The organism is Bacillus sp. AFS037270 (genome assembly GCF_002585305.1).
In genome coordinates, this window is the sequence record NZ_NUNF01000062.1 from 1 (window position 1) to 57,671 (window position 57,671).

The following is a 57,671-nucleotide window of genomic DNA, read 5'->3' on the forward strand; positions in this document are numbered from 1 at the left end:
GTCGGTGGCGCTGTCGTCGGCGGCGCTGTCGTCGGCGGTACTGTCGTCGGCGGCACTGTCGTCGGCGGCACTGTTGTTGGCGGCACTGTTGTCGGCGGCACTGTTGTCGGCGGTACTGTCGTTGGCGGTACTGTCGTCGGCGGTACTGTCGTCGGTGGCACTGTTGTTGGCGGTACTGTCGTCGGCGGTACTGTTGTTGGCGGCAGCCACCAAGGGAAGTTATATTTTTTTTCGTGTGTTCCCATTTTATTTAAAGTAAATAAATATTTAGTTGTGATTTCAGATTCTTGTAGAAAATGTAACAAAAAACTTGCTTCATTCCTGTTATCTCTAAATATTAAAAATCTATTATCATCTTTATATTTGTTACAATGATTTGTTACTTTAGGATCCAAACGGGACGAGTTTATTTTTATATACAACGCCCTTCCCCCTCTCATAGGAAACTGTTACTTACTATTAATTTAACTATTTAGTTTTAAAAGATTTTAATCTATGGCGTATGCTTCAAGTAATCCCGAATATCAGACATCATCGGTCGTTTATCGGCTCTTGATTCCACTGAGCGATTAAGCTGCGCCAAACAAATGACGGGGCAATTAAAATCCTTCGCCATCGTTTTCAAAGATTTAGATATTTCCGTGACCTGTAGGTGGGAATTTCCTCCGTACATTTGACCTGATTGGATCAATGTTAAGTAATCAATTAAAAGGATCGGTTTCTTGGCTGGAAACTGATTCATCATTTTCCGCGTTTTTGCTCTTATTTCGGCAATGGATTGTCCTGCCCCATCAAAAATTTGCATATGGGTATTATTGAGAGCACTAATCACATCAGACCATTTATCCTTTTGACTTTGACTGAGCATTCTTTTCGGATCCCGCATTTTTGCACGGTTAAAACCCCCTGTTGAAGCCATTAATCGGGTGGTAATAAGCTTTTCAGGCATTTCCAAGGAAAATACGAGTGGCAAGTAACCTGCCCAACCTGTCATTTTGGCAAAATGAAGCATCACATCGGTTTTCCCCATCGAGGGTCTTGCGGCTAGTATCGTTACTTCCCCGTCCTGGAACCCTCCTGTCACTTCGTCGAGCTTTATGATGCCCGTTGTGGCACTTTTCAGCGTTGCTTGATCTTCCCAAGGTGCCTCATAGATATGGGACAAAGCTTGTTGTAAAGACGTGTGATCCACCATCTTCATTTGATTAATCTTGTCCAATTTGGCAATGACTTTTGCAATCTCCCAATCGTTCAGGGCTGCAATCGTCAAGATATTTCTCTTCTCCCGTTCCTTCCATAGGTCAAGAATGAGCTTCTCCGTGCCTTCAAATTTTTCAAGATCCGCAAACGATAACAGCCCGATAGGTAAGACATTCCCCCGAATGAATCGAGATGTGGTAAGGTAGTCAAGGTGATAAATCAATATTCTTACCGGCCCGGTTTAACTCGACCATTTTTCTCATTAATTCTTTATGCCGTGTACTTTCTAGCTGTTCAGGCTGGACCACGGTATCCTTGAGTAAATACCCTGCTTTCATTAAGCACCCTAAGAACACTTTTTCCACCACACTCATCACTCTTCACCCGCCGTTAGATCGAGTTTAAAACCACTTGGAATTTGTCTCCCGGAGGTATCGTAGATTGCTTAAGCTTGGGCATAGGTTTTTGGTTGTTCTCATGATACGAATCTATTTCTTCAACCGTCAGAAGAGATTCATTTTCCCAGTTTTTCAGAATTCCAACCACATAACTCAGCCTTCGCTTGTTATTGGCACAGGCAATATTCATCGCTTTTAAAATGACCTCTTTCGGCTGTAGGAAGCTGGAATCCTCTAACCAAGCTAACAGCTGCTGTTTCGCATTGATGTTTGAAAAACCAAATCCATTGTAGTCCCAAAACTCAACGATTTCTTTCACATCTTTTTGATTACTATGTAATGGATTCTCGATGTCTGGATTTTTCTCTAGATTCAGATTAAAAGATTCTTGTTGTTGTTTTTCTTTTTCTTCTTCTTTTTCTTTTTGTCCACCTGTCGTATAACGATGCGTTAACGTATCGTCACACACTCCATATGGAGGTTCTAGATATGTATCCTTTTCATCTTGGCCGCTAGCATCGTTGCCGAACATCATCTCTTCTTGTTCACAAAAAGATTCATATAGGCTGCGAATTTCCTGTTTTTGAATAGGTTCCAAAACATATTGAATTAGTGAGAGATCCTCTACCTCCTTTAACTCGGAAAAAATACAATCCATCACTGGTTTTCCTCCTTTATGAAGATTATCTTTTCCCCAGTTTTTAATCGCGAGTTCTCTCGTCTCAGGATTGTAGCGGATCAACTTGTGATGCAGGATAAATCGTTCCATTATCGAATGAACACTCTCAATCGAATAGCCGAGATCGAAGGCCATTTGTTTTTTGGTAATCTTATAGATTCCAATTTGAGTTGTATGTGGATTCGTTAGAAGATAGAGGTAAAAATATTTATCCTCCGGGGTCATCTCTTCTGAAACAATTGGATTCTTCCAAAAATCAGTACGTACCATTCTAAACTTTGCCATCTTTCCATCACTGCCTTTCTTCTATTAAAATTCCTTCATGCTTGATATATAAATAAATGAAGAAAATGGTCATATGTTTTTCAATAGAATGTGAATAGTTTATGACACTATTTCTTCACCTTGTCCTTTGAGGCGGCTTTATGTAAAAGCCTCCGTCTTTTAGCACTTCTACCATATCGAGATTTGCAGGCCAAAGCGAATTTCACTTTTTCGAATTTGAGGACACTTTTAGCGTTTTTTGCGATTTAGCGCGATTTTTGTTCCTTTTTTGTGTGGAGGCATTTATTTTTCTTAGGTTATAGGAAAATCCTACAGAATTTACAGCAATTGGCCATTCTCAAACCAAATGGTGTAAAGCTCTCGAACTGAATATTCATCCATTCAGGTATTGGTTAAAGAAAATGGTTTAAATCCATATTATTATCTATTTGAAAATTTACCCAACATTGATCTGACAGATAAAAGTGCCTTGGATGAATTACTGCCTTGATCAACAACACTTCCTATCCTTTGTATAGTTTTTAAAAACTTACCTAATAATAACGCGATCCCCATCTGGATGACAGGTGGGGATTATTTTTGGCTCACGTTTAATAAGAGTACAAATATATAAACGAGGTAGAATTCCCCTCAAAAATATTTTTCGGACAAGGCCGTATATTAGCCTTTACGAGTAAATATTTTTTTCATAATCTATAACAAGTTTAATTGAAAGGAGGACATACAAGTGCAATTAGATTATAATCAAGCATTGAGATTAGAAGGCAAAATGATTAAGTATAAAAATGAAAACAATAAATGGTCGATTGGAAGAGTTGCAAAGGTGACGAAAAAAGGTCTTGAAATTGAGGAATTAAGTTCCTCTAGTTCAAGTAATGGCTACGGTTATGGTTTTTGGGGACCAGGACCATGTTTTAGAGCACCCGTTTTCTTCCCATTTGTGAGTATCAATTTTTTCCCTTTCTTTTTTTGGTAAGAAAAAAGAGATATAATCACTATAAAACTAATTTTGATTAGTTCTTTAATCCCTTCCTTTTGTAGAAATTCTCCTTCATAAAAAATAAGCCAATATGTAAACAAAGTATTGTTTTTATTGGCTTATTTACATACTATAGTTTTGTTATACCGCCTATCCCCACATATCCCTTATTTGCATTAAAAATCATTTGGCCTTCCGTTTATTTCAAAAATTCATACTATTAATATTACTATTACTATTATTTTCACCTAATGTGAACGTTTGTGTCCCAGTCCATTGAAATTTTTGGAAATTCCTTTGCTTCCTAACTCCTCTATTTATGTAGTAAAGAAATGCTCGATTCGAGGAGATCCCTTTTATAAGGGTTTCCACTTGATATTTATAATAAAAAGCATTGCAAAGAATGCAACACTTTTTAGAGAAGTAAATTAATATTGTTCTTTTGATCAATATGAAGAGATCCATCAGTTTGGATTTTCGCATAAAATACATCTGAAAGCGATACACCAGATTGTTTTAATTGATCATCGAGCCATGTTTGGGATAAGTTTAGCTTTTGTAAGCTTTTTTCCATAACTTTTCCATCTATAATACAAAAAGTATGATCCTTTTTCCCCGTTTGAACCTTTTCAGCCTTCATCCGCCGATGCCAGACGATGGTCAAGGTTCCTTCGAGCCATGACGGAATCTGATCTAAACTAGTAAGCGTTACGCCTTTCTCTATTACCATCACTTCGGTCTGAAAAGATGTGCTCTCATTTTTCAATGTAACATCATATCTTCCAGGAGCAGGGAGTGTATAGTGCGAATAGGGAGTTAAAAAGGTTCCAGTGCCTTTGCATTTTGATTCGTAAGAGTGCCCGATGAGATAGGGCAGCTCCTGGACATTCCCATCTAACAGTAGTTGTCTGATACGAGTCGAACTGATTTTTTCTCCTTTGTGCTCCACCTTATCGACCGTAGTTACCTCAATCCGATCTCCGGAATCTTGTTTTAGTGTATCCATATTTCCTGCACCTCGGCTGCCATAAGAAAAGTCATATCCTGCTACAGCATGAAATACACCCAGATTAACTAGGTATTCCTTTACAAATGCCTGAGGTGACAACCCTGAAAACTCTCTATCGAACTCCACAAGGTAAAAAGTATCAACACCTAGTTCACAAAGCCTTTTTTCTTTTTCGGACTGCGGCATTAAATAGTGAAAACACGCCTTCCCCCCGATGACCGTTTTCGGGTGAGGAAAGAAACTCATGACTGAAAGAGAGACTTGTCTTTTCTTAGCTTCCTGCCATGCGGTTTGAATCACTTTTACATGCCCATGATGGAGACCGTCAAAACACCCAAGTGCCATAACATTTGCGCTTGCTATTTCCTGATAAGCAGCCAAATTTTCCTTATTTAAATAGATCGTTTCCATACAGTCTCCTTTCATGTTCCAAAAATGAAATCAGCTTATACTTCTGCCAATGCACGGTATTTTCCGTTGAAGAAAACAAGCGGTTCCTTCTCTTCAAGGTGAATATCGGTTACTTTTCCAATAAACAAAGTATGATCTCCTTCCACATGCACCGTGGATACTTCACAAGCCACCTGTGCGGTCGCGCCTGCTAACACGGGTTTGCCATCTAGACGATCAAAAACAACTTCACGAGGTTCCTTGATTTGTCCCGCAAAAATCATCGATAGCTCCTGTTGATCCGCAGCTAAAATATTCACGGTAAAGATCTTGCTTTCCTTGATTTTATTTAAAATTTTTGCTCTTTCTCCAATTGAAATGACAACGAGCTTTGGATCAAGGGATACAGACATGAAGGCATTTGCTGTCATACCATGTATATCTCCATCAAGTTCTGTGGTAATCACGGTTACTCCTGTTGCGAATTTTCCCATTGCCGTTCGAAATTGACGATCATCCATTTCTATCAACCTCCCAAGATTATTTTTATGTAGCAGGAATATTGAAATTACCCACCTTTACTTTTCGAAATCCTCCATCACACGTAAGGCTCATCCTAATGATTCATTATTTAATAAATCTTAAAATATTCTCCACGAACGGCTCGGTTTTTTCGATTTGTGTCCAATGGCCGCACTCATTAAATACATGTAGTTCTGCATGTGGAAGCAATTCAATAAGACGATAGCTTGTATCTTCAATAGGAATAACCCTGTCATTAAAGCCATGGAATAATAGTGTTTGTACGTTTATGCTTTGAATTTGTTCATCCGTTAACGCCAATTCGTCCAGTTTTTGTTGGCGAGGCTCTGGGAACATGGCCGAAAATGCATCTTTCACCTCAGGTTCCATACTAGCTTCATAGCGAAGACGGACTAGTTCTTCATTTTTCGCTGCTTTTTCATCATAAGAGAATAGCTCGATTAATTCTCGCATGGATTGCAAACTTGGCTCATAACCCCAAACACGTTCTAACCCTTCTGAAATTTGGTGCTTGATGCCAACACTCCCCATTAAAATTAATTTTTTCACCAGGTCCGGTCTATGGTAGGCAACATGGAGTGCTAATGCGCCGCCCATTGAATTGCCGACTAAGTGAACAGGCTCATCAGACACGGATTCAATAAAGCTAATTAAATGCTGTACCCACAATTCAACGGTATATTGATGATCGGGGAGTTTATCCGTCTTACCAAAACCAATAATATCTGGTGCAAATACATGATAGGATTCACTTAAGCGTGGGATAATTAATCGCCAGTTTGCGAAGGCAGATACACCTGGTCCTGACCCATGTATTAAAATAATTTTTTCTGCTCCACTCCCTTCCTCATGATAGTGTGTGTTAATCCCATTCACATCCATATATTTTGTGATAATCGTCATAACCCATTGCTCCTTCCATCTATTAAAAAAGAGATAGAGGAAACTATTGAAAGCTTCCTCTCGCTTTTAGATTCCATACATTGTGAGCTTGTCCGTTAGGGAGAAGTCCATGTTTCCCCTTTCAACAAGCTCACCTTTAACGATTCGCCATCGTTTATTTTATTGGTGCAACTTCCTTTTTCCTCACTGGTGTTCCATATTCAAAGAACTCTTGTGGTAAATTAGAACCGTACCAAATAATGGCATGCTCTAAATCTTTCCCTTTCCATTCAACCGTTTTCCAATCTGGGTCAAAAATTTGATAACCCGTGTCACCGAATAATTCAACACGATTGCCCCCAGGTTCGATCACATATAGGAAGTAAGCCTGAGAGACACCGTGCTTGCCAGGACCTGCTTCAATTTTAAAGCCGTGCTCTACCAATAATTCACTTACATCCATTAAATGTTGGGGATACCCGTACCAGTAGCAAATATGATGCAATCTTCCCTTTTCAGCTAACGCATCTCCCATGATGGCCACTTCATGCACTAATGAGTTTGAACTTAACCATGCTGCTACATCTGTATTATCATCATTTAGAATACGTTCGCGCACTTTAAATCCAAGTGCATTTTCTAAAAACTCAACGTTTTTATTTGTCTCGTTCGCCAGTACATTCACATGGTCTAAGCGACGTACAGGTACTCCGCGACGTGGACGTTTTTGCGGTCGATTCAGAAGTGGTGTTGCCTGCTCTTCATTCGGTTTGAAATATTCAACCTCCCAAAGAATTTCCATTTTATGACCATCTGGCGTTGTGAACTGATACGCTGGTCCATGACCGACATCGCCTTCAATCCAGCCCGTTCCATAACCTGTCGCTTCAATCTCTCGTACACGACGCTCTAGAGCTTGTGGAGAAGTAGCACGCCATGCCACATGCCCAAGACCTGCTTCCTCATTTTTGGTAATGATCAGTGTATGATGATAAAAATCCTCGTAAGCACGCATATAAACAGAATCACCTTGTCGGTGCGATTCTTCCATCCCTAAAATCTCTTTAAAAAACCAAACGGACTCTTCTACTTTAGGACTATAAATTTCAATATGTGCCAAATGTGCCACGTCAAAAATAGGTTCTTTCATCATTTCACATTCCCTCCAAAGTTTTATTTACCAAATTGGGTTTCCTTTAAAGCCAAAGATTGACTTGCCATATGAGCCAAGCGCATCTTCGTAATGGTGTGTCGGATGAGAAGCCGCTGTCATAATGTCACGCACAAACAATTCGGTAGGCTGCCCTTTAAATACGGAGTTTCCACCTAAAGTTAGTAAAATACGGAGCGCCATCTCAGAAGTCGTTTTTGATATATGCGCACGAATCCCGAACAATCTTTCACGCTCTTCTTCATCCAATGTACGAATGCGATTTTGTTGATAATACGTTAACCTTTCAACATAATCATTTGCTAAGCCTTTTAAGGAACTTAATTGTAGCTTTAATTCCGCCAATACACGTTGACTACTAGCTGCTTCTTTTTCATTTGAATTATTGTTAAAAATACGAATCCGATTTTCTGTTTTTTCTTGGAAAATATCAATCAATCGTTCTATACCGCCAATCTGAATAAATTGGAAGCCCATTAAGAACCATGGGATATATGGTACATTGAAAATTTGATAGTCAGGCTCAAAATTGCCATCTACCGGGCCTGCACCGTTAATAACACGGGCTGCATGGAAAATTCGATTCGGCGGTATGTAAACGTTATTAACTTTCACCGCGTTACTCCCTGAGCCACGTAAGCCCATTGCGTCCCAGTTATGGACGATTTCCGCTTCCTCTTTATTCAAAATAAATAAACAATATTCTGGCTCTGTCCCATCCTTTAGCTGGGTGATTGCGCCTAGTCCAATCCAATCACTCCAAAGCACTCCACTACAGAAGTTCCATTGCCCTGAAAGGCGATAGCCTTCGCCATCCTCTGTTACTTTCCCAACAGGGGCAAATACATCAGCCATTAAGCCACCATGTCCATACAATTCATCACGGCTTTCTTTTGGTAAAAAGGCAACCCAGGTTTCATGAATAACAAAGAAATAACTTAACCATGCAGCGGCGATACTATGATTCGCGATTGTGCGGATCATTTCGCCAAAAGTAAAGTAATCTAAATCTTGGCCGCCATATTCTTTTGGTCGTAAAAGTTTATGAAACCCAGCTTCTTTTATTTTTTCAATTACTTCATCTGGAAGCTTTGAATCTTGATCTGCCTTTAAAGCGTATTTCTCAGCTAATAATCCGACTTCCTTTGCCATCATAAGAAGTTCTTCTTTGTTGGGAGTCTTTTTCACTTCTAAAAGATTAACTGCCATATACCTTCCTCCTTTAAAGTAAACGTTTTCAAATTCCATAAAGCTTCTACCACTGATTTGAATTATAATATTTAGAATATTTTAAATATACCTACGATACATATTGAATTTTGATTGTTTTTAAAACGTTTCCTACTAAATACTATCTTTATATATTTAATTGGATTGCGTAAACTAGAACAAAAGCGCAAGCGCCTTGGTTAGCCCCGACAAGCATAAGACGAGCCGGCNNTGACCTCGAGGGGCTAGGCGCTGGAGCTGGACGTATCTAAACCTGTAAAAAGTTATCCACAAGTAGTAAATCTATAATTTCCTAGAACACGAAAAAGCCTTGTCCATCAACAAGTGATTGGGCAAGGCCTTATATGTTAAATCTCAATTTTTCCTTTTGCTTTTAAAATATTGATGGCTAAATAAAGCGTGAAGGCATATTGTGTGTCATTCAGATCATGGTTTAAAATCTCACTAATTTTGGCCAATCGATAGCGTAATCCGCTAATCGACATGGATAATTCCTTCGCGGTATTGTTAATACTGCTACCATTATCTATATAGGCATATAACGTTTTTATTAACTCAAATTCATTGTCATCTACTTCTAACAACCTACCAATATGTTGATTCACAAAGCGCTCAATCAACACATCATCTTGTATCTGGAATAAAACGCTTTCAATTCCAAGCTCTTCGAAGTAATATACATTTTTTCGATTGTTTGTTGTACGTAATGCCGCCAATGTCTCCTTATATAGCGTGACCGTTTGTGAAAACTCCTGGATGACAGAACTTACACCAACAGAGATCCTATATTTTGGGAAGCGCCGTGAACAATGCTTTAACAATTGATCAATAAACGTAGACTGTGATAGATGCAAACTTTCAAAAGTAGGGTACTCCATTAGTATAATAATTTTGTTGAGTTTTTGTGAAACGATTGAATTGATCTTGCACTCTTTCAAAAATAGATGAATATGACGAATCAATTCTTCATTAAACGCGATTTCATGTTCGATTTTTGATTCCTTTACAAATCGTTCTAACGTTATCATCCAATATGTTGAGGAAGGATTGAAATCTAAATAATAGGCGATTTTATACATTTCTTCCTTTGCTAATCGACCTTCCAAGATATCATTTAAAAAGCTCCGTTTAATCGTTTGCTCCGTATTAACTTTTATACTTTCATTCATTAATATAAGCGAAGACGTTATGGCGGCCTTTTCAATAATCATATAATCAAGCTCATTAGGCTGATTCTCTCCCGTATAAACAAAAGAACAATAGCCTTTCATTTGCTCTCCATTAATAATCGGGGTGCGTAACAAGGAAAGCTTTTCTGAATAACGTACAAATGCCGTGTTCGAATCTCTAAATGTATGTAAAGTAAGTGGATTTGGAAGGTTTCCCGATTTTACTATAATTTGGTTATATTCATCCTCAATAAAGACTGTTAAACCAGTCGTTTCAAATAAAATATCAACCACTTTTTGTAACCCTTGGTTCGACAGTAGTTCCTCAATTAATTGCCGGTGTATATCGCTCGCTTTACTTAAATGGTCCCGCTCGATTTTTAATTTCGCTGTTATTTCATCGAGTTCCTTGATCATGCTATTTGCTTGATAATAACTCAGGTCACTCGTAATTTCTTCTCCCCATTTTTCAATTGGCATACAAATACATTTGCATTGCTCGCTGCCCATCGCACGACATTCAACTTCCTTAACAAGGATCGGCTGTTGCAACACTTTTGATAAGTAACCGCTCGCATATCCACACAAGGTATAACAAACAGGCTCTTTACTAAGGCCTTTGGCTTTTAAATATTGAGACGCTTCAAACGTATTAATCCAAAGGACTTCAATAAAATTGCACTTCTTATTCTCATCAAAGCTCATTTCCAAAATTTCCACTTTATTTAAGTAACCATGCAACCTGTGAAATTTAGGACCTGCATGGACCAAATCCATCTCATCGTCCCATTGCAATGACATGGCTTTTTCTGCATCACTCACACCACAATGCCAGCCGTAGCGAATAAATACGCCCCTTGTTCGTTCCTCGCCTATGACCGTAATGAGCTCATTTTTCAAATTGGTTCTTGCTTCAATAGGGATTGAAATTATTCGTTCATAAAATTCATTCAAAACTGTTTCTTTAGGTGATTCAAAAGCATTCTTTATGTGCATTGGCTTAAAACTCATTTTTTTCTCAACCCCTTAGTTTGTGCTCAATCGAACAAATGAATAGTTATCATATACCACGATGGAAATTCTATTCTTTCACGTTCACATTTTTTTGTTTTGCACTCTATGCTACCATAATTTAGAGGGTACAATTTTCATTCTAACATATTTTTCTGAAAACTTAGATATTATTAAGTGAAATTTAAGCTAATCCTCAACAACTATATCACTGTCGTACAATCCGATGGAAAAGATTATGCCCTTGAGATGATACATGATGTCTAACTACGTTCGAGCGCTGAACCGCGAAAACCGACGGCGCATCGGCGTCGTCGGTTTTCGTGTTGAAGCTCTTCTCCGCCCGGCAGCGGCACGATGCCGGTACCCAGTGGAGCTTTTTACATGCCATACTAAATAAAACTTTGATTTTGTTCTAAGCCAGCATTTCCCCAATCTGAAGAGGATTTGCTGCAAACGGCTTACCTGCCGTCCCCTTCTCTTCCATTCTACTTATCTACTTAATTGTCATATGATCGATTTTAATAGGTGGTATGCCATTAAACTGATGTGTATTACGCATCGGCAATGCTTTAATCGTCCCAAATTCATTTCGAATCTCAACTTGCTTCATCGAATGATAAAAGACTACAGTATGTCCATTTGGCTCAGCAACCTTTAAGCATGAACTAAGACCTGGATAGATACCTTCAGCCACATACTCATTTCGAATACCCATTTGTGATTGTGCCATTCTTTTAACTCCAGTAAAAACTCTTTACTCGAATCTCGTCAACCACTCTCTAAATCCTTTTTCAAAACAAAAGCAATTTCCCCATCAACTTTAGGTTGGAACAATGTTTTCAGTGAAACATCTCTCCAACCTTCACTTCCATAGAATGAAATAAATGACCATAATCAGGTTGATCCACTCCAAGTAGGTTTTGCATCGCTATAGAAGTAAGCCCCATTTTCTTACCACTAATCATTTCGCCAGCTTTCAGTGTCGAAGCCTTTAAAGCAGCCATTACCTCTGGCTTATAATATTTTCCTAAAAAATGTGGAACCTCATCGACTAAACCTTCAATAAGTCGCTGTCAAATAGCAGTAGAGCTTATTTTTTCTCCTAGATAATCCACACACTCAACCTCGGAAAATTCTACCTATTGAATCAGATGGACAGATATTCATTATAAATATGATTTCTTAAAATGTAAGTTGATGTTTTAAATAAAACAGAATTAGAGCAATTCTGCTCTAATTCTTTTATTACTTCAATAGATTAATAAGTAACGCCTATTAACCCCAACCAATACCTTGATAGCCATATAAATTGCGACCATAAGTGTAAACAGCATCCTCATACAAAGAAGTAACATGTGTGGCAACTGCAATAATGTCACGTACAAATACTTCAATCGTGTCATTCTTTGTTAGAGATGCCCCGCCAAGTGATACCATTACTGTCGTAGCAATATCCTGACAAATTTTGATGATTTCCGCACGAACTGCAGAAAACTCACCTTTTTCATAAGGACCTTCTGTTTCATACGTCGCTAATAAATCGTAATAGTGATCCATTAATCCATTCGCTTTTTTATATTGAAGCATAAGCTGAGCTAGAATTCGTTGACTACGTGGAGAATCTTTTTCATTCTCCCCATGGAGACGGACTCGGGCTGCTGTTCTCTGCTTATACTCATCGATTAAACGTTTGGCTCCACCTAATGCCATATTCGGGAATCCAAGATAGAATGCTGAAAAGTATGGCACATGATAATATGGATAGTCTGGATCATAATTAGAACCCACTGGCGGACGACGTGTATCATTCGCAACCTCAAGTCTTAAAACGCGCCTTCTTGGAATAAATACATCCGATGCAACTACCTGGTTACTACCTGAACCACGTAAACCAAATGTATCCCAGTTTTCATTTACTTGGACTTCTTCTTTACGCATGAATCCCATGATAAATTCAGGACGATCCCCTTCAGGTAATTGAGCAAATGCCCCTAAACCAATCCATTCTGCAAACGCAACACCACTTGTATAGTTATAAGTACCAGTTAACCGAATTCCGCCATCTACAACAGTTACTTGTCCAACAGGTGCGAAAACATCAACGATTAAACCGCCTGATTTTATCATTTCATCTCTACCTTGTTGTGGAAGGTGTGATGGTAAAGAGTTGTGTAATGGGAAGAAATAGCTTACCCACGCAGCAGAGATATTATGGTACGCAATTGTGCGTACAATTTCTCCTAGGCCACGTAATGATATTTGTGGTCCTCCGTATTCTTTTGGAAGCATTGCACGTGTAATACCTGCTTCAATCAACTTATTAACAAAGTTTTGAGAAACAGATGCAATTAGTTCTGAAGTTACTAATTCTGATTCAGCTAGTTTGCCAGCTTCACGAGCTTTTTCAATCAATTCTAACTCTGTTTCAGTAAACCGCTTATTCAATACTTGCCCTTGAACTGTCATATATGAGCCCCCATTCTGTTTTGTTTTTATTATTAAAAGAATTCTCTCACTGCTGATAAAAACTCGTTCTTTTTCTCTACCTGAATCCAATGTCCACATTGAGTAAATAATCGTAATTGAGCATTTGGCAGGTAGTTCATCATAGCAAGGCTGCTCTCCTTCGCAACAAAACGGTCATTATAGCCATGCAACAGTATAAATGGTTGTTGCATTTGTTTTAAGGCATTTGGTGGAATAATGGCCTCACCTGGTCCAGGGAACATATTATGATTATATGATTCTCTAATTTCTGGTCTTTGCACCATTTCATAACGGATTTTTAAAATATCATCTAAGGAATCCTGTATCAATGACGAATCATGCACGAACCATGTAGTAAGGTTACGTAAGTTTTCGAAAGTCGGATTTTTATAAAAACCAACCATACGTAAAATTTCAGCCGTTGGTGGAGCGTCTCCACCTGCACTTCCCATTAACATTACTTTTTTAACTCTTTCTGGTGCATGTAGTACAACATTTAAAGTTACATAACCACCCATAGAGTTCCCAATTAGATTAAATTCATGGATATTCTTTTTATCTAATAGCTCAAGAACTTGGTCCACTCGACATTGAGTCCATTCCCAAAAGGTTTTAGGATGGATGTCTGGATGCTCGGTATGACCAAAACCATACATATCTGGTGCAATGACATGATATTCTTCTGAAAGTTCATTAAGGATATACTGCCAATTGCTAATAGAATTGGCTCCTGGTCCTGATCCATGTAAAAATACAAGAACCTCTTTATTTTCTGTTCCGGTCTCACAATAAAAAGTTCGATAATTTCCTGTATCAAGAATTTCTGTTTGATATACCACGTTGACACCTCCTAGGCTTCAGTTGATTCTTCATTGCCAATAACTGCATCTTGTCCCCAATAAGTTAAACCAACTTTTAAATCCTCTGGAGTCCATTGAACAGGCTCCCAGTCTGGTTCAAAAATTAAATAACTTCCTGAAAACAGTTCGATACGGTGATTACTTCCTGGATCTTTAACATATAAGTAAATCGCTTGAGAAATACCATGTTTCCCTGGACCAACAAACTCGATGCCATACTCACTTAAAATATCAGCTGCTCGTAAAATGTCTTGTGCATTATCGAACCAATAAGCAAGGTGGTGCAAACGGTTTGGTGTTTCCGCTTCTGGTTCTGCCATTACCGCGATATCATGTACTAGAGGAGTTACACTTAACCAACCAGCTTGAATAACACCATTTCCTAAATCTACATATTCACGTAATTTAAAGCCTAAATTATCTATTAACCATTTATGAATGACAGCTGGATCTTGAGAAGTAGCTAAATTGACATGGTCGAATCGTCTAGGTGAAGCACCTTTACGCCACGATTTATATACTTGGTTTTTAAGTACAGACTTACGTTCTTGGTCAGGTTTTGTTTTTTCCATCTCATAGTAAATTTCAAATGGATGTTCACTTGGTAATTGGAAACGGATTGCTCTACCTTGTCCAGCTTCAACACCCTTTTCAACCCAAGTTACTTTAGCTCCAGCAGCCTCTAACATTTCAGCAAATTTCCCCACATCCTCAGGACGTTTCGTACGCCATGCAATGTGATCTACTTTTGATTTTCCCCCTTGTGTTAACGACAGTGAATGATGTTCAAAATCTCCCCATGCTCTAAAATAATGTGTACCATTCACTTCCTCTGTTTCTTCAAGACCTAATACTTCAGTGAAGAACCATAGTGATTTCTTTAAATTCGGAGTAATTAATGCTATATGCCCTAACTTTGCAATTTCTGGTAACATAAATACATCCCCCTTGAACAGTTATTGTTTTACAACTTCACTATACAAGAGTTAAAATATTCTGATAACGAACTATCCGTCTGGAAATGAAAACGTTATCAGTATGATTCGTTTGGTTTTTTTATACGAAATTTTTGCTATATAATAATAAATACTATTTACTTGCATTCTATTAGATGAGAATTAGTATTGATAAATTGTTTAATGCGGATTTGTCATAAGGGGGATCATTAATGAGTTCACAAATCGTAACTATCAATAAAACTACCTTTCAATCCGAATATGATATGGATAACATTGTCATGACAAGGGCGATTGTCCATTTACGAAATGAACTATTAAACACCGTCGATGATGAAAAAGCTAGAGAATTAATGTTCGAATATGGCTATGAATTGGGGAAAACAGAAGCCATGTTAATGAAAGAAAAATATTTCAACATAAAGGAACTGATTAACCAAGGTCCTATTTGTCATTGTAAAAAAGGTCATTTTACTGGTTCTATTTTCGAAGGATATATAGAGCTTTACGGGGATGATACGATTAAAACGATTCAAGGAACTGGAACATGGCAGCAATCATTTGAGGCGTTGGAGCATTTAAAACAATTTGGCCAAAGCGACAAACCAGTTTGCGACATACTTATTGGATTTGCCTCAGGTTATATGAGTACGGTTTGTCAATTTAAAGTGAATGTTGTGGAAAAAACTTGTGTTGGAAAAGGTGATGAAAATTGCACTTGGGATATATATACAGTGCAACCGTTAGTAGAAAAATCTTCTAATGATCATACACAGGGGAAGAACTTCGATTTAATCGAATTAAGTAATATTCAAATCAAATTAATTCAATCTATAACAGATGGTGCTTCTATTGAGGAGGTTCTCCAACGAGCATTCCTTGCTTTTGATCGCAAATTTGTTATCGAAGATATCTTTTTTAATGTTGCACATTTTATTGGTCTTGATAAAAATGAGAAAAATCTAATCCAACAAGATATGTATAATTATGATCAGCAGCAGCGTCAACAATTAGGTGCCAATTTCTTTGAGCAACGACAGCAGCTCGCTTTTAACAAAAAAGTAATAACACTTGACCACCACACGCGACTATGTAATACAATCGTTATCCAAAATAAGGTTGTCGCCTATTTATCAATTATAAGCGTTAAAAAAAATTTATTTACATCAAATGATTATTTAATTCTTTCCAAATTCACAAATGTAGTTTCAATCCTCTTATTAGCGAATCAGATTAAGACCAACTCAAGTGAAATGGACGAAAATCGCTTTACACATAATTTAATCAATAAAAAGCACACAAGTTATAATGAGATTCTTTCCAAATCGCGTTTTTTTAACATAGATGTCAATGAAAAGTACACGATTGCAATCTTAAGATGGAACAAGAACATTTCCCCTATTCAACAAGAAATCGAACACTACCTTCAAAAGCAACTCTCGAAATACCGTATATTAATTACCAATAAAGAGTTGGAAACGATCACAATTATTTTCCATCGCCTAAATAATGATGAAGAAGTCGGCTTAATCTTAAAACATCTCTATCAAGTAGTTAGCAAACAATTTCCAAATCATCCTCTACAAATTGGTTATAGCAATATTGGTCATTCTATAAACGAAGCAAATTCACATTATCATGAGGCATCACTTGCACTTTTTTCCGATTCAAAGAATTCAATCGCTGCTTTTCAGAACATTAGTATCCTTTCAATTTTTTTAAATGAATCAAATAGTGATCACATAATACAATTATCAAAGCATAAATTCGCTCCCATCCTTACTTTAAAGGAGCAAAAGAGCAAAGAATTATTACAAACACTTTATGTTTATTTAAATAATAATTTAAAAATCGAAACAACAATGCGTATTTTGAACATTTCTAAAAGCGGCCTCCTATATCGTTTAGATAACATTAAAAACTATTTGGAAACTGACTTAAAAGATCCAAATGAAAACTTCCAATATTTGTTATTGTTAAAAACTATAGAAATCTCCTCCCACAAGATTAATTTAACTGAGGGCGACATCGACTTGAATATTTTATTATAAAATTTCGCGTTTACTAAATTTAAAAATCTAACTATATATACATCATGCAAAACTGACTAACATCAGAAGTACAAACCAAGGCCATGGTTTGTACTTCTCTTGTCGAACGGATAACAGGGTTTTTCTGATAAAAAAACGTTCCTTACAAAATGTAAGAAACGTTGAAAATATTCTACTTATCTATTTAATTGTTTCACTTTCATAGACTTGTTTTCCTTGCTTACTTTGATGATTTCCCCGATAATACTGATGGCAATTTCTTGTGTTGTTTCCGAGCCAATGTCCATTCCGATTGGAGAATGAACCTGCTCCAACTGTTCCTGAGTGACTCCTTCATTTTTTAATTTTTCAAATATGGTTATGACCTTGCGCTTGCTGGCTACCATCCCAACATAAGCAATTGGAAATTGCAGTGCTGTTTTTAAGACCATATCATCACGGTCTTTTGTCACAATCACCACATATGACTTTTCATTTAGGTTGGCTGCAAGCATTGCCTTGCCAATATCCTCGTTCACAAAAAGATTTGTCGCATTAGGAAAGCGTTCCTCCGTACAATACCCGGCGCGATCATCGACGATGCAATAGGGATATTCAAGGGAATCCGCAAGCCTGGCCAATGCATAACCGAGATGACCGGCTCCGGCTATTACTAGTTCAGGCCTGCTGGTATAGACTTCAATAAAGACCCGTAACGTGCCGCCACAACTCATCTGAATTCCGTCTTTTGCATGTCTATTCAATTTATATTCAACGATTTTTGATTGGCCATTTTGTATCGCCTTTACACTGTCTTCGATGATATAATGTTCAGCCAAGCCCCCTCCGACAGTACCTTCAATCGTACCATCACGGTATACAATCATTTTTCCAACATGCCTGGGAGTCGAGCCCTTGGATTCTATTATCATGGCTAAAGCAAAGGTTTCGTTATGACGGTTTAGCATGGCCACTTTTTCCATAAGCAGCATGACAAGCTCCCTCCTTTTTGAAAAAATTAATTCGTTTGAGTTTGCTTCAAGCTAAGAAAATAGCGTAACAGATTTAATGCAACAGTTTTTCTATAGACGGCCGTGGAGCGCTGATCGTCGATTGGACGAATGATCTTATCGAAGTCTGCCACAATCGGAGCAATATCTGAATTTGCTAATGGGATGGATTTTCCAATCAGCTTCTTCTCAATATCAAGGGACCGAACCATCGTAGGCCCGACCGCCCCAAAGGCAAAGCGGACATCCTCGATTCGGGGACCATTTAACCGGATATATCCGGCAAACCCTACCTTGGCAATGGCATCGGCGTTGCGGTTGCCGACTTTCTCAAAAACAACATGAGCACCTTCTTCGAAAACGGACGGCAAGATAATTTCAGCCAAAATTTCATTAGGATGCCGCCCGACCCTTCGTGGACCTTGAATAAAATCGCTAATCGCAACGATGCGATTACCATTTATGGAGCGCAGCAGAAGCCTTGCATTGTATACATATAATAATGGAAGCGTGTCACCGGCTGGAGAGGCGTTACAAATATTGCCGCCTAATGTTCCTCGGTTTCGGATGGCAGGGGCCGCAATGGTTTTAATGGCGTTCTTTAAGGCAAAAGGTATTAAGGGATGTTCAAGTAATTCACTATACGTACAGCAGGCCCCGATGTGGAGATCCTTGTTATCTTGATAAATCTGCTTTAGCTCGGAAAGATGATCAATAAAAACAATCGGTCTAGGGATCTTCGGTGGTACTCCCCTTCTGCTTTTGTGAAGAACCATGACATCGGTGCCGCCGGCTATGATGGCGCAATCTTCACTGTTCAATTGGCTCAACGTTTGGTCTAATCGATCGAAGCGGTACGCGGTTATTTTCTCTGCCATATGCCGTCCCCTTTTTTAGCTGCCAGATTAATCGCATCCACAATCATATTGTAGCCCGTACATCGGCACAGATTTCCGGAGATCCCTTCACGAATTTCCTCCTCTGAAGGATGAGGGTTATGGGATAATAAAGCGGCACTAGCCATGACCATTCCAGGAATGCAGTAACCGCATTGCACTCCTCCAGCAATGGAATAGCACTCATCTAAAATCCTAAATTGTTCCGTTTCCATGATCCCTTCGATTGTTTGAATATCGGCCCCCTCAATCGAGCCAATCGGGATCAGGCAGCTGTTTTGCAGGAGGTTATTCACAAAAACACTGCAGGCTCCGCATTCTCCTTCACCGCAGCCTTCCTTTGTACCGATTAACTCAAACTCATCTCTTATTAAATCTAGTAATCTTGTTGTGGCCGGAGCATCCGTTTCTATCGTTCTTCCATTTAGTGTAAATGTAATCAACCTTCTTCACCTTCTTTCATCCAAAGACTTTCCATAATGACTTCCGGTGTAATCGGAATCTGCTGAAAAGAAGTCTGCAGTGCATCCTCGATCGCCGCCTGAACGGCTGGGGCGCCGCCGATTAATGTCAATTCACCTGCGCCCTTCGCTCCGTAGGGACCATCCGCATAGGGATTATCAAAGACCTTGCTTTCGATTGGAACAACGTCCAATGAAGTCGGCGGTCCATAATCCGATATGCTTTTTTGTTGAATTCTTCCTTGATGTGTCGTCATCTTTTCTAGATATCCGTACGCTAATCCTTGAGCTAAACCACCGTCAATTTGGCCTTTCATAATCCGATCATCGATGACCTTTCCAACCTCATAATTGGCGTATACTTTTCCCAGCTTTACATTTCCTGTTAACGTATCCACTTCTACTTCTACGATATTCACGCCCCATGAATAAGCCGGGTAGGCATCTCCAGTGAAGGTTTTTTCGTCCCAAGGTATCATTTCACGGTGAACATACTTCTCTACTACTTCCTGTTCCACCCCTGGTTGCCACTGAGCCTTCAGTTTTTGGGCGGCTCGTACAAGCAATTTTCCGACAATCATGGTCGTCCTAGAGGCTACGGTCGGGCCGGAGTCGGGAACCTCTTTGGTATCGGGATTAGGGAATATAACTCTATCAAACGGGAGGTCGAGTTCTTTGGCCACAATCTTACTAAGAGTCGTATAAATGCCTTGTCCCATATCAGAATTGGAGATTTTTAGCATAACTTTGCCATCCTTTGATTTAACCAGCTTCACTGTTGCTTTAATATGATCTCTCTCGCCACTGCCTGTAAATCCACAGCCGTGGAGGAACAGCGAAGTTCCGATGCCTTTTTTATAGCGATGATTTTGTTGATTATAACGGTGAAATTCCTCCTTTTTCTTTTGGTATTTTGACGTGTTGAGTAAATCCTCAATCATATCTTCTACTAATATTGGGTCACGGAATTTTCCTTTGGTGATGGTGGGGTCTCCTTGTTTGACGAGGTATTTTCGTTTATATTCAAGTGGTTCGGTGTTTGCTAGTTTACTAAGATGTCCGATATGACTTTCGATTCCGGCAAAGCTTTGTGGAGCACCAAAGCCTCTGAAGGCACCGTTTGGAACGGTATTCGTTTTTAAAACATAGCCTTTTGCATGAAAATGTGGAATTTTATAGACACCGGCACTGTTTATTAAGGCACGCTGCAGCACGACAGAGCTTAATCCCGCATTCGCTCCGCCATCCAGAAAAATGTCCACACACATGCTCAAGATATTTCCTTCCTTATCAAGGGCCGTTCGATAGTGGAGTTTGGCCGGATGCCTTTTGGTGGTCACCACCATATCCTCAGAACGGTCGAACACGAGCATGACCGATTTTTTGACTGCTTTTGCCGCAACGGCTACGTGACACGCCATCATCGAGGGAAAATCTTCTTTACCGCCAAAACCACCGCCGGTAGGGCTTTGAACCACTCTGACTTCATCGTCACCACAGGCTAAAGCGCTTAGCAATGCATTTTTTATATAATAAAGACATTGCATGGAACCCTGGACGACGATTTCATCATCCTCATATATGGCGAGCATACCTTGTGGCTCTAAGTAGACATGCTCCTGATAACCTGTATCATATTCTTCTTCAATGATTTGATGGGCTCCCTGCTCGAGCGCTGAAATATTCTCTAAGTTCTCCCCGAATTCATAGTTTGCCATCACCACCCCGGATGATGATTTTTGTTGAATGGCATCGTCCAAGGTATAAATGGCCTGATGCTCTTCAAAATCAACCTTCACTTCATTTAGCAAACTATATAGGGTATCTAGTTCTTCTCCAACGAGCATAAGAATCGGCTCCCCAATATAATTGACCCACTCATTGGCAAAAATAGGCTGATCTTCTTGGATAATTTTCACATAATTAGGTCCAGGAATATGCTCTGCTCCAACGGCTTCATATCCTTCCGGCAGGTTCGGTAAATGAATGGATAGGATTTTTCCATAAGCAATCGGCGACCGAACCAAAACGCCATACACCATATTTTCCACTTTCACGTCACTAATATAAGCCAACTGGCCCGATACTTTCCCTTTATGGTCCTTTTTGGGCACTGAGGTGCTTATGTCTTTTAGCTTCATTCCGGCAACACCCTTCAACTCATTTTTTTATAGCGGACACGTAATAAATAGAAACCTCTTCCTACGATTTTATAAAATAAAGTAGTCTTTTATGATTAATTTTTATTCTAGAATTTCGGTGTTTTTCTTTATATTTTTTAAAATCATTTCGAAACCCTGCAGCTTCCCTGATCTTTTTGTAAATACAAGAAGATAAGCTCAGGAAAGGATTAGATATTTCTAATTCTATTTATCAATATGTGGCGTAAAACTATTTTCTTGAAAAATAGGAATATATCTTATTCTAGTTATAGCGCCCTTCCATCCATAATTTCATAACATATATTGTAATAATGAGTTTAAAATTGGGGCTAGCAATGCCTCATATTGGGGTAATCGTATTTTACCTGATTGGAGGGATTATTTATTAAAAATATTATTATGAACGAAGCGATACAATCAAAAGAAGTAAGACTCGTTTCAGAAAACGGTCAACAAGTTATACCTACCATTCAAGCACTTAAAATGGCAAATGAAATGGGATTAGACCTTATTCAAATCAGTGAATCTAATCCGCCAGTATGTAAGATATTGGATGGTGGAAAATACAAATTTGATTTACAGAAAAAAGAAAAGCTGAGCAAACAGAATCAGCAAACAATAGAAACAAAAGAAATACGTATGTCAATCACAATTGGCGAAAATGACTTTCAAACAAAAGTAAAAAGCGCAATCTCCTTTTTAACCAAAGGTTATCATGTAAAGGTAAGCGTTCGTTTCCGAGGAAGGGAAATCACGCATACAAACATTGGCGAAGAACTCCTCGCAAATTTTTGCCAGGAAGTTAGCCACTTGGTAAAGTCTCAAACAAAAGCGACATTGCAAGGCAGTATATTATCGATAATGTTAAAACCATAAAAATCAAGATCTAAATAAAATATTTAACCTTTGAAAATATGGATTTTTATTGCAATTAATAAAAATAATGGACATTCATAAAATTATACTATTTAGAAAATGGAAAGGGCGAACAGTTTAAAATACTGTGCGCCCTCTCTTATTAGATTAATGTAGTTGCAGGTTCATTGTGTTGCTCTAGAAAGCTTCTTTCAAATTCTTCATCCGTTATCGGAGGACTGAACAGATATCCCTGTACAATAATACAGCCATTTGCTTTTAAGAATTTTAACTCCTCTTCAGTCTCTACTCCTTCCGCAATCACATCAAGATTTAAATTATTGGCCATTGAAATAATGGTTTTTACAATTGCCCGATTTTCAGAATTGCTTGTAATATCTCTTACAAAGGAACGGTCAATTTTTAGATTATTAATTGGAAACTTTTTCAGATAACTTAATGAGGAATATCCTGTTCCAAAATCATCTATTGAAATCGATATCCCCATTGCCCTTAACTCATTCAGCGTGGAAATCACAGAATCGATGTTCGCCATCGAAATACTCTCCGTTATTTCTAAATCTAGATATTGAGCGTCAAGTTTTGTTTCTTCTAAGATATTTATAACAGATTCTACAAAGTTCCCGTCATAAAATTGCCGCATTGAGATATTTACGGATACTGATATAGGAGTGTACCCCATATCTTGCCAAATCTTATTTTGAATACATGCTGATTTCAGAACCCATTCACCTAGTGGTAATATGATTCCAGTTTCTTCTGCTAAAGGTATAAATTCAGCAGGTGAAATCATTCCTAATTCAGAACTCTCCCATCTTAATAATGCTTCCATACCAATGATGCTGTTCGTTTCAATATCCATTTTTGGTTGATAAACTATTTTAAGTTCATTAGAATGTAATGCTTTTCGCAGAGCTTTTTCTAATACCATTTTCTTCTGATAATCATCATTCATCTCCTGCGTAAAGAAGGAATAAGAATTTCTTCCTGATTCTTTGGAGGAATACATTGCAATATCTGCATTTTTAATTAAAACATCTGGATGATCACCATCCGTTGGATACATACTGATCCCCAAACTGGAAGTGACAAATAGTTCATGATCTTTTAGAGTAAATGATTTCTTAAATATATTTAACAATCTTTTTACAAAGAGGGTTGTTTCATCCTTCGTTACACTAAATAAAATAAAGGTAAACTCGTCACCGCCGAGTCTATAAACTGAAAAATCGGTCACCCTTTTATCATCCGCTTTACTTAACCGTTCTGCTACTTTCTTTAATAGAAGATCTCCATTTTCATGATTGAGGGTGTCATTAATAATTTTAAAACGATCTAAATCTAAAAAAATGACCGCTATACTTTCTTGATTGAGTTTTGCTAATTTAATTCGTTCGATTAAATCCTGATGAAATGCCCGCCGATTAGGTAATCCGGTGAGAGGATCATGAAGAGCTTCCCACTCTCTCTTTTTTTCATTGATTTTCCGTTGTGTAATATCAGTTGCTACACTAAGAACTTGCTTATCTCCAGTTGAAATGATGGGCAGCTTTACGGTTTGTATCCACCTTTTATTTCCTTGTGAATCAATGATTTCATTTTCCGGTATATGCTTTTCTACTAAGGTGGATAATACCTGATGATCTAAACTAATATTCTGTTTTGCCATATCCAAATCAGGATTATAATCCATCTCAAAATTTCCGATAAGTTCTTCGGAATTCACCCCAAATAGTAAACCATAAGCTTGATTGGTTAATGTATATTTTCCATCCTGACTTTTGGCATAGATATAGCTGGGATTCATATCGATGATTTTATGAAGAAATTCTTTTTGATCTAAAAGTGCATTATTCATCTTAGCAATGATCTTTTGGTGCATTCTAATAACAGGGATGAGGATCCCAATGGATAAAAATAAAACAGCGATACTGCTTGGTAATAATAGATAGCTTTTAATCATATTTAAGATTCCAATACAATATCCTACTGTTGCAATGATAATAAAGTAATGGACAAACGTTTTGGTTTCAGAATCCTTCAGGTTTTTACTTAATGCAAGGGATAATACGGTGATAATAATGAATATTAATAAATTAAAGTTAAAGATCCATGACAAATCTCCATAGACTGGGTATAAGAAACTTACCTTTATTAATCCCTGCGGTTTTACTAACTCAAAGCTTTGAATTCCTTTGTGACTCCATCCAATCAAGTAGACAAAGGTTGACCATATATATAGAATGACTACAGTAAATTTATTCACTGCATATTTTACCATTCTAGATTCAACCATTTGTGTTTGGTTTATCGCCGTATATATAACGGAAAATAAAGTTGGAGCCAACATTATTGAGCCAAAACGAAATAACTTAAATAAAAACTCTATAACGCTATTTGAAAAAAATTCACGAGCATATAAAAAAGAAACATCTATTTGCCAAAACGAGGTAAAAATAAAAAAGAGAAATAAAAGCTTTGATAATTTCGTTTTCCCCAAAATATAGATTGTTGTAATTCCAGCTGCTAAAGGAAATAATGCAAAAGAAATCATTAATAAATAAATCATTGCCTCTTCCTCAATTTCCTTTTGTAATTAATAAACAAGTATTATTTCCGCTAACCCCATGGTTAGTTATTGCAACACTTTCGACATTTTGATACTTCGTCTCAAAGACAATTGGCAAGTCATTAAAACCGTCTCCACTCGTTTTAATTGTTGGTGGAATAAATCCATATTCCATACTTAATAACGAAGAGACGACTTGGATAGCTCCCATTGAGCCAAAGGTATGGCCTGTCATTCCTTTTATGGAAGTAATAGGGACAGAGGACCCAAATAGATTAGTATGAGTAAGGTACTCAATCATATCATTCTGTTTTAATCCAAGCGCTTGACTGTTTACATAGGTGGGAACGCAATCGCCTATTGCACTTTTTAAGGCAGCTGTCATCAAGGTTCCTGTTGTATCGGACATTAACATTGAAAGAGCTTCATTGTTAGAAGCCCCCCCGTTGACTTGCCCCCATATCTTAGCACCTCTTGAATCTGCGTCTTTCTTCCGTTCCATGATAACAACGGCAGAACCCTCTGATTTAACAAAACCCTTATGAGATGTGGAAAAGGGTACCCCAGTTTCTTCAATCTCCACATTTTCGGCAATCGCATCTGTCTTTAAAAATCCATAGGTAATCCAATCCCCTAAAAGAGCATCTGAGCCGCCAACGATACATATATCTGCGTATCCAGCTTCTAAGAATAATTTGCCCATAAGGATCGCGTCTAAGCTTGCCGTACAGCCAGTAGAGATGGTATAAGCCTGTCCATTTATTCCAAGATGCTTAGTGATCCCAGAGGATAATGTATGCGGATCACCGATAGGAACATATTGAATAGGTACTTTTTTAAGGTTATTACCATGGTTAGAGAACTTTTCAACTTCTAGAATACCTCCACCGGATGTACCCATTATGACGGCAACACGTGCAAAATCATCATTTGGTAAGTTGGCCATCTTATAAGCCTCCTCAGCTGCTGCAATTCCCAACCGAGCTGCACGGGGGTACCTTTTATATTTTTGACCAGAGATAATATCCAAATCTTCATGAACTACTCCACATACTATATTAGAGCCGTTATTGCCGCGGCCGTGGAGTATTTCCTGTGTACAGATACCCTGTTCTAAAACGTCTTTAAATTGATCTATATTACGGATACCTGGGGCTTTAACTCCATAACCTGTAATGACAATTTTATCCATAGTTGACCTCGATTATGATAAATTTTATATTAATCTATAAAATTATATTATAAGAGGTAAATCGACAACCAACAACAAATTTCGACATATAGTTCCTTGCTATTTTTCCCAGTTGTAACCATAAAGTTATTACCTATTAAGTAAAGCCCATTAAGTATAAAAAAGAGAATAATGAATACATCGATTTTTTTGATTTACACTTTTTAACGGGTTGCATGGACCGCCCTGCCCTCTTGTAAAGCAATCTTTAATAAAAACATCCGGGAATAAAAAAATGACCACCGTAGTGATCAATAGTGTAGTCCGTTCATTCTTTTACTATCCAGCACCATTCGTTTTACAAGCCCCCTTCTCTTTTACTGACATTTTCTTCTTATTGGACTCTCTATTTCACCATATCGATCAATTTCTCGTTAACTTTTGTTATCATCCGAATTTAACCGTACTTTTGAACATATATAAATAAGAGGTGATTGAAATGGATAAACATCTACAACAGACATTTGATATCCGTTTTTTAAAAATTGGTGGAATGGTCAATGGTGGAGTCTTACAAATTGGTTGTGGAGCTGGTAAAGTCCCACGAGTCCCTCCTATTGCCTATACAACAATAGGAAGTTCATTAGTTGGATTACCAGGAGCCCCTCTAGAATTTGCTGTCCCATTACAAGCAGCAGTAAGGCAGAAATCATAAACTACTTGCTTTCTATATTTTTATTTTTTTAAGCAAAACTTTTGATAATAGCCTATTGATGGTTATTTTCCTGTTCTACGAAACAAATTTGTACGAAAAAACGGCTAGGGTTACCTCTAGCCGTTTTTCCGCTGCCTCACAATATATTCATGTAAATATCGTTAAGCCTTATTGGAACAAGGCATCCGTTTGTGTGGTACCTAGCACAATGAATCAACCGTATCTTAATCTTCTTTGTTGTAATTTAAAGTATAAGAATTTTGCAGTACGATTCTCCACCCATCCGGATCCTCGATGGTCACTCCTGCATTTTTCCAGTATGGATTTTCAGGTGCAACTTCTTTATATCCCATTAGATTCAATCTTTGCACAATCCTATCTCTAGCATCTTTATCCGGAAAATAGAACACGAGCAAATTATCTTTTGTAGGTGCCAAGCACGGGCTTCCCTCTACATGCTGCGTAAACTCCAAATGGTAACTAGCATCCGGTAATCCTAGCATGATACCGTCATACCCATCGTGTCCTTCAAATGCTCCAATTACCTTTAAGCCAACTCCATCACGATAAAACTCTACTACTTTCTGTAATTGATGAGTAGGTCTTGCAACTCGAAATTGAACAACAGGTAAGTCCTCTGACCAAACCTTTTTCATCACTGCACCTCTTTAAATAAAAATTGTTGTAATACTCCCTGACAGTTACTACCCTTGTACAATTTTTCACCCAAATCTATTAATGTTTGTGGCTGCTTTCTTTGATCTAATAGGAGTTTTGATTTTCACCCCAAATATCCATCTTGTGAACGTAGTCTGCTTGATGATGAATTCATATATTATTACTGAAATCATAAAGGTTATAGCCATAATCAATAAATATTCCTGCCAAAACCGATTTTTAATTTTAGTATAAAATACCCTCCTACAACAAGGATACTTTGGTGAATAATATAAATTGGAAAAGATGCCTCATTCATATACGGGACGAGCTTATGTGAGAAATTCAAAAACTTATTTCCATACCCAAGGATCACAATTAAAGTTAACCAAGTATTTAGTGATCTTAAGAATGCCTTGAAGATATCTATCGGAGAAAAACTTGTTGAATCCAGCGAATGATATAAAATGATTTCCCAAACAGGTACTAGGATTAGAATGACAATTAATGCAGGGAAACGGTATTTGTTAAACATTTTTTGGTAATTGGGATGGCTAGCTGTGACAAATCCCATGATTAAAAAAGCTATGAAATAAAAAGGATTTTGTCCTCCTGGTGCAGGCAAAGGCTGTGTCGCTGCTAAAATGATAAAAAACAAGATATACACATAGGGTTTGCTGAAAATCGAATGGACTTTTTCAAACCCGGATGTGCCATTTTTATTTTTCATATAAATAAATAATGGCAGCGCTAATAAACGATAAAACAAATAAATAAAGAATGAACCACAAATGGGCAGGGGTAAATGAACCAAAGTATCCTGACAAATCACTAAAATCCAAAAAGTAGTTTTTCAAGAAAGTAGAATAATTGCCAGATGATTCACCACTGTGCTGTTATAATGAAAAATATCCCTGTGGTGGAACAATAAATAACAAACCAAAAATAAATGGTATTAGCAATCTAGATATCCGGTCCTTCAGATACTGCTGATATGATCTATGCTGCAAGGCATACCAGGTTGATGAACCTGCAAGCCAAAATAATAATGGCATAAACCAGTAGCTAGTAGAAGCTATAAACCAGCTTAACCCCCAGCTTAAAACATTACTCTTCACATAGAATGGATCCCAATGGTCGAATAACCTTGCTGAATGGAATGGGAACAATAATAAGATCCCCAAATTCCTCAACCAATCAATATCATATCTTCGATTTGGCTTCATCAAATTTCCCCTTTTAAAATGACTCTTAAAAATTACTTTTCCCTTCATATTATGTAACATAATTTAGTAGGTATTTAGTCACTTTTATGAATATATTACCATTTAAAGGGTTTTATTACCATGTGATTTTTTAATAGTTGGCTAGCTTAATATAACATCGATTATTCAATTCCGATTTATTTTTGCGCTGGCAGATTCGATTTCAACACCCTTCTCAACTGGTGGAAGAGTATTTCCATCGTATCCATGCACCTGTAAAGGAACTGATTTGGTTTGAGAATTCCGGACATTGTCCTCTGTCTGAAGAACATGAAAAATTTAATGAGGTGTTGTGTCATATAAAAAAAGCTGTCGGCTAAGACAGCTTTTTTGCACGCTACTATTTCCTCAAGTCGTCAGAACTAGGTTAATTCGTCATGAAGTTACTTCTGCACTATTTGAATAAGGTTGCCGCATGTATCGTCTAAGACAGCTATTGTGACTTCTCCCATTTTTGTCGGTTCCATAGTAAACCTCACGCCTTTTTCCATTAATCGCTCGTACTCTTTGTGAACATCTGCAACGCCAAACATTGTTGCTGGGATGCCTTCAGCAAATATCTTGTTTTGATACTCCTTTGCGGCAGGATGGGCATTCGGTTCGAGTAAAAGCTCGGTACCATCTTGATTATCGGGAGACACAAGCGTTATCCATCTAAATTCTCCGACGGGAACGTCCTCCTTTTTTACAAACCCCAGCTTTTCTGAATAAAACTCCAGTGCCTTGTCTTGATCTTGTACGAATATACTGGTAACAATGATGTTCAAAATACTTTTGCCTCCTTTGATATTTTTGAAGCATAACTGTAAGGTATTAAGCAATTACAAAATTTCAATATATCCTTCTGTTCCATGCACGCGAATTCGTTGCCCATCTTTTATCAGTTTGGTCGCATTTTCCACCCCGACAACTGCGGGTAAGCCATATTCACGTGCGATCACTGCTCCATGAGTCATCAGCCCACCCACTTCGGTGACTAGACCTTTTATCGATACAAACAGCGGTGTCCAGCTAGGGTCAGTAAAGGAGGTGACTAATATGTCTCCCTCTTCTAGATTAGCATCTTCCATGTTTAAGATGACACGCGCTCGTCCCTCTATAACTCCTGCAGAAACAGGCAGCCCTACAATCGCTTCGGCTGGGAGATTTTCTCGTTTGTACTCACCTGCAATGATTTCACCATCAGATGTGATCACACGTGGGAGAGTTAGTTTTTCATATAATTTGTACTCGTCTTTTCGTTTGCTGATAATCTGGTAATCCAGTTGATTGGTGCGTACGACTTCGTGAAGTTCTTCAAAAGTGAGGTAGTATATATCTTCTTTTTCATGAACTACGCCCGCTTTTACGAGTCGTTCGGCTTCTTTCAGTATAGCCTGCTTATAAACGAAGTAGCGATTAACCATGCCGTATTTTGGATATTCACGATAACCGATGAAGTTCCGAATACGATCGATCATTCGTTTTGTCTCTTTGGCCTTTTGTTCACCATCCGGCAATTGCTTCAATCGAACTAATAACTCTTGTTCTTTTTTCAAAGCCTCCTGTTTCCCTTGCTCAAATTTCCGCTTGCCGGCATCAGGCTCAAAGTTTTTGATGTTACTGAGAATCATGGGGACAAGTGTAATTGGTATTTCGCTCCAACGAGTTTTCGTAATATCGATTTCTCCGCTGCACCGCATTCCATATTTGTTGAGATAATCATAGATAGCGTCCCGTGCTTCCTGTCCGCCATTAAACTTAACCAGTTCTTCTAAAAAGTTATCATCTTTTACATGTTGTAAATAATCAATTACTTCTGGATATGGACGAATCACATCTGCGACATCCAATAATGCTAGACCCATTTCCGAAGTAATATTGTTTGGTACAGATTGAGAAAGTATGTCTGCTACGTTTTTTTCACCTAACCACTCCATCATTTTTTCATTGATCCAATGTGAAGCATTTATAGCAGTCATAAAAACAGCTGTACTTTGTGGGTCAAATAAAATCTTCTTTAACTCTTTGATATCTTCCAAAATAAAATCAAATAGATCCGATCCTGATTTCGTTTTAATGTATTGTTTTAACTCTTCTATCGACGTTTGACTGCGCTTAATCAACTCATGAACAATGGTCGCATTGTTTTCGATTTCTTCCGGCATATCTGTATTGTTTCTGTTGGGACTCGGTGCTTTTGGATCATTTGGTAACGATTTTATAAAATCTCCTCGCTCTACAACAGTCGTAAGTGCGTCTTTCATGAGCGGATCGTGTTGTCCCATGGTATTTAATAACATGTTTCTTCTGTCAGGTGAAGCCAGCATAGGTGTGACATCCACAAACAACCTTCCACCAGCTTTACGCATAGGTGCAGGAGTTATTAACAGGTGAAAAGACAATCCCAATGGTTTCATAGGGTCGGTCATCATTTGTTGATGACCAACAGATACATAGACGTGATTTTCTTGATCATTCGCTTCAGGTATGGGGAAAAGCCTCGTGATTGGACGACTCTGGACAATATAAAATGTATCATCAACCAAACACACTTCGATATCTTGCGGACAGCCAAAATAAGTTTCGATCTGTCTTCCGATGCGCGCCAGTTGTAAAATTTGTTGGTCATTAAGTGTTTGAGTCTCTTGCTGATCAGGAGCGATCTCGTGTGTCTCTGTTCCGCCTTCTTTTCGTCCATAGATAGCTAATTTTTTGGTTGCTATCCTCTTATCAACGATTTTCTGTTCCTTTACTTTGTAACAATCGGCAGATACCAAACCAGAGACCAGTGCTTCTCCAAGCCCAAAACTGGCATCGATTGATAGTAACTTTCGGTTGGAAGTAATCGGATCAGCGGTAAATAATATCCCTGAAGCCTGCGGGAAAACCATCCTTTGAACGATAACGGATAAATAAACCTGACTGTGGTCAAATCCATTTTGCATACGGTAGATTACCGCGCGATCCGTAAATAGGGAAGCCCAGCATTTGCTGATATGCTGCAAGATTGATTTTTTGCCGATAATATTTAAATAGGTGTCGTGTTGACCAGCAAAAGAGGCATGTGGTAAATCTTCAGCAGTCGCACTAGAACGCACTGCATATGCATGTTCCTCGCCAAACTGGGAGAGATAGTGAGCAACTGTTTTCACAACATCGGAAGGAATTTCTACTTCTATAATGAGTCTTCGAATCTTCCTGCTGATTTCACCAATTTGATCTCGATCCTCTACTTTTAGCTTTGTTAGTTGATCCAACAATGCTTGAAGCGTTTCGTTTTGTTCGATGGCTTTTTGATATCCCACTGTTGTAACACAAAATCCTTCTGGTACTTGTATTCCTTGAATTTTTGATAATTCCCCTAAATTTAACCCTTTACCGCCAACGAGCAAAAGCTGTGTTTTTTCCATTTCCTGAAAACCGAGCACCAAAGAACTCATCTATATCTCCCCTAACCATTACATTTCTTTTGGTTTCTTTGATATATTTATCCCTCTCAGCAAATCTAGTTTAAGTTCTATTGTATTTTAGCAGTAGCAAATAAGAATAAATAGTCTATATTATCCATTTTTTGTATGTTATAATTAAATTAGGAAGAGTTAGAGTTCAATTCTAAAAAAACAGCTAGATCTTAACCATACAGAAACCTGATAACCCGGTTCATCCCCTCGAAAGTAACTCATATACCTTTTATCCCACAATTAATATGGTTTAATTCAACTTTTTTCCATCTAATTTGTTTATTCCCCCAAAATACCCTGTATTAATATGAGATATCGAGCTCTCATTAAACAAGCCTGCACGAGGGTTTAAGTACAGCTTTTCACAAGCTGCGTGTGAAGAACTGTTTAACTATAATAAAACTAATCGGAGTTCGGATTACCGCGCAGTCCATGTAGTAAATACTAGTTAATTTTCATAATCTGGGTCTAGATAAATGAAAAGTCTATTTATCTTGTAATCCCGTATTTCAAACACGTTACAAAAGCGTCCTGCATGGGTGACTCCGGAACGCCATTCTTTTCCATTGGAAGTAACACCAGAACTTGTACCCTCTACGACAACTGTGTCGCCTTGAAATATATAGTTAAAATAAGCATAGTCGTGGGTGATGGATTTAATTTTTGGACCACTACCACTCTCAAAAAGAAGTTTTTTGAGTTCTTCAATTCCATTTGCAATTCCCATTTTTGGGAAATAAAACTGTGCATCCTCGGCAAATAATTCAAGAAAGGCAGGGTTGCCCTGATCCATTAGTTTAAAGTATTCAAGTGCAACTGACTTACGTTGCTCATTTGTCATCGATTGTTGTGTAATTGCCATAATTAATTCTCCTTTACATTAAATAACTGTATTTTTTCTTAAAATCTGATCTAGGTAGTAGCTACTTAGAAGAAAAGCGTAGGTTACATAACATACGACTCACTCTTATATGGCAGTAAGCCCACCGTCCACTGCGAGCTTAGCCCCGTGGATGTCCCTGAAAACATTCCAGGATCTGAAATCCTTATATTTGAAGATGGAGGACACCTCATGTTTTATGGCCGAAGAGTTCAACGCTGCTGTTGAGTCATTTATTGCTACCTCACAGCAAAAATATGACGAACACTCCAAAACATGAAAGGTACGGTGGGATGCGGTCCATCCATGAACTAAGACCAATGGGTTACCTGAACCGACATCTTCATAGAACCGTTCCACGCCATAATTTGTCTGAAAACTTGCCTTCATATTCACTCCTTCTACTAAAGATAACTCCTCACAATTTGTATATTATGCCTGAATTTTTTTGGAGAAGGGCGATGTTTTAGCTTTTTTAGCTAGGGCTGCATAGGCGATGATAGACAACAAGCTCGTTGTGAAAATAATAACTCCAAATGGTACTGCCGAATATTCACCTGCAATACCCACAAGTGGGGCAGTAACGGCACCTAATAAAGTTGGCATAACACCCAAGAGTGCGGCGGCGCTCCCAGCAATATGCCCTTGCGATTCCATCCCTAATGTAAAAGAAGTCGGACCTGTAATACCGATTGCAGCGTTTAAAAAGAAAAGCGGAATGACTAACATCATTAACGGACCATGCAATAAGACTTCGATTAAGACCATCGTCCCGGCTATAAAAGCTATTGTAAGCCCGATAAGAAGAATACTATCTTCTTTTATCCGCCCTGCTAATAATTTCACAATTTGAGCCCCTAGAATTAAACTTATGCCATTCAGAGCAAAAAGCATTGAAAACACTTGCGGTGTCACGTCATAAATTTTTTGATAAATAAAGGAAGCTCCGGAAATGTAGGCAAAAACCCCGGCAAACAATATACCTTGAACAAGAGCGTATCCCATGAATCTCTTAGACTTAAGCAAATCTTTAAAATTGTTTAATAATCCCATGAAATCACTAGAAACACGCCGTTCTGCAGGTAGGCTTTCTATGATTTTCAATGCTGTTAAAGTTGATAATAAGACTCCAAAAAAACCTAAAAAGATAAATACACCTACCCAAGGAGTAAAAGAAATGATAGCACTTCCTGCAAGCGGTGCAATCAACGGAGCTAGATTACCGATGATTGTTAAGAGTGAAAAAAACTTTGTCAGTTCTATACCACTGTATAAATCACGAACAATTGCACGAGAAATAACAATCCCAGCCGAACCTGCAAATCCCTGTACGAAACGAAAAATAATAAATACAGTAATGTTCGGTGCGAAAGCACAAGCGAAAGAAGAAAGAGAATACACGATCATAGAAATCAATAAAGGTTTACGTCTGCCATGAACATCACTTAATGCACCCATGATGATTTGACCGAAAGCGATCCCTAAAATACAAGAGGTCAAGCTTGCTTGGACCATAGAAGCCTTTGTCCCAAAATAGCCCATAATTTTAGGAAATGACGCTAAATACATATCGATGGTAAACGGACCAATTCCAGAAAATACTGCTAAAAGTATAGCGAAAGCAAGCGAATATTTATTCGACTTTAAAACCAATTCAATACAACTCCTAACTATATTTTCAAATCATAGCAATACTCAAAGGCAGATACATTTTCAATTTACAATGACGATTTTTCCGTTAGCCGCATTACTTTCCATTAAAAGATGTGCTTTATGGATTTCATCAAGTGTGAAGACCTGTGCAATAGGCACCTTAATTTTATGTTGTTCAATATGGTCGAATAGTTCAATCAGCAAATTTTTATTAAAATTTATTCCGCTATCAAACTGAGTAAAATACGTACCAGAAGGAATATCCATCATAGGCTCAAAATTTCCCAACACCCACTCACCGCCTAATATTCCTGTCATACATAAGATACCGTGATGGGAAAGTAACTTCAGTGAATGTTTCAACGTGACCGTTCCCACTAGATCTAAAACTTTGTTCACGCCGTTTGGAAAAAGTGAGAAAAATTGTTCTGATAAACTTCCATCATCAAGTAACACAAAATCCGCACCATATTGCTTTAAAAAATCCACCTTGTTTGTGTTTCGGGTAGTCGAAATAACAGTAGCTCCGACACTTTTAGCAAGTTGCAATGCTGCTAGTCCAACAGAGCTGCTGCCTCCACGGATCAGCAGAGTTTCTCCCTTTTTAAGCCGAAGCGTATCAAAAAGGGAGGCATATGCTGTGTAATACATTTCAGGGATGGCTGCTAATTCCACCCAGTCCATATCATTGTCAAGCGGATAAACCTGTGAGGATGGAATTAGCGCATATTCCGCATAACTCCCATCAAACTCACGCCCAAGCCCCCCCATCAGGGATACAACCCGTTGACCTTTTTGAAAAGAACTATCTGATGGATCTTCTATTTCTCCTGCGCATTCGATTCCAATAATTCGAGGGAGTTTTACAGATGGAGAATCACCTTTTCTCGTAAAAATCTCCGACCGATTGATACCAAACGCCTTAATTTTTACCAGCACCCATCCCGGCTTCACTTTAGGGGTGGGTACTTCTTGTACAACTAATTCATCTGCTCTACAGGGTTTTTCCAATACAACTGCCTTCATTTTAAGTCCTCCTTATACATTACTTGTTCAGGAGACCTTCCTTTGTTAAGAAGTCTCTCGCCACATCTTCGGCTTTCTTTCCTTTCACACCAACTTCATAGTTCATTTTTTGCATTTGACTATCGGTAATCTTCCCGGCAAGTTTGTTCAATGCTGGTACAATCTCTGGGTATTGATCTATCGTTTCTTGCCGTAATAAAGGTGATCCTTGATATGGCGGGAAGAAATGTTTATCATCTTCAAGAACAACGAGATGGTATTTTTTCAGTTCACCATCCGTTGAATAGGCATTCATCAGATTTACCTTGCCTGTTTGAATTGCATGATACCTTACAGACGGGTCCATGGTAACAATTTTAAAATTCAAACCATATTTCTGAGCCAAACCTGGATATCCATCTTTTATATCGGCAAACTCAGGATCAAAACCGGCTGTAACATACTGCTCTACTTTTACGAGGTCAGAAATCTTTTTCAGATTATACTTTTTTGCAAAATCTTCAGGGACCGCTATCGCATAGGTGTCATTAAATTTCATTGGCGATAACAATGCCATGTTATATTTTTTGGCCATGCCTTCTTTTGCTTGTGTGTAGACTTCTATACTGTTTGTACTTACAGGGTTCTCTTTTAATAAGTTAGCAATTGCTGTCCCCGTAAATTCAGGATAAATATCAACATCTTTCGATTTTAATGCATTAAAAACAAAGGTCGTATCGCCTAATCCGGTTCTTAGCCTCACTTTCAAATCTGTATTTTCTTCGATCAATAATTTATACATATTGTCTAGAATTTCCGGCTCTGGACCGAATTTGCCAGAGATCACAATTGGCTTTTGCTCATTTTGAAGCAGGGTCGGACCAACCATAGAACCAATGATTAGAATGGTAACCAGCGCAAGAGCACCAGAGGCGACCATGATCTTTTTAAAGGAAACTCTTTCCAGCTTTCGGAGCAGAAGGTCAAAAATAATCGCTAAAAGTGCGGATGGTACAGCTCCGAGGACAATAAGTGAATAATCATTTCGAGATATTCCAAGTAGAATAATATCCCCTAATCCACCTGCTCCGATTAAGGAAGCAATCGTGGCCGTTCCTATAATAAAAATGGTAGCCGTTCGGATACCCGCCATGATGACAGGCATGGCTAAAGGAAGCTCGACTTTTAATAGTCTCTTCCTCCTGTTCATCCCCATGGCACTGGCGGCCTCCAATAATGAAGGTTCTACCTCTTTAATTCCCGTATAGGTATTCCGTAATAGAGGAAGGAGAGCATAAGCGATTAGCGCTATCACAGCAGGGACAGTCCCTATTCCAAAAAGTGGAATCAAAAGACCTAACAAAGCTAAAGAAGGAATGGTTTGCAGCACTCCAGTAATGCCAATGATATATTCTGCTATTCTTTGTTTTCGTGTTAAATAGATTCCTAGTGGTATCGCAATTATTAATGAGAAAAAAAGAGCAATTAACGAAATTTCTAGATGTTGCAAAAGAGCGTTCAAGAGCTGAGATTTCCGGTCTGACAAGACACTTATCAAATTACTCATGAATTTGCCCTCCTTCTCTCAAATATTGAGACATTACTTTAAGTGCATGTTGCCTGAGGATCATCCCGATTACTTTTCCATTGTCCTCAACAGAAATTTGTTCAAACGATGCAAGGTGTTCTAATACCTCATCTACTGGAGTTGATAAGGAAATGGTTTTAGTATTAGATAAAAATTCTGCTGGAACAGGTGAAATAAGTTCATTTAAACTCATGGAAAATTTACGGATTCCCACAAATTCACGTACAAAATCATTCACGGGAATAGTTAAAAATTCGTTTGGAGTGCCAATCTGGACGATTTCACCATCTTTCATCAGACAAATACGATCCCCTAGCTTTAAAGCTTCTTGCATATCATGAGTAACAAACACAATGGTCTTTTTCAGTTTTCGCTGAATTTCAAGCAGTTCATCCTGCAATTTTTCCCGGCTAAATGGATCAAGCGCACTAAACGGTTCGTCCATCAAGATGATTTCAGGATCCGCAGCTAAAGCTCTTATTACGCCTACTCGTTGCTGTTGTCCGCCCGAAAGTTCACTAGGTTTACGATTTCGATATTCTTTTGGATCAAGACCTACCATTTTTAGCAATTCATCAACACGAGCAGCGATCTTTTCTTTGTCCCAATTTACTAATTCCGGAACAATTGCAATATTTTCAGCAATTGACATATGTGGAAAAAGAGCAATTTGTTGCAGAACATACCCTATATTCCAACGAAGTTCATTGATATCATAGTCGCTTATTTTCATCCCATTAATCCAAACCCAACCTTTTGATAATTCGATGAGGCGATTAATCATTTTTAATGTGGTTGTCTTACCAGAACCACTGGGACCAATCAATATAAAAAATTCCCCTTTCTTTATTTCGAAATCTAAAGATTTTACGGCAAAGGTCCCGTTAGGAAATTGTTTGGATACTTGTTCAAACCGGATCATTTTACCTCTCCTTTTTTTTAATAATAGATTACCTTAGTTTTAACTTTTAAAATTTACCATTACATAGACATCTATGTAATGTGCAAAAAAAAATTAAAACCTTTTTAGGATTATTTCTAATAAATGTTCTACCTGTTCTTTTTCGATGTCCGTTAACCCACCGTAAATAACAGAATTTAATTTTTCTGAGATCTCATGAAAAATTGGTTCCAACTGGACTCCCTTTTCCGTTAGTTTGATTAACGTTACTCTGCTATCCTCCCAACTCTTTATTCTCTCGACATAACCTAATTTTTGTAACTTATCAATTAAAACTGTTACAGTCGGCTGAGTGCGATGGATTTTTTCAGCAAGTTCCTTCACGGATAAGCGATTTTTTTCGTAAAGGCACACTAAAATATCCCCATGTGAAGGGGCAATACCATTCACACCTTGTTTGTTAAGTTCCGTCAAAATCAAATTGTTTACTGCGTCTCTAATCTTTCCAACCATTGAAGCTGTATTATATTTAATCATGTTTTCCATTATACATAGATGTCTATGTTTTTTCAAGTGAATCACTATTTGTATAACTTTGTGGAAAGTTTTACTTAAATTAAGGCACCCGTTAGCCATCCATGAATCGCTAAAAAGATCGCTAAAAACCAGCTCTTCACCACAGAGAATGAAAATATTGTTAAACCGTCAATACTGACTGTCGCTCCCTAACGGGAAGCACACATGGTAGATTAATCCTATTCTGGCTGTTGCACCAGCCTCCAATAATATCCAGTCCCGTGGAAAGGATGTTTTCAATGGAAGTAGTCATTGAAAGTGCATGTGGTATAGATGTTTATTAAGACAACATTACTGCATGTATTATTACTTCACAAGGAAAGGAGATTCAAACGTTTTTTGCCAAAACAGTTTTTCTTTTAAAACTGCTCGATCAGCTTCTAATAGATTAACAATTGGCTTCCAATATACAGTCGTACTTTCCATGGCAGTTACGTATCTCTTATTATCTCTGCACACGGAAAGAAATGTATGTAGACTTAGGCGAAGACTACTTTGATAAAAAAAGTCAGCAATCCATTGTTCGGCATTCACTACGAAGACTTGAAAGTTTAGGATACACAGTTACTTTAAAAGAACCAGAAGCATCTTAATCTATTCAACTCTATTACAAAGATCATGAATTAGGCGCTCTCCCCTTTTTTAAAAATGAATGAGCTGCTTCTTCTTCAGTATTGCCTTTTTTCCTGAATTACAGAAGTTTATTTTCATGGTAGTTGAAGTGCGTTTATTCACAAACTTTTGCTAAAACAAGTTTATTGAATTAAGTTTTAAAGCAGAAGCTAGTATGATTACCATACTTACTACTCCAATCCATAAAAGAGTTGTATAGGTGAACTCCAAGTTAATCCTTTTCCGAAGAAGAGCAACTCACGCAAACCTTGTATCATAAATCGCATGGGCAACCAAGAATAAACCCAATCTCGATAAAATGGAGACATCATTTCTGGAGCCATTGAAAGCAGTGGTTCACCAAAGAATAACATTAATCCAAATAAGGGTAAACTTTTCATCCCCAACAACGAAAGTACCGCTAAAATCATTAGGAAAAAGCTAAAAGAAGTAATCGATAGGAATAAATCTGTATCCGTAAACTGTGGAATATGAAGTCCTACCATTTCACCTGCCAGCCAAGTTAAACCATATCCACTGACAAGGGAAATAATCGCACCTATTAAAATTTGTCCTATCTTTACGATAAGGTTCTCTTTCCGATTTGAAATTGATAATTTTCTAACAGCCATAAAGATAATTGCAGCACTTGCCAAGCTTCCTATCCATAATGGCTGAAATAAGGAAACAGGAGAATTTCCGTTTGCACTATTAGTACCAATTTCATTAACATTTGTGACTTTTTTTGATATAGGAGTCGCTAAGCTTGCAGCTTGTTTTACTGTTAATGTTGCTCCTTGTTTTTCAAATCCTTGAAGGAGTTGGGTACGAATATTGTTGTTCATACTGTCAACCACTCCATTCAAGACCCGTCCCGCCATCGTTGAGGCAGCTGTATTCATTCCCTGATTGATATATATTTGAACTTCAGGTGAAGAAGGTGCTGGTGTCCTTAATGATGCCTGATTAGCACTGAAATCTTTCGGAATGACCAATGCTGCATAATATTTTTGCTCATCCATTCCTTTTTGTGCTTCCTCTGCTGTTTTTACTTCAACCCATTTTACAGCAGGGTCTTCATCTGTTGTTGTATTTTTTTCCATTGTTTCAACGATGGTTTTACCCATATTCATTTCTGGTTGATTAGGACTTTGCACTCCCTCATCCTCATTTACGATTGCAATAGGCAGATTTTTGGGTTGTGGCTGGACTGATGGAAATAATGTTAGTGAAAAAATAAAAATTACTGCCAATACAATAATTGGTGACAGCAATACTAGTTTGTTTTTAATAACAACTAAAGCGAAAATTAATAGGGGTACATTTATACACACTATCAAGACAAATTTGATTTAATGACCAAATGCGAAGAAGAGATTATGCTTGAAATGTCCAGAATTGCAAAGCAGAACTTCCCAGGTGTTATTGCCGCACTTGAAACCAACTCACCGACTGCAACACCATTATCCCTTTCAGTTTTAATATTTGAGTATCTTAATGAAAATAGTGGTTTTATGAAAGCTGTGTTAGGTCCAAAAGGCGATTTATCTTTTCAAACAAGACTGAAAGATTTTATGTGGAAAACGCTGTTTGGAAATGAACCAAACGCAATTATTAAGGAGGAAAATTTACTTGTTCCAGGACAATATTTAGCTTCTTACGTTGCGTCTGCACATATAGGAGTAATTCAACAATGGTTAGATAGTGGCAGGAAAGAATCTCCTCAAGAGATAGCTCGAATCCTATCAACAATAACAGTAAATGGACCCTTCTTTGCATTCGGATTAAAAAAATAAATTAATCAAGTAAAAGGGACAGTCCCATAGAAAAAACGGTACTGTCCCTTTATTAATTATATGCTTCTTCAGCTAAACCGCCACGTTAGCTGAACAAGAAAAAGCGACTGCTCCTATTGAACAATCGCACCCTTTAGTCTAAGTACAATATTTCACAATCTTCATACTATAACTATCATGCTTTATTAGACCAACATGCACATTCTTTGCCGTTATCTATGTTATCGGGTACCGCCTGTAAGATGCGCGTCAAACATATCAATGATTTCTAGGAACCTATCAGCTTCCCGGAAAACATGGTCTGCTAAAAGAGGATGAATAATGCTCTTTATTTTACATTGCTCAATTAAATCACGGGCTGTTTTCTTAAAGTCCCTAAGAGATGAGACCGACACCCGATTTTGATCAAGGAATTGATCTAACAGAGGAACTGTTTGAGATTGTGGCTTCATAGATTCTAAGTCCCTTGCTTGATACAGCAATTGATCAAAATCATTGCTGAAATTCCGTGCTACATCAACTAGCTTCCTTTCGGACGGATCTAATAGATGACCAATAAATTTGGCATGGTCTGCCATAATCCTTAAGAAGAAGACATTTTCTTTAATAATGGCATCTGGGAGCGATTGCAATTTTCCTTCATTTAATTCAATTAATCGTTTTCTAAAATAATTAGCTTCCCTACTTGTATGGTCAACTAATAGTGGAAAATTATTTGCCCCCGGCAATTTGCATGTGAGAATTAGTCCTAATACTTTCCGTTTAAATACGAAAATATTAGTTGCAGCTTGTTGTACCTCTGAATTAAATCTTCTTATTTGTTCCGGATCAGTTTGATTATTAAAGGAATGTGCAGTTTGTTCGATGTGTTCAAATAATCGATAAAATTGATTAGCCTCTTGAATTAGTTGAGTATCCTCTGCTCTAAAACCTAATCGAAGAAATAAAGAATGCTCTTTCATGATCCTAGCCCAAAAACGTATTTCATTTAAAGAGCGTTCAACAAACAATCCAGATGTAACACCGGTATCAGCATGGAAAGATGTATCATCCCCGTTCATTCTATAACCTCCCCGAAATACTTCTTTTGTTCTATTCATATTTACATTGTCATTTGAATATGCCTTAAAGCAAAAGTTCCGTTTTATTTGAAAGTTATGAAATAAAGAGGACTTTATCTTTGTTCTGCCTATGACTATCGTTAAAAATCTTAGTTTCCCCACATTAATCTTATGAAACTAAACTGCACCTTTAGTTGAACAACAAAAAAAGAGCTGCCACCGTAACTCCATCAACTCAAGCACCCGATAGCTTAATAACACCTTAGTTAATTTAATTAATGTTTCACAATAAATTTCACCAATTCGTTAAATGCTTTTTGTGCAGATTTTACATTATATTTTGGAGAGTAGGGGTCACTGAATCCGTGCGTTCCGTTAAATTTATGTAATTCGATATTCTTTTTATCTAAAGTTAAAATTAACTCGTCCACATTAAATGATTGTTCTTCTTGCGGAAAGAATAGCATTGTAGGACATTGTGGTGTTAATTCTACATAATCCCGAATACGTGAACCATAGTATCCAACTATTCCAGCGACACATTCTTCCTCACTACATAACCAAGCAACAGTTGCCCCTACACTAAACCCAATGATAAATATTTTTTGGTATTCATCTTTAACATCTGATAATATATGTTTTATTTTATGTATAGCGTGAGTGAATCCTACTTTCTCCATAAAATTACGATAAGCATCTTCCTCTTGAGAATAATCAAAAGGTGTCTCTGATTCTAAAAAATTTGGACAAATGACATCAAAACTCTGTTTTGATAGAAATTCACAAAAACTCTTCATATGTTGGTTAATTCCATAAATTTCGTGTATAACAATGATAACAGTACCAGACTTTTTATTTATTTGAATCATTTTGTAGCCCCCTTGAACTGATACTCAAATTATACATATTAATACCCATTATATCATTCCTGCTTCCACTAACCTGACCGTTAGTAAAAAAGAAAACTGCCTTAATGACAGCTCCGATCTTGAACTCTTGCACCCTTTAGTTGAACAATAGGGTATATAGCTACGGCTTCAAATAATTCACAGTATTTTCATCACATTCTATTCAAACTTCCAATTGGATGTCAAACACTTCCCTTTTTTGGGAATCAAAATATTCAGAAATATATACATGTTCACCTAACCGTTTAGACTCACTTAATGTTACACGCAAAATATCTCTAATCTCATAAATTAGGAGTTTGTTTTCTTTCTATTCCTATAGGTGTGTTTAGCTGCACATTCACCACCGCATGTAGCAGTTTTAAATATCTCTTTTATTGGAAATGATTTTCTAAGCCGGTACACTGTTTATTAATTTCCCAAACTCGATAATAAAAGGGTTTGGCAAAAGTAATTTTTTCCCCTGTGTCTTCATCTTCTTTCTCTTTCCACAGCCAATAGACAATGATATGGGAATTTTTTAGTTCTTCTTTTTTAATTCGTCCACCCGCTTCTAAAATCTGTTTTTTGGAAGCATATTCCCCTGGCTCCACCAGAAAAACATTGATTCCTCGTATGGTTTTTGTGTTTTCCAATTGACCGCATTTGTATTGGTCCACGGCTGGCGCCACGGTGCAACGCACTTCTCTAATTTTCCAATGATTTTTTCTGTAATGATTTCATAAACACTTTTTGTCATTTTGTTTTTCCTCCTTTGATTTTTTGAAGTTTTGTTTAAGATTTTCTTTTTCCTTTTGACTTGCGAAGCGAGTGAGTTCCCCAAAGGGGGATGATTTTTCCCCTTTTGCAAGTAGAACGAAAAACACGCATAGGCAATGGGTCAAGGGTGCTCTTCGCACAAAAAGTTTTTTGCTGTTGCGAAAGCGTCCTTAAGCAAAAGACTTTTTTGCCCCTTGACCGATTGACTATCCTTTTTAGCTTCTAGCCGGTAAGGTTCGGGTGTCCTGCCGGCTGGAAGGTTAGAAGGCTTGCGCTGTTTTACGATTCGGAAGGCAAAAGGGAAAAATAAATAACAAAAGCAGCCGTTTCGGCTGCTCTCCTTTTGTTTTTTATTCTCTTGATCTTTCAATTTTTTGATCTTCCGGTTTTCGGCTCGTTCGGTATGGCGGCGTAAGCCGTAAAGGGAACAGAAACCTACAGAGTGTAGGCATGAGCCGTACAGACCGTGGTTTTTTATTAAAAGTCAATATATTTTATTAATGAGTTGATAAAAGGGAAGAATTATATAATGTTGCACATTATATAAGGCAAAAAGGAAGGATAGATAAAATTTGCTTTATCTATCCTTCTTTGTACTACATTTAACCTCATTTACTACAACAACATTAAGATTTACTAAGATAAAATAAGAAATAGTTGTTCCATTAAAGCGCCCGTTTGCTGAAGATCAGGATAATTGTTATGATAGCTGCCTTTAGCTTGTTTAACGGTACAGTTAGTTCAACAAGCACTAATTAATCAACCATTACTCCCCATCCATCCGAGTATACATTATAAGGTTTACTTAATTCATTTAGTCGTTTTTGAATATCAACAATATCTTCGTGAATTAAAAGCATTTTTACAAAACAATAACAGGTCCAGTCCTCGGTCTCTTCATCTTGTTCTAATTCGTAATTAAACCCATCATCGCTTAATAATTTTAATACAGCTTCGCCACTCTTTTTATCTGGAACTGCAACAAAGAAATCAACATTTTGTGGCTTTTTAAAATCAACACCATCTTTATAAAGCATTTTTAACACTTGTCCATCTTCATCATTAGGGAATTTTTTAGGGAATAAAATCAATTTTATCGTCTACTAGTTTAGTCAGCTAAATTATCTAATACTTTGATTTTATCAAATACTATCGTCTATTAATATAGTTATTCTTTAACTAACTTTATTACTTCAATAAGAAAAGGCGATTACATTTGTTAAGCGCTAAACATAAAGAAAAAGCACAATTCTTGCTGCAGAATTGCGCCCGATAGTTGAATAACTTTCATATTTCAATTAACCCATATCCCCAACATATGCTTGAGCCATTTCGTTACGAATACCGTAATTTATTAAATGAGGTATCATAGCTTTTCGATAAAAATCATATTTAATAATTCTTCTAATGGTATCCATCCAAGTGCCACTTGTTCAGAATCAGTTTCAATTCCTTTACCAAAACCACTTTCATCTATTATGGTATAGGCGAAAAGATGAACAACAACATGAACATGAGTATCCCAGCATCTCGGGCGGCGGGAGCACGGCATCGAAATCTACCTCAGCGATCTCTTGAATTCGCCTCATCAGTAAAGCAAAGGGACACTCCTCGTAAGATTTGGGTATCTATTCAATCCGAATTAATTCCTGTAAATGAATATTTCACTAAATTTTCAACATAAACATCATCCAAATTTTCACCTATCACAAGCAATCTATAGAAAATTGGCCCATAAATGAGGTCAATGCTTAAATCGAGATCGAGATTTCCCCTCAATTCCCCGCGCTGAACCCCCCGTTCCATAAGATGCCTAGCCTCAAGCCGGCGAGGATGGAAGTATCTGGTCCGGTATGCCTTCGCCAGCCCTGAATCAAATTGCCCTTCACCAATCAGCTCCTTAATGATTTTACCCTCCCGACTGGTCAAAAACCGAGCTAAACTAGTGGCATGGATGAGTATGTCATTAAATACTGAACCCGTGTCGGGCACCGGCAGTCTTGCCGCAGCAGCAGATAGAAAGCCGTCCATAACAACGGCTGCTTTGTTGGGCCACCATTTATAAATTGTGGCTTTACTAACCCTGGCACGCTCAGCAATTTTCTCTACAGTGACCGTTCCAAAGCCATTTTCCAACAACAAATCATATGAAGCAGAAAGGATAGACTTTTGCGTTTCAACATTACGTGGACGTCCTCTTTTGGCATTCACACGAATCCTCCCCTTTACAATAAAAACTATACGTTCATTATACTAAATATTCAACAAAAAGAAAAAATAGCTATTTACAAAACCGAACGTTCAGTATATTATTTAAATATCAATTACTAAACTATACGTACATTATTTAATTTGTCATGGCAGTACTGAATATTGTTAGCACTGCCGCACACACAATTAATGAAAATTGGGAGGATTACAATGCAAACGAATCAAGTTATCGAGGGTAAACGCATTTCAAGCTGGATTATGTTTCTGTTAGCGTCCGCATGTGGTCTTATTGTCGCCAATCTTTATTATGCGCAAACCCTGGTAGGACCTATCAGTGTCTCTACGGGTCTTTCTTCCGCAGCAGCAGGATTAATTGTCACCTTAACACAAATCGGTTATGTTGCAGGGCTGCTGTTTATCGTACCGCTTAGTGACATTATTGAAAATCGGCGCCTCGTGGCAGTATCACTAATTGTTGTGGTATGTGCATTGCTTGCGGCAACATTCGCCTCCAATGCGCTATTTTTCCTGACTGCGTCCCTGTTTATTGGACTGGGATCTGTGGTAGCCCAAATACTGGTTCCCTATGCCGCCCATTTAGCGTCTGAAGAGCAGCGCGGCCGCGTGGTCGGAAACGTGATGAGTGGACTCTTACTCGGAATTATGTTTGCCAGGCCGGTGGCAAGCTTTATAACCAGCATTTGGGGATGGCAAACAGTATTTGCTTTATCGGCGATTGTTATCGCTCTATTGACGGTTCTGTTGTCACGTATTCTCCCTGAGCGTAGACCTTCACCTACGCTAAACTACGGTAAATTAATTGTCTCTTTAGGCACCCTCTTAAAACAAACGCCTATATTGCGCCGCCGCGGCATTTATCAAGCTTGTTTATTTGGCGCCTTTAGCCTGTTTTGGACTGTGGTTCCTTTGCGATTGGTGGATGATTTCGGAATGTCCCAGCAAGGCATCGCATTGTTTGCATTGGCAGGTGTGGGAGGCGCGATAGCAGCGCCGATAGCTGGAAGACTGGCGGATAAAGGCTGGACCGAATTTTTGACCGGACTCGCAATGATTATTGCTTCCTTGTCTTTTTTGCTGGCATTTCTTTTTCAAGGTAATTCAGCAACGGCTCTCACATTGCTCATTCTTACTGCTATTATGCTGGATGCGGCCGTATCGGGAAATCTTGTGCTTGGACAGCGAGCGATTTATTCATTGGGGAGTGAAGCAAGAGGACGACTGAACGGACTTTTCATGTCTATATTCTTTATTGGCGGAGCAATTGGCTCTTCTTTGGGTGGTTGGTCTTATGCTCATGGCGGCTGGAGTTTCACATCTCTAATTGGAGTTGTTATGCCGCTTTTAGCCTTACTTTACTTTCTTACTGAAAAAAGAACCATCCGTAAAGGACGTTGAAACCCTTGCAGATGGTTCAGGGCAGTGAAACTCCCCCAAAAGCGGGAGAGCACATTGCAGGCAGCGATGAGGTTAGGGGGTTCGATTCCCCTTGACGCTATAAACAAAACACCGACTATAGCAGGTCGGTGTTTTTCGTTTTCTTAAATACACTTTTGTTAAATACAGTAAATATTAAGTCGTATTTCTTGTTCATCTAAACTCCCTTTAGTTTCAGTACATTTCTTCACAACCTCACCTCAATTCTAACATAAATATCCAGTTTTGTTTGAGAGCCTTACTCCATTAAATGGCCCGTTTGTTGAATAAGAGTGATCTAGAATATATATCTATTTAAACACATTCAAAATGATTCGCCACCCACTTTGAATTATTATCTGCAACGTATTGTTCCGCAAGGATCAGGCGTTGTACAAGTTCTTTTTTTGATAATTTCATATATTTTCTTTGTATATTATCAAGATTTCGGTTTGGTTTTATTTTATGAAGTTCAATATTCTCGATAGTTACAGAACTCTTGGATGGATTCTTGTCGTGCTTCCTTCCGAAAAGTGCGTGCTCTTCACCTCTACGTCTTTCCCCAGACGGCTAAAACGTTTCTCTGTATCTTTTGTCCATTCAATCAACTCGTATAATTCATGCCTCTGTTCAGGCTGCGGGATCTTCGCTTTAGTTCAAATAAATGCATCAAGCAAATTTGACCTCTCGTTTAATATTATAAACGAGTGTTTCTACACCTTCACTAAGCAAGGTACCGAATGAATATCAATTGTATTGTGAATTTTTTTGTATTTACTCATGGATTACAAAAAACCTACTTCCAGCATCTAAGAAAACTTAACTTTAGGTTAAAACTTAATCCTTCATTTAGAAAAAAAACCACAGTATCTAGGACTGTGGTAAATAAAAATTTTCTTTCTTATCTTTTTAATAGACTTATATAGATCTCTTACTAAATGCAATTCCCATTGGTCTCTTTGCTTTACCATTAGATTCTTTGTAATCTCCACCAATAAAAGGATCATTCCAAACTTCATAATTATAGATTTTGTTATATTCTTTAGCATATATACGGTACGTTTTTCCTTTAGGAACTGTAACTGCATATTCATCACTTACAGTTTTTGTTTTTTGATACTGAAAACCTAATTCATATGCAATAGTTTTTACATCCATTCCGGCAGTCCCTGAAAAAGTATACGCAACAGAGTCACTGACAGCCATTTTTGCTTCCGCTGGTCCTTGGTAACTACTCACACGAATCGTATCGCCAGTATCGTAATAACTAGTCTTTTTCTTTAGATATAACCCTGATCCCCATTGGGCTTCCATTGTTGAAGTTTCTGTACTAGTTGATGTTTCTGAAGCAGTAGTATTGATATCTTCCTCTGCACCAATAAATGCATCAATCTGTTCTTCAGGAATAACTAGACTATACTCAAGAAGAGTTCCTTCTTCTGGTTCTGAAGCAACAGGATCAGAAGTTCCTTCCTCTGTAAGAATTGGTTCCTGTGACTCACTATTTTGTTGTGCATCAATTTCTTGCAATGTTTCAGGATCTGTAATATGTATTTGTAAATCTCCTGTTCTTGTTACCCCTACAGTTACACCATCTTCATCTTTATTTACATCAATTCCATCTGCAACTTCATATGTTTCCGTCTCTGCAAGCTTATCGTTTACTTCCTCAATAGTTTCCTTATCAGTGTACAAAGTTGTCCCATCGGTAGCAGTTGCATCTTCCGTTGTTTGAACAGTAGACGTTACTTCAGGATTTTGGGTAGATTCACCACTTTCTTCAGCCCTAACATTCATAAACAATAATGAACTCACAGCTAAAAATGTAGAAAGAAAAGTAAACACAATTTTCTTCATAGTTCCTTAGTCCCTTTTTCTATTTATTTCTAGTAAAATATATATTATTAATTGGAAATTGTATAGTGTTTTTTTTAAAATATGGAAAATGTTTTATTATTCTATTAAATTTTTAAAGATTTTTTTATATAATAAATGTAATTATTTATCATGTTGAAGGAGATATTTTGAAAATAAATACTAAATTTCTATTAATTACTTTATGTTCCTTAATTATTATTTCAACCTTAGGCTTTATTAATAATTTTGAAACTCAAAAACGTGAAAATTACAAGAACAGTCCCTTTTTTTTAGTACAAAACATTAATAACAATAAAATGATATTGGATTTAACTAGTCAAATATATCCTTCGGGAATTCCATTAGTTAAAAGTTCCTTTATTAGGAAAAAATACGGGGGATCAGGGATCAAAGTTGGAATTTTAGATACGGGGGTAGACTACAATCATAAAGATTTAAATATTAAGGGCGGTATATCACTGATAGATAAATCTAATAATTATATGGATTATAGCGGACATGGAACTCATGTAGCAGGAATTGTTGGATCATTGGATAATGGTATCGGTACTATTGGAATTGCTCCAAATGTTCAATTATTTGCTATAAAAGCTTTAGACTACAATGAAAAAGGGAAAATATCTAATATTATTGCAGGAGTACAATGGGCAATTGATAATGAAATAGATATATTAAATATGAGTGTCGGAGCCCCTATTTATTCTAAGGACTTGAAGAATGTCTTGGAAAAGGCTTATCTTGCAGGGATGTTTATAGTGGCACCAGTTGGTAATAACGGATTTTCATATCAGTCTAACATACTTTATCCAGCTAAGTTTCCTACTGTCTTTGCGGTCGGGTCTGTTGATAAAAATTTACAAAGATCTCGTTTTTCTAACGTCGGGAACGAGTTAGATATAATGGCACCGGGAGAAAAAATAATTAGCACTTTTATTAATAATAAATACGCTTATGGTCAAGGCACCTCAATGGCTTCTCCTCTTGTTGCCGGTGCAGCTGCTGTTTTACTAAGTGCAGACCCAACTCTTACTAATATACAAATTTCAGCTATTCTTAAAATATCTGCAAAAAGGAGAGGTGACACTTACGAATATAGTAATGGGGTTTTAGATGTTTCTAAAGCTTTAGATATAGTCTTGTTAAAGAAGAAGGATACTTTTTTATATAATTTTATTGTGGGTAAATTCACCCAAAATGCAAATCTTACTGTGGTTAGGTTTTAATTATCCTAATAAGTAAATATACAAGGTTTCTCTTTTTAATTGCTTAATTCAAGTATATCATAAATATTATATAAACAGATTAAGTCGTCTTTGCATGCCCCAGCCTTTATGTCAAGTTTTGGCCCCGTAAAAGGGGCCATTTACTATTTAAGATAATTGTTTAAACGGATAGCAAAGTAATTCCACATAATACTAATTGTCGCACTGCCAATCTTAATTTTTTTTAGACATTTCCATACCCCTTTTATCATCCTTTAAATAGATATTGATTTTTATTTCAGGTTCAACGTTCACCCCCCCCCCGACACAACATCCATTTATTTACAAATTAAAACCAAAATACAAATGGTAAAAGAACTCAATTATAATTCGTGTAAATTTGAAACTACTAATAAAAAAACAGGAGTGCTATTATAGCAACTCCTGTTTTAAATAATAGTGAGGATATTGGCGAAATAGTTATTGAGATAAATGATGGAGTTATTACCTATCAAGCACAGACTCTTCCTCAATGAACACTTCCTGTTGCAGAACAATTCAAAGAAGATTAACTAAAAAGAATCTATATCTGTGTTAAACCTTATTGGTGTAGGCACGTTAAATACTAATCTACAAAAAACAAGCATCTTTACTAAAAAGTGATTTTTTATTTAGATTACTTCAAGTTGGTTCTTCTTCAGACCTTTCTTATATACTTAATTAATTCAAAAGACCATTTGCCCTGCAAATTGGTTACCTTTCTTCCCCGAATCATCTATCAAAAGGTTGCCCAAGCAACCGTCAAGCAGGCTCGATGCCTGTGTTATTTAATCAAGAAAAAACGGATGTTTTTTTTCCATTCGTGAATCAACATCGGCGTAGGTCCTGCAGATGTTTTTCGGTTTCAGTTTTATACGGATAAAATCATCGTATGTTTTGTCGGTTTATATTTATCGTTCATAACCTCAATAAATAGCTGGATATAGATTTTTTTAGGCTTACAACCATATTCCATTAAATGGTATTCGATTTCATCTTTAAGACCGGTATTTTCAATTGCTTTTGCTTCCACTTTATAAAAATCAGATAGGATAATCATCATAATAACCTTCTCCCTTCAAGCAAAGGGGGAAATCTCCCCCTTTGCTATATTGCTATTATTATAGATAGCCTTTCTCCTTAAGGCTGACATGCTTTCCGGTATGGGTGACAATCACATGGTCAAGGACTTCAATACCTAAAATTCTCCCTGCCTCTGCGAGTCGCTTGGTAATGTCGATATCCTCCCGGCTCGGTGTAGGGTCTCCACTAGGATGCTGATGGCTGACAATAATGGAGGCCGCATTATTAATAATAGCGCATTTCATCACCTCCCTTGGATGAACAATACTCGCGTTCAAACTTCCTACATGAGCTCTATGTAACCCAACTACCTGATTTTTCGTATTGAGCATCATCACAAGAAGCACTTCCCGGTCTTCATCCGCAATGTAAGAGGCGGCTAATTTTTGGGCATCTTCTGGTGAACGAACAGCATACTGTGCAAACGGCTCAGCGGATTCCTTAATTTCTTGTTTGATTCTAACGACTTCAAAGATTGACATTAATTCCATTTTTCAAAACTCCCTTTCATTATTTGTTTTTTCTTTTCCATTTTTTCTTTTTGGATTCCGAAGCGAATCCATTCCCCAAAAGGGGATGATTTTTCCCCTTTTGCAAGTAGAACGAAAAACACGCATAGGCAATGGGTCAAGGGCGATTTTCGCACAAAAAGTTTTTTGCTGTTGCGAAAGCGTCATTAAGTAAAAAACTTTTTTGCCCCTTGACCGATTGACTAACTTTCTTAGCTTCTAGTCGGAAAGGTTCGGGTGTCCTACCGGCTGGAAGGTTAGAAAGCTTGCGTTGTTTTACGATTCGGAAGGCAAAAGGGAAAAATCAACAATAAAAGCAGCCGTTTCGGCTGCTCTCCCTTTGTCTTTTATTCTTTTAGTCTTTCAATCTTTTGATTTTCCGGTTTTCGGCTCGTTCGGTATGGCGGCGTTAGCCGTAAATGGAACAGGAACCTACGGAATGTAGGCGTAGGCCGTACAGTCCGTGGGTATCGGTCCATTTAATGCCGAAGCGACACGTACGGAATGACAGAAAGGGTGCTTTTCCTTTCTGATCAGTCCGTAGTGCTGCCGCCCAAAATATGTTCTCATCCTTATAACACTCTCTGAACATTGACGTAATCTTCCGAATACCTTTTGAACTTAATAAAAAAGCCCCTCAACTTTTAGTAAGGGGGAAATTAATAAAAATAATAGATTTTTCACTTTTCGCTTCCGATTTCTCATTTTTCATATTTTTAAAGATTCACATTATAAGGATATGATGATGAAAAATCAACTTGTATAATGTATATTATATGCTAAGTTAAATTCAAGCATCGAGCATAGAGCAAACCTTTAAAGGCTTGCTCTTTTTGTGTTCAAATCAACATCAATTTAAGAATTTCCGAATGCTGGGATATTGTCTCTGAATTTCACGAAAAATTCCGAATACCCTGATTTTTTGTGTTACTATAAGCTTCCAACAAATTCACATCTCCATACATCATCTTTATTCGTTTCTGTTTTTAAATAATTTCGAGTGGTAACAAGCTCCAAAACTATTAAATGAAAAACCTTGTCAGATATTCTGACGAAAATATTCACTGAAGATTCATAAAGTTATATATTCAATTCAAGGAAAAAAGAGAGGATGTAAAAAATGAAAAAAATAGAAAATATGGGATTAATTTCATTCTTAGTTTTAGTTATTAGAACAACATTTACTTATTAAAAGGAGTTGCTCAATATAACATTCGTAAAAAGCACTTTTAACTATACTATTTTACCATTTATTTTAATAGGCTTAATAATCACGCTACTACCAATTTTACTATTATCAGAAAATGTAAGTGTTTTTCAATGGTTAATGTGTCGCATGTTTGAAAATAAATAAAGGTGGAAAAATAATAAATGTTAATTTAATATAGAAGAGAAAAAAGCTTTTTGTATTTTAGTTTTTTTAATGTTTATAAGTGATTTTATTTTCTTTTTTTGATTTATACGAAATTGAAAACTCTTCTTTTAATATAGTGTACATCTAAATATTGGTCCGTTACTTTTACAAATATTCATTTTTATTTATGCCTACAAATAACCAAAAAGAACTCGGATAAAAATCTAAGTATCCTATGTTGGTTATATATTTTTCCGTTTTGTTGTCCAATAAGAAATTAATTTTTTTCCTAGTTATCTCACCCACTTTAGATATTTCCTATTTTTAACGAATAAGGAATTTCCTTTTTTAACCTGCTTCGCTTAATAGATTTTAATCAATCTTTTTTATAGACTTTATTACAAATTATCAAACTTTATTCAGAATCCATACTTTTTACGTATTTCAATGTAACAAAAATGTATTATGTAACATAATACAAGTCACCCTGGGGTGACTTCATGGTTTAGATGCATTTGAATAGTACGAGCACGTAACGATCTACCTTGCACTATCATGAATAGCTGATTACCTATTTATGATCTTTCGACTATAAATAAACAGTTTACCACCCATGATAATGGTTCGTTCGACCGTACAAAATACCTGTACACCCATATATAACCTCTCGGCCATATATGAACGTTAACTTCATTGAGTCATGTACTCATCTAATTCTGCGGCACTCGGCACGATCTTCGCTCGACCCATATGATAAATTGGGACCTTATAGTAATAATACCTTCTAGTGGTACGACTACAATAAAACCTTTCTCTACCATATAGAATCTTCCCTCCGACCATACACAAACCATTATTAGATGATCTGTATACAATCTTTGGCTAACCTATATATACTCCATAAGAGCATATATAAAATCTTGGCTCAACCGTTACGTACTAATATCAAGAGCAAATTCATTCGAACTATACGCAATGAGAATATAACATATTTGGAAAAAGGTCACTCATTACAATCAACATATTATTTTTTCTTCTACACATAATAATTTTTAGGTTTTACCCTAATTTATACTTCCTGAGGAGTGATCACTCAATACACAACCCGTTCCTACTTTCACTAGTAAATCCAAAACATCAAATTGCTTTTTTCTTTCTTCCAAGTTGAGCTCCAGTCCCTTCTATGTACCTTTATAACCTTATCCTATTTCTCTAGTTCCTTTAAATTGTTTCTTTAGTTTTTGAAACTTTATTATATTTCAGGGGTTTTAAAATTTAAATACTATTCCTGTAATCATTTTCAATGATTTCAAATAATTAAGTCTTGAAATGTATTTCAGCAAGTAAACCATGACATTAAAGGGAGAAAAACCATGAAAGTATTAGGAGTATTTGTATTTATTCTTTTATTAGCCATTTCTTTAAGTATATTAATGGATATTCTCTTAGGCTTTAAGCTTTCTCACGCATTATTGCATATACTTAACTCATTTTGGGTAATAGAAACTGGAGAATATGTAATGATTGCATTTCTTTTATTAATTACAATTGGTCAGCAAATCATGATTATCATAAAAAAGAATAAACAAAATGGTACCTAGTTAGCTTTTTTTATGAAACGATTACGTATCATAGCAACAACCATCATGCATAACGGAATGATGATATGCAAAGGAATGTGAATATAATATGAAGTAATCGTTTGACCTTCCTCAATATGTTCAGCAAAATTGGAGGCAATCATCATTGATAAAAATGTGATTATAATCCCAGCTGGGAAAATAATTTGTTGATGATTTTTTAACTTGAACAAATCAACCATTCCGATTACCGCGGCATAAAAAAAGATGGCGATTTTAAAAAACATCGTAATTAGAAAGGTAAAAACAACAATAGCATCAAGCCGTTGTAAAAACTCCATAAGATTAACTTTTCCGATGGTTGATAGCAAAGGGAAAGTCGATCTTCCCACTTCATCAGCACCAAGAACAGCAACATTTAAAGCAGCTGTATAACTTAATATGAGACCACTTGAAATTAAGGCAGAAAGCCAAGTTTTTTTTGCTAATTCAGGTCGATTTAAATAAGGAAGAATCATAGTAAAGACAAGTATTTCAGCAAAAGGGAAATAGGTAATCAACGGAAATGCTGTTGTAATGATTGGATTCCATCCATTTTCTAGGAACGGCTCCAAATTATTAAATTCGACATTTCCTGAAACATATACTAACAGGTTGCCTATGAGGCCCAAAAGGATCAGAATGACAATTAATACTTCTGATGTTCTTCCTACTACTTCAATCCCTAGATAAAGTACATAACAAATGGCAAGAACCATCAAGATATTGATCGCCAATAACGGTGTCGCTGGCATAGTTGAGGTAAGTAACAAATCACTGAAGTCCCGTAAATTCCGGGAAGCAGCATACAAAAAGTAAACCGTGTATACTAAGCCGATGATCCACCCAATGTACTTGCCAAATATTTTCCGGGCATATCCGGTTAACGGCAGGTTGGGATATAGACGAAATAAAAAGTAGTACATGAAAAATAAAACAATTCCCCCGAATAGCCCTAACAGAATAGCAAGCCAGGCATCTTTTCCCGCACTACTGCCTAGGCTTACTACAAGCGCGCTTCCAAGTTCAAACAAGAACATCATGGCAAATAGTTGGACGACACTAACTTTGGCTTTCTCCATTGTTTTAGAAGACCTTCCTTCGTTACTTGTTATGCTCGACTTTTCATTTATTTTATATATGATTTTGTCCTCAATCCAGACCGTCGAATAAACGAGTGTACCTTTACCTTGATTTCTGTCTCGGGAAAGATTTCATCATTCCATCTGTTCTTAATCTTCTTCCACAATTTTGAATTTTCACGGTTAATATTTTCACCAAAACGAAATATATCGGTTTTTTGTTTTTTCGCCTCTTTTACAGCCTTTATCACTTCTGCTTTTATTTCGTTCTCCATCTGGTTTTCAAGTTTTTCAATAGTTGTATGTTTACTGAGATCAATGGGACAATGGACCTCTGAGATGTGGCCTTCTGATCGGACGGTAATCTGAATAACGGGTTTTTTGTTTTTTATTTCCACTTTAATTTTTGTTTTGGCGCGCATAACGTCCACCGCAATCCCCTTTTTTATCTCCCCACAATTAAGGTCTACAACGGTTTTTTTTAACTCATTATTAATCCATATTGAACCACGGGCTGTATCTTCATCCAACCATTTAATGAGTTTCCCTTTTTTAAAAATAGCAAGTCCTTTGATTTCGATCGCTGTATTTGGAGATATTTGTTGAATATTTGTGAACTTGTTCCCTTTTTTCGGGTCTCCGATAATCTGAACCCCCGTTAAATTTGCCCCTTCTCCTCCCCCTAATTGTTGAATAACTTGGTCAGCACGGGTACTTGAATACTCTCCCCAGATTTTTGTGGTGGATTCCAACCCACCAACAATTTTTGCAGAAGGAACGTCCTCTAAAGGTGTGGTGATTTGGAGAAGAGTCTTTGCTGTATTGTTTCTGACGACTAGAATAGGAAACAGTGTACGAAATTGGGAATCTCGTTCAATCAAATCAAACAAATCTTGAATCCCCTTTTTCCGAGCGAGCTCCTCCCCAATCAACATTAGTTGGACATGAGGAAAAAAAAGCTCATTGGGTGACATTGGATTAATTTTTCGGAGTGCCTCTGCAACGGTGCTGCCT

Annotated in this window: 51 protein-coding genes and 3 pseudogenes (1 of these 54 running past the window's edge); 10 read left to right on the top strand and 44 right to left on the bottom strand. The window is 37.3% G+C overall.

Annotation, left to right across the window (positions count from 1 at the left end; genetic code table 11):
• Positions 1–375 (top strand): hypothetical protein (locus COD92_RS32285; RefSeq protein ID WP_176550475.1); only part of this gene is annotated, 375 nt, incomplete at its 5' end.
• A gap of 118 nt (positions 376–493) precedes the next feature.
• On the opposite strand, the gene COD92_RS25440 is transcribed toward COD92_RS32285, so the two are convergent.
• The 3 genes from COD92_RS25440 to COD92_RS25445 are packed head-to-tail and all read right to left on the bottom strand — an operon-like array spanning position 494 to position 2,562.
• Positions 494–1,423: a DnaB-like helicase C-terminal domain-containing protein gene (locus COD92_RS25440; RefSeq protein WP_098530161.1), complete on the bottom strand. Its 930-nt coding sequence runs from the start codon at positions 1,421–1,423 to the stop codon at positions 494–496.
• Positions 1,407–1,574, bottom strand: a complete 168-nt coding sequence (locus COD92_RS32290; protein ID WP_176541187.1) for a hypothetical protein — start codon at positions 1,572–1,574, stop codon at positions 1,407–1,409. Before COD92_RS32290 ends, COD92_RS25440 begins: the two co-directional genes overlap by 17 nt.
• A 16-nt stretch (positions 1,575–1,590) precedes the next feature.
• Positions 1,591–2,562, bottom strand: a complete 972-nt coding sequence (locus COD92_RS25445; RefSeq protein WP_255286638.1) for a DnaD domain protein — start codon at positions 2,560–2,562, stop codon at positions 1,591–1,593.
• 727 nt (positions 2,563–3,289) lie between these two features.
• On the opposite strand from COD92_RS25445, the gene COD92_RS25450 reads away from it, so the two are divergent.
• Entirely contained in the window at positions 3,290–3,538 is a 249-nt protein-coding gene (locus COD92_RS25450) for a hypothetical protein (RefSeq protein ID WP_098530160.1), read from the top strand.
• Positions 3,539–3,956: 418 nt separating this feature from the next.
• Here the strand turns inward: COD92_RS25450 and COD92_RS25455 are convergent, their stop codons facing one another.
• The 11 genes and pseudogenes from COD92_RS25455 to COD92_RS25505 all read right to left on the bottom strand — a co-directional run bounded on the left by COD92_RS25455 (position 3,957) and on the right by COD92_RS25505 (position 15,231).
• Positions 3,957–4,961 carry a YetF domain-containing protein gene (locus tag COD92_RS25455; protein ID WP_098530159.1) on the bottom strand — a complete coding sequence of 335 codons (1,005 nt, stop codon included), beginning with the start codon at positions 4,959–4,961 and terminating at the stop codon, positions 3,957–3,959.
• 35 nt (positions 4,962–4,996) lie between these two features.
• On the bottom strand, positions 4,997–5,461 hold the full coding sequence (locus COD92_RS25460; RefSeq protein WP_098530158.1) for a flavin reductase family protein: 465 nt from the start codon (positions 5,459–5,461) through the stop codon (positions 4,997–4,999).
• A 106-nt stretch (positions 5,462–5,567) separates the two neighbouring features.
• Complete coding sequence (locus COD92_RS25465; protein WP_098530157.1) at positions 5,568–6,386, bottom strand: alpha/beta fold hydrolase; 819 nt, start codon at positions 6,384–6,386, stop codon at positions 5,568–5,570.
• Positions 6,387–6,540: 154 nt separating this feature from the next.
• Entirely contained in the window at positions 6,541–7,518 is a 978-nt protein-coding gene (locus COD92_RS25470) for a catechol 2,3-dioxygenase (protein WP_098530156.1), read from the bottom strand.
• A 24-nt stretch (positions 7,519–7,542) separates the two neighbouring features.
• Positions 7,543–8,745, bottom strand: a complete 1,203-nt coding sequence (locus tag COD92_RS25475; RefSeq protein WP_098530155.1) for an acyl-CoA dehydrogenase family protein — start codon at positions 8,743–8,745, stop codon at positions 7,543–7,545.
• Between the two features lie 368 nt (positions 8,746–9,113).
• Positions 9,114–10,946, bottom strand: a complete 1,833-nt coding sequence (locus COD92_RS25480; RefSeq protein WP_098996630.1) for a helix-turn-helix domain-containing protein — start codon at positions 10,944–10,946, stop codon at positions 9,114–9,116.
• 496 nt (positions 10,947–11,442) lie between these two features.
• Entirely contained in the window at positions 11,443–11,679 is a 237-nt protein-coding gene (locus COD92_RS25485; protein WP_098530153.1) for a VOC family protein, read from the bottom strand.
• A gap of 50 nt (positions 11,680–11,729) precedes the next feature.
• Positions 11,730–11,929 (bottom strand): annotated as a pseudogene (locus COD92_RS32535) (2-keto-4-pentenoate hydratase); the annotation flags it as partial.
• A 295-nt stretch (positions 11,930–12,224) separates the two neighbouring features.
• Positions 12,225–13,415 (bottom strand): acyl-CoA dehydrogenase family protein, encoded by a 1,191-nt coding sequence (locus COD92_RS25495; RefSeq protein ID WP_098530152.1) that lies wholly within the window; start codon positions 13,413–13,415, stop codon positions 12,225–12,227.
• Positions 13,416–13,447: 32 nt separating this feature from the next.
• Complete coding sequence (locus COD92_RS25500) at positions 13,448–14,275, bottom strand: alpha/beta fold hydrolase (protein ID WP_098530151.1); 828 nt, start codon at positions 14,273–14,275, stop codon at positions 13,448–13,450.
• 11 nt (positions 14,276–14,286) lie between these two features.
• On the bottom strand, positions 14,287–15,231 hold the full coding sequence (locus tag COD92_RS25505; RefSeq protein ID WP_098530150.1) for a VOC family protein: 945 nt from the start codon (positions 15,229–15,231) through the stop codon (positions 14,287–14,289).
• 233 nt (positions 15,232–15,464) lie between these two features.
• On the opposite strand from COD92_RS25505, the gene COD92_RS25510 reads away from it, so the two are divergent.
• The gene (locus COD92_RS25510; protein ID WP_098530149.1) at positions 15,465–17,303 is read left to right on the top strand and encodes a V4R domain-containing protein; all 1,839 of its coding nucleotides are present in this window, start codon (positions 15,465–15,467) and stop codon (positions 17,301–17,303) included.
• A 176-nt stretch (positions 17,304–17,479) separates the two neighbouring features.
• On the opposite strand, the gene COD92_RS25515 is transcribed toward COD92_RS25510, so the two are convergent.
• From COD92_RS25515 to COD92_RS25530, 4 genes are read right to left on the bottom strand one after another with little or no spacing between them, the layout of a single operon-like run.
• Positions 17,480–18,274 (bottom strand): XdhC family protein, encoded by a 795-nt coding sequence (locus COD92_RS25515; RefSeq protein WP_098530148.1) that lies wholly within the window; start codon positions 18,272–18,274, stop codon positions 17,480–17,482.
• 26 nt (positions 18,275–18,300) lie between these two features.
• Positions 18,301–19,170 carry an FAD binding domain-containing protein gene (locus COD92_RS25520; protein WP_098530147.1) on the bottom strand — a complete coding sequence of 290 codons (870 nt, stop codon included), beginning with the start codon at positions 19,168–19,170 and terminating at the stop codon, positions 18,301–18,303.
• Complete coding sequence (locus COD92_RS25525) at positions 19,155–19,631, bottom strand: (2Fe-2S)-binding protein (protein ID WP_098530146.1); 477 nt, start codon at positions 19,629–19,631, stop codon at positions 19,155–19,157. Before COD92_RS25525 ends, COD92_RS25520 begins: the two co-directional genes overlap by 16 nt.
• On the bottom strand, positions 19,628–21,790 hold the full coding sequence (locus tag COD92_RS25530; RefSeq protein ID WP_098530145.1) for a xanthine dehydrogenase family protein molybdopterin-binding subunit: 2,163 nt from the start codon (positions 21,788–21,790) through the stop codon (positions 19,628–19,630). Before COD92_RS25530 ends, COD92_RS25525 begins: the two co-directional genes overlap by 4 nt.
• 390 nt (positions 21,791–22,180) lie before the next feature.
• Between COD92_RS25530 and infC the strand changes: the two genes are divergently transcribed.
• On the top strand, positions 22,181–22,687 hold the full coding sequence (infC, locus tag COD92_RS25535; protein WP_141561141.1) for a translation initiation factor IF-3: 507 nt from the start codon (positions 22,181–22,183) through the stop codon (positions 22,685–22,687).
• Between the two features lie 142 nt (positions 22,688–22,829).
• On the opposite strand, the gene COD92_RS25540 is transcribed toward infC, so the two are convergent.
• Positions 22,830–25,256, bottom strand: coding sequence for a putative bifunctional diguanylate cyclase/phosphodiesterase (locus tag COD92_RS25540; protein ID WP_098530143.1), 2,427 nt, complete (start codon positions 25,254–25,256; stop codon positions 22,830–22,832).
• 10 nt (positions 25,257–25,266) lie between these two features.
• On the bottom strand, positions 25,267–26,448 hold the full coding sequence (locus COD92_RS25545) for a beta-ketoacyl synthase N-terminal-like domain-containing protein (protein WP_098530142.1): 1,182 nt from the start codon (positions 26,446–26,448) through the stop codon (positions 25,267–25,269).
• 478 nt (positions 26,449–26,926) lie between these two features.
• On the opposite strand from COD92_RS25545, the gene COD92_RS25550 reads away from it, so the two are divergent.
• A complete protein-coding gene (locus COD92_RS25550; RefSeq protein ID WP_098530141.1) occupies positions 26,927–27,142 on the top strand; it encodes a hypothetical protein in 216 nt (71 codons plus the stop codon).
• Between the two features lie 224 nt (positions 27,143–27,366).
• On the opposite strand, the gene COD92_RS25555 is transcribed toward COD92_RS25550, so the two are convergent.
• From COD92_RS25555 to COD92_RS25620, 12 genes and pseudogenes are all read right to left on the bottom strand, one after another.
• On the bottom strand, positions 27,367–27,798 hold the full coding sequence (locus tag COD92_RS25555) for a VOC family protein (protein WP_098530140.1): 432 nt from the start codon (positions 27,796–27,798) through the stop codon (positions 27,367–27,369).
• Between the two features lie 212 nt (positions 27,799–28,010).
• Positions 28,011–28,613, bottom strand: coding sequence for a hypothetical protein (locus COD92_RS25560; protein ID WP_098530139.1), 603 nt, complete (start codon positions 28,611–28,613; stop codon positions 28,011–28,013).
• Between the two features lie 82 nt (positions 28,614–28,695).
• Positions 28,696–29,025, bottom strand: coding sequence for an acyltransferase family protein (locus COD92_RS25565; RefSeq protein WP_176541186.1), 330 nt, complete (start codon positions 29,023–29,025; stop codon positions 28,696–28,698).
• A 422-nt stretch (positions 29,026–29,447) separates the two neighbouring features.
• Positions 29,448–29,831: a VOC family protein gene (locus COD92_RS25570; RefSeq protein WP_098530137.1), complete on the bottom strand. Its 384-nt coding sequence runs from the start codon at positions 29,829–29,831 to the stop codon at positions 29,448–29,450.
• A gap of 54 nt (positions 29,832–29,885) precedes the next feature.
• The gene (gene ppsA / locus COD92_RS25575) at positions 29,886–32,486 is read right to left on the bottom strand and encodes a phosphoenolpyruvate synthase (protein ID WP_098530136.1); all 2,601 of its coding nucleotides are present in this window, start codon (positions 32,484–32,486) and stop codon (positions 29,886–29,888) included.
• 469 nt (positions 32,487–32,955) lie between these two features.
• The gene (locus COD92_RS25580) at positions 32,956–33,369 is read right to left on the bottom strand and encodes a nuclear transport factor 2 family protein (RefSeq protein WP_218011275.1); all 414 of its coding nucleotides are present in this window, start codon (positions 33,367–33,369) and stop codon (positions 32,956–32,958) included.
• Positions 33,370–33,819: 450 nt separating this feature from the next.
• On the bottom strand, positions 33,820–35,040 hold the full coding sequence (locus tag COD92_RS25590; protein WP_255286637.1) for a multidrug effflux MFS transporter: 1,221 nt from the start codon (positions 35,038–35,040) through the stop codon (positions 33,820–33,822).
• Between the two features lie 60 nt (positions 35,041–35,100).
• Positions 35,101–36,066 (bottom strand): zinc-binding alcohol dehydrogenase family protein, encoded by a 966-nt coding sequence (locus COD92_RS25595; protein ID WP_098530133.1) that lies wholly within the window; start codon positions 36,064–36,066, stop codon positions 35,101–35,103.
• 19 nt (positions 36,067–36,085) lie between these two features.
• Entirely contained in the window at positions 36,086–37,612 is a 1,527-nt protein-coding gene (gene opuFB / locus COD92_RS25600; RefSeq protein WP_098530132.1) for an osmoprotectant update ABC transporter permease/substrate-binding subunit OpuFB, read from the bottom strand.
• The gene (gene opuFA, locus COD92_RS25605) at positions 37,605–38,555 is read right to left on the bottom strand and encodes an osmoprotectant update ABC transporter ATP-binding subunit OpuFA (protein ID WP_098530131.1); all 951 of its coding nucleotides are present in this window, start codon (positions 38,553–38,555) and stop codon (positions 37,605–37,607) included. The genes opuFB and opuFA overlap by 8 nt, the downstream gene beginning before the upstream one ends.
• 93 nt (positions 38,556–38,648) lie before the next feature.
• Positions 38,649–39,071, bottom strand: a complete 423-nt coding sequence (locus tag COD92_RS25610; protein ID WP_098530130.1) for a MarR family winged helix-turn-helix transcriptional regulator — start codon at positions 39,069–39,071, stop codon at positions 38,649–38,651.
• A gap of 783 nt (positions 39,072–39,854) precedes the next feature.
• Positions 39,855–41,032, bottom strand: a pseudogene (locus COD92_RS25620) (YhgE/Pip domain-containing protein).
• On the opposite strand from COD92_RS25620, the pseudogene COD92_RS25625 reads away from it, so the two are divergent.
• Positions 40,959–41,518, top strand: a pseudogene (locus tag COD92_RS25625) (TetR/AcrR family transcriptional regulator). The pseudogenes COD92_RS25620 and COD92_RS25625 sit on opposite strands and share 74 nt — an antisense overlap.
• Positions 41,519–41,739: 221 nt before the next feature.
• Here the strand turns inward: COD92_RS25625 and COD92_RS25630 are convergent.
• The 7 genes from COD92_RS25630 to COD92_RS25665 all read right to left on the bottom strand — a co-directional run bounded on the left by COD92_RS25630 (position 41,740) and on the right by COD92_RS25665 (position 46,457).
• Positions 41,740–42,579, bottom strand: coding sequence for a DUF2935 domain-containing protein (locus tag COD92_RS25630; RefSeq protein ID WP_098530129.1), 840 nt, complete (start codon positions 42,577–42,579; stop codon positions 41,740–41,742).
• Between the two features lie 275 nt (positions 42,580–42,854).
• On the bottom strand, positions 42,855–43,448 hold the full coding sequence (locus tag COD92_RS25635) for a dienelactone hydrolase family protein (RefSeq protein ID WP_098530128.1): 594 nt from the start codon (positions 43,446–43,448) through the stop codon (positions 42,855–42,857).
• A 592-nt stretch (positions 43,449–44,040) separates the two neighbouring features.
• Positions 44,041–44,226, bottom strand: a complete 186-nt coding sequence (locus COD92_RS25645; protein WP_098530126.1) for an ArdC-like ssDNA-binding domain-containing protein — start codon at positions 44,224–44,226, stop codon at positions 44,041–44,043.
• A gap of 141 nt (positions 44,227–44,367) precedes the next feature.
• A complete protein-coding gene (locus tag COD92_RS25650) occupies positions 44,368–44,616 on the bottom strand; it encodes a hypothetical protein (protein WP_098530125.1) in 249 nt (82 codons plus the stop codon).
• Positions 44,617–45,001: 385 nt separating this feature from the next.
• A complete protein-coding gene (locus COD92_RS25655; RefSeq protein ID WP_098530124.1) occupies positions 45,002–45,337 on the bottom strand; it encodes a ribonuclease E inhibitor RraB in 336 nt (111 codons plus the stop codon).
• Between the two features lie 275 nt (positions 45,338–45,612).
• The gene (locus COD92_RS25660; RefSeq protein ID WP_255286636.1) at positions 45,613–45,798 is read right to left on the bottom strand and encodes a hypothetical protein; all 186 of its coding nucleotides are present in this window, start codon (positions 45,796–45,798) and stop codon (positions 45,613–45,615) included.
• Between the two features lie 80 nt (positions 45,799–45,878).
• The gene (locus COD92_RS25665; protein ID WP_098530123.1) at positions 45,879–46,457 is read right to left on the bottom strand and encodes a TetR/AcrR family transcriptional regulator; all 579 of its coding nucleotides are present in this window, start codon (positions 46,455–46,457) and stop codon (positions 45,879–45,881) included.
• Between the two features lie 210 nt (positions 46,458–46,667).
• On the opposite strand from COD92_RS25665, the gene COD92_RS25670 reads away from it, so the two are divergent.
• Complete coding sequence (locus COD92_RS25670) at positions 46,668–47,873, top strand: MFS transporter (RefSeq protein ID WP_098530122.1); 1,206 nt, start codon at positions 46,668–46,670, stop codon at positions 47,871–47,873.
• A gap of 936 nt (positions 47,874–48,809) precedes the next feature.
• Here the strand turns inward: COD92_RS25670 and COD92_RS25675 are convergent.
• Positions 48,810–49,688 (bottom strand): hypothetical protein, encoded by an 879-nt coding sequence (locus COD92_RS25675; protein ID WP_176541185.1) that lies wholly within the window; start codon positions 49,686–49,688, stop codon positions 48,810–48,812.
• A 227-nt stretch (positions 49,689–49,915) separates the two neighbouring features.
• On the opposite strand from COD92_RS25675, the gene COD92_RS25680 reads away from it, so the two are divergent.
• A complete protein-coding gene (locus tag COD92_RS25680) occupies positions 49,916–50,992 on the top strand; it encodes a S8 family peptidase (RefSeq protein ID WP_098532318.1) in 1,077 nt (358 codons plus the stop codon).
• 889 nt (positions 50,993–51,881) lie between these two features.
• Here the strand turns inward: COD92_RS25680 and COD92_RS25685 are convergent.
• The gene (locus COD92_RS25685) at positions 51,882–52,073 is read right to left on the bottom strand and encodes a hypothetical protein (protein ID WP_098532319.1); all 192 of its coding nucleotides are present in this window, start codon (positions 52,071–52,073) and stop codon (positions 51,882–51,884) included.
• 58 nt (positions 52,074–52,131) lie between these two features.
• Complete coding sequence (locus tag COD92_RS25690) at positions 52,132–52,584, bottom strand: JAB domain-containing protein (RefSeq protein WP_098532320.1); 453 nt, start codon at positions 52,582–52,584, stop codon at positions 52,132–52,134.
• Positions 52,585–52,873: 289 nt separating this feature from the next.
• Here COD92_RS25690 and COD92_RS32295 point away from each other — a divergent pair, with 289 nt between their 5' ends.
• Entirely contained in the window at positions 52,874–53,047 is a 174-nt protein-coding gene (locus tag COD92_RS32295; protein ID WP_176541389.1) for a hypothetical protein, read from the top strand.
• A gap of 2,282 nt (positions 53,048–55,329) precedes the next feature.
• A complete protein-coding gene (locus COD92_RS25700) occupies positions 55,330–55,557 on the top strand; it encodes a YczF family membrane protein (RefSeq protein ID WP_098532322.1) in 228 nt (75 codons plus the stop codon).
• Here COD92_RS25700 and COD92_RS25705 read toward each other — a convergent pair.
• Together COD92_RS25705 and COD92_RS25710 are read right to left on the bottom strand one after the other, a co-directional pair.
• Positions 55,554–56,657, bottom strand: a complete 1,104-nt coding sequence (locus COD92_RS25705; protein WP_098532323.1) for a GerAB/ArcD/ProY family transporter — start codon at positions 56,655–56,657, stop codon at positions 55,554–55,556. The two genes, COD92_RS25700 and COD92_RS25705, sit on opposite strands and share 4 nt — an antisense overlap.
• Before the next feature lie 47 nt (positions 56,658–56,704).
• Positions 56,705–57,671: the 3' portion of a Ger(x)C family spore germination protein gene (locus tag COD92_RS25710; protein WP_098532324.1), read on the bottom strand. It continues 245 nt past the right edge of the window; 967 of the gene's 1,212 nt are visible here — the last part of the coding sequence; the start codon falls outside the window, past its right edge — the gene reads right to left on this strand; it ends in the stop codon at positions 56,705–56,707.

What these genes read in the sequence shown, in the direction of transcription:
- COD92_RS25480 (WP_098996630.1), bottom strand. Translation starts at nt 10,946, where the DNA reads ATGAGTTTTAAGCCAATGCACATAAAGAATGCTTTTGAATCACCTAAA.
- COD92_RS25580 (WP_218011275.1), bottom strand. Translation starts at nt 33,369, where the DNA reads ATGGCAATTACACAACAATCGATGACAAATGAGCAACGTAAGTCAGTT.
- COD92_RS25670 (WP_098530122.1), top strand. Translation starts at nt 46,668, where the DNA reads ATGCAAACGAATCAAGTTATCGAGGGTAAACGCATTTCAAGCTGGATT.
- COD92_RS25470 (WP_098530156.1), bottom strand. Translation starts at nt 7,518, where the DNA reads ATGATGAAAGAACCTATTTTTGACGTGGCACATTTGGCACATATTGAA.
- COD92_RS25505 (WP_098530150.1), bottom strand. Translation starts at nt 15,231, where the DNA reads ATGTTACCAGAAATTGCAAAGTTAGGGCATATAGCATTAATTACTCCG.
- COD92_RS25610 (WP_098530130.1), bottom strand. Translation starts at nt 39,071, where the DNA reads ATGATTAAATATAATACAGCTTCAATGGTTGGAAAGATTAGAGACGCA.
- COD92_RS25630 (WP_098530129.1), bottom strand. Translation starts at nt 42,579, where the DNA reads ATGAACGGGGATGATACATCTTTCCATGCTGATACCGGTGTTACATCT.
- COD92_RS25475 (WP_098530155.1), bottom strand. Translation starts at nt 8,745, where the DNA reads ATGGCAGTTAATCTTTTAGAAGTGAAAAAGACTCCCAACAAAGAAGAA.
- COD92_RS25495 (WP_098530152.1), bottom strand. Translation starts at nt 13,415, where the DNA reads ATGACAGTTCAAGGGCAAGTATTGAATAAGCGGTTTACTGAAACAGAG.
- COD92_RS25445 (WP_255286638.1), bottom strand. Translation starts at nt 2,562, where the DNA reads ATGGCAAAGTTTAGAATGGTACGTACTGATTTTTGGAAGAATCCAATT.
- COD92_RS25520 (WP_098530147.1), bottom strand. Translation starts at nt 19,170, where the DNA reads ATGGCAGAGAAAATAACCGCGTACCGCTTCGATCGATTAGACCAAACG.
- COD92_RS25705 (WP_098532323.1), bottom strand. Translation starts at nt 56,657, where the DNA reads ATGGAGAAAGCCAAAGTTAGTGTCGTCCAACTATTTGCCATGATGTTC.
- ppsA (WP_098530136.1), bottom strand. Translation starts at nt 32,486, where the DNA reads ATGAGTTCTTTGGTGCTCGGTTTTCAGGAAATGGAAAAAACACAGCTT.
- COD92_RS25690 (WP_098532320.1), bottom strand. Translation starts at nt 52,584, where the DNA reads ATGGAATTAATGTCAATCTTTGAAGTCGTTAGAATCAAACAAGAAATT.
- COD92_RS25635 (WP_098530128.1), bottom strand. Translation starts at nt 43,448, where the DNA reads ATGATTCAAATAAATAAAAAGTCTGGTACTGTTATCATTGTTATACAC.
- COD92_RS25645 (WP_098530126.1), bottom strand. Translation starts at nt 44,226, where the DNA reads ATGACAAAAAGTGTTTATGAAATCATTACAGAAAAAATCATTGGAAAA.
- COD92_RS25465 (WP_098530157.1), bottom strand. Translation starts at nt 6,386, where the DNA reads ATGACGATTATCACAAAATATATGGATGTGAATGGGATTAACACACAC.
- COD92_RS25685 (WP_098532319.1), bottom strand. Translation starts at nt 52,073, where the DNA reads ATGATGATTATCCTATCTGATTTTTATAAAGTGGAAGCAAAAGCAATT.
- COD92_RS25565 (WP_176541186.1), bottom strand. Translation starts at nt 29,025, where the DNA reads ATGAAGCCAAATCGAAGATATGATATTGATTGGTTGAGGAATTTGGGG.
- opuFA (WP_098530131.1), bottom strand. Translation starts at nt 38,555, where the DNA reads ATGATCCGGTTTGAACAAGTATCCAAACAATTTCCTAACGGGACCTTT.
- COD92_RS25675 (WP_176541185.1), bottom strand. Translation starts at nt 49,688, where the DNA reads ATGAATGTTAGGGCTGAAGAAAGTGGTGAATCTACCCAAAATCCTGAA.
- COD92_RS25530 (WP_098530145.1), bottom strand. Translation starts at nt 21,790, where the DNA reads ATGAAGCTAAAAGACATAAGCACCTCAGTGCCCAAAAAGGACCATAAA.
- COD92_RS25545 (WP_098530142.1), bottom strand. Translation starts at nt 26,448, where the DNA reads ATGGATAAAATTGTCATTACAGGTTATGGAGTTAAAGCCCCAGGTATC.
- COD92_RS25460 (WP_098530158.1), bottom strand. Translation starts at nt 5,461, where the DNA reads ATGGATGATCGTCAATTTCGAACGGCAATGGGAAAATTCGCAACAGGA.
- COD92_RS25540 (WP_098530143.1), bottom strand. Translation starts at nt 25,256, where the DNA reads ATGATTTATTTATTAATGATTTCTTTTGCATTATTTCCTTTAGCAGCT.
- COD92_RS25510 (WP_098530149.1), top strand. Translation starts at nt 15,465, where the DNA reads ATGAGTTCACAAATCGTAACTATCAATAAAACTACCTTTCAATCCGAA.
- COD92_RS25455 (WP_098530159.1), bottom strand. Translation starts at nt 4,961, where the DNA reads ATGGAAACGATCTATTTAAATAAGGAAAATTTGGCTGCTTATCAGGAA.
- COD92_RS25515 (WP_098530148.1), bottom strand. Translation starts at nt 18,274, where the DNA reads ATGCTGCTTATGGAAAAAGTGGCCATGCTAAACCGTCATAACGAAACC.
- COD92_RS25550 (WP_098530141.1), top strand. Translation starts at nt 26,927, where the DNA reads ATGGATAAACATCTACAACAGACATTTGATATCCGTTTTTTAAAAATT.
- COD92_RS32290 (WP_176541187.1), bottom strand. Translation starts at nt 1,574, where the DNA reads ATGAGTGTGGTGGAAAAAGTGTTCTTAGGGTGCTTAATGAAAGCAGGG.
- COD92_RS25595 (WP_098530133.1), bottom strand. Translation starts at nt 36,066, where the DNA reads ATGAAGGCAGTTGTATTGGAAAAACCCTGTAGAGCAGATGAATTAGTT.
- COD92_RS25660 (WP_255286636.1), bottom strand. Translation starts at nt 45,798, where the DNA reads ATGCCGTGCTCCCGCCGCCCGAGATGCTGGGATACTCATGTTCATGTT.
- COD92_RS25555 (WP_098530140.1), bottom strand. Translation starts at nt 27,798, where the DNA reads ATGAAAAAGGTTTGGTCAGAGGACTTACCTGTTGTTCAATTTCGAGTT.
- opuFB (WP_098530132.1), bottom strand. Translation starts at nt 37,612, where the DNA reads ATGAGTAATTTGATAAGTGTCTTGTCAGACCGGAAATCTCAGCTCTTG.
- COD92_RS25485 (WP_098530153.1), bottom strand. Translation starts at nt 11,679, where the DNA reads ATGGCACAATCACAAATGGGTATTCGAAATGAGTATGTGGCTGAAGGT.
- COD92_RS25700 (WP_098532322.1), top strand. Translation starts at nt 55,330, where the DNA reads ATGAAAGTATTAGGAGTATTTGTATTTATTCTTTTATTAGCCATTTCT.